Genomic DNA, 57,671 nt, shown 5'->3' on the forward strand with positions numbered 1-57,671 from the left:
CTTTGACTCCGTCATGCGTTGGTTCGAATCCAGCTAGCCCAGTTGCATTTTTTAAAAATAACTGCATAATATGTATTAAGTTCTTTACATGTTGCGGAAGTAGTTCAGTGGTAGAACACCACCTTGCCAAGGTGGGGGTCGCGGGTTCGAATCCCGTCTTCCGCTCCAAATTACGGCGGCATAGCCAAGTGGTAAGGCAGAGGTCTGCAAAACCTTTATCCCCGGTTCGAATCCGGGTGTCGCCTTTCTTTTGCCGGGGTGGTGGAATTGGCAGACACACAGGACTTAAAATCCTGCGGTAGGTGACTACCGTGCCGGTTCAAGTCCGGCCCTCGGCACCAATTTAACCTTGGACGCAACATGTTAAATTGGTCATCAATTTTTACATTACAAAACATATATGAGAGTGATTTGCATATTGCAGATCACTTTTTTTATATAATAAAAGCGTGAAGACTATGAATATAAGTTTCTTGCTTGTATCGTGTATACTCCATTACTATTAAAAAAACTTTACTAAAACCGTTGACACTTTATAAAATGCATGTTATATTTATATACGTCGGTTGAACACGACGTATTACATGCCGGTGTGGCGGAATTGGCAGACGCGCACGACTCAAAATCGTGTTCCTTCTGGAGTGCCGGTTCGACCCCGGCCACCGGTATAAGAAAGCTTCTACATATGTAGAAGCTTTTTTTGTTGTATGAAAATATCCTCTAAGGCTTGCGAAAAATATTAAAAAGGCGGTATTCAAAACGGAATACCGCCTTTTTAATGAGCTGTTATACTTGAGAAAAAAGAGGTAATGACGTTGAAACAGATTATTGCAATGGGCGGCGGGGGGTTTTCCATGGAGCCGGATCATCTTGTGCTGGATCAGTATATTTTAGAGCAGTCGGTGCGGCCAAAGCCGGAAGTTTGTTTTTTGCCGACGGCAAGCGGGGATTCGGAGAATTATATCGGCAGGTTTTATCAGGCCTTTCAAAGGCTGGAGTGTAAGCCGGATCACTTGTCGCTGTTTAAGCCGCCGTGTTCTGACCTCAGGTCCTTTCTCATGAAGAAAGATATCATATATGTCGGCGGCGGCAATACGCGCAATATGCTTGTCTTATGGAAAGAATGGGGGCTTGACCTTATTCTGCGTGAGGCTTGGGAGAACGGCGTAATCTTGGCGGGGCTCAGCGCCGGGGCGATTTGCTGGTTTGAAGAAGGAGTGACAGATTCGGCTGGAGAGTTGAGAGAGTTGCAAGCTTTAGGGTTTTTGCCGGGAAGCTTTTGTCCTCACTATGACGGAGAAGCGGAGCGCCGGCCGATGTATCACCGTCTGATTTCAGAAAACAAACTTCAGGAGGGCTATGCCGCTGATGACGGCGCTGCGCTTCATTATAAAAACGATCAGCTGTTCCGGTCTGTCTCTTCCCGGGAAACGGCAAAGGGGTACAGGGTTTTTGATACTGAAGAAGGCGTAAGGGAAACAGAGCTTCCAGTCATTCCATTATCTGAATCTTGATAATATACTTTTTTTTGTATGCAAATTATGTTACGATGAAACCGAAATGAATAGTTACTGGGGGTGCCCGTCTAAGCGGGCTGAGAGAGAAGCGGCGGCTTCTTAACCCTTTGGACCTGATCTGGTTCGTACCAGCGTGGGGAAGTAAAGGTTTTATTATTGTTGTGGAAAACAATAATAGTTTCTTTCTGACTGCAAAACCGGGTTCTCCAATGAATCCGGTTTTTTTGTGCTGGTGCTGAGCTTGGTTCTGTTATTCAAATGGATAAGGGAGAGATTTGTATGCAAAATCAATCAGTACAGCAAGCGAACATTTCTATTATGTCGAGTTTTTCAGGCAGTAAAAAGGTTTATGTAAAGGGTTCTTCGCCTGACATACGAGTGCCGATGCGGGAAATCAGCCTCAGTCCGACAACGGGGGCGTTCGGGGAAGAGGAGAATCCGCCGGTCCGTGTTTATGATACGAGCGGACCGTATACAGACCCGGATGTACAAATTCAAATTCATGAAGGTCTGAAGCCGCTCCGCACAAAGTGGATTACAAAGCGCGGCGATGTGGAGAAATATAACGGACGGGCCGTGAAACCTGAGGACAACGGCTATAAAAAAGAAGGCCGTGCCGCCGAATATCCCGGTTTACAGCGGAAACCGCTGCGGGCCAAGGCAGGGAAAAACGTTACACAATTGCATTATGCGAGAAAAGGCATCATTACACCGGAAATGGAGTTTATCGCAATTCGCGAGCATGTGTCTCCCGAATTTGTCAGAGACGAGGTAGCCAGCGGCCGGGCGATCATTCCTTCAAATATTAATCATCCTGAAAGTGAACCGATGATTATCGGCCGGAATTTTCATGTGAAGATCAATGCAAATATCGGCAACTCGGCTGTTACATCTTCTATTGAAGAAGAAGTCGAAAAAATGACGTGGGCGATTCGCTGGGGCGCCGATACGATGATGGACTTATCCACCGGGAAAGATATTCATACGACACGTGAATGGATCATCCGCAATTGCCCAGTACCTGTGGGGACGGTGCCGATTTATCAGGCGCTTGAAAAAGTAAACGGCATCGCCGAGGATTTAACGTGGGACATTTATCGAGACACATTGATTGAGCAGGCGGAGCAGGGCGTGGATTATTTCACCATCCATGCCGGCGTATTGCTTCGTTACGTCCCGTTAACGGCCAAACGCACGACGGGAATCGTATCCCGCGGCGGGGCGATTATGGCGCAATGGTGCCTGGCTCACCATCAGGAAAGCTTTCTGTACACGCACTTTGAAGAAATTTGTGAAATTATGAAGACGTATGATATTGCATTTTCTCTTGGAGATGGGTTGCGTCCCGGCTCGATTGCGGATGCTAATGATGAAGCGCAGTTTGCGGAATTGGAGACTCTCGGGGAATTGACGGAAATCGCGTGGAAGCACGATGTGCAAGTGATGATTGAAGGACCGGGTCATGTGCCGATGCATAAAATTAAAGAGAACATGGACAAACAGCTGGAAATTTGTAAAGAGGCGCCTTTTTATACACTGGGCCCATTAACGACTGATATCGCTCCGGGCTATGACCATATTACTTCGGCGATCGGCGCGGCGATGATCGGCTGGTACGGGACGGCGATGCTTTGTTATGTCACGCCGAAGGAGCATTTGGGCCTGCCGAATCGTGATGATGTAAGAGAGGGAGTCATTACGTATAAAATTGCGGCCCATGCGGCAGACCTTGCCAAAGGGCATCCGGGTGCTCAGATCCGGGATGATGCTCTGTCTAAGGCGCGGTTTGAATTCCGGTGGCGCGATCAATTTCATTTGTCGCTTGATCCTGAAAGAGCAATGGAATATCATGATGAAACGCTGCCGGCTGAAGGCGCAAAAACGGCTCACTTCTGTTCGATGTGCGGCCCGAAGTTTTGCAGCATGAGAATTTCTCAGGATATTCGCGATTATGCGAAAGAAAATGATCTGACTGAAGACGAGGTCCTCAATGAAGGATTAAAAGAAAAAGCAAAAGAGTTTGTCGAGAAGGGAAGCCATTTATATCAATAAAAAGAAAAGATGAGGATGGAGTGTGTCCATCTTCATCTTTTTTTAGAAAAACGGCGACCGGCGAAACGGCGGAATGCTCTGCTCAAAGCGGAATACGTTTTCCGGGTCATACTTCGTTTTGACTTGACGGAGGCGGTCAACATTTCCTCCGTAATATGTCCGCAGCCAGTTTCTGATGTCTATATCAGGCCAATTTACGTAATCCCCCATCGTTTCTCTTGAAAGAGACGTTCTCAGCTCTTCGATCCAGCGGACGTTTTGTCTTTCCTCTTCAGGAGATGTCCAGTTTGTTATATATTCCTGGGCAATGATTGCGTCGCGATAGTAGAATGCCGTTTGATCCGGAGCGATCCGTCCGGCCGCCCCGCCGAGAGATTGCTGCCAGACACTGGCGTTTTTATTCGGAGCGTGCTCCAAGTAGTATTTTAAAGCAGAAATTGCGCGTGTTGACAATGGTTTTTCAATAAAGGATCCTGACCGCTTCATCTTTTGCGGCTCATTGCCTCCCGGGCTGTTAAAAAAGGCTGCCGCTCTGATAAACGGAACTGTCTTGACCATGCCGCTTGTCGGGTTTCCCGCTTTCATTAACGGAGCCAGCAGTTCTTTCAGCTCATTTTTTGTTCCGATAAATTGGCCGAGCGCTTCTATGCGGTTGACTTCTTTAGGCCAAAACTGAATGGATGAAGTAAGACGGTTATCTGTAAATGGAGCCCAGTTCTGCCACGTATTAAATACCTCCTCGAAATCATCCCAGCCCCAAGTGACAGAAAAAATAGTTACGTACGAGATCGGCACGGCTTTAAACACCATCGATGTGACAATGCCGAAGTTGCCGCCGCCTCCGCCCTGAGACGCCCAAAATAAATCAGGATGCTTTGAGCGGTTGACTGTTATCAATTCAGCACCCGCTTTTTCGTCTGCTGTGATCATCTCGAGTTGGAGGAGACGATCGCAAGTCAGGCCGGCAGCCCTTGTTAAATATCCGATTCCTCCTCCGAGCGCCAGCCCCGTGATTCCCACATTTGCAATGGTTCCCGCGGGAAGAGTCAAGCCGTACCGCCAGAGTGTCCGGTACACTTCTCCCAAATCGGCACCCGCTTCAATCGAGACCAGCCGCTTATCTTTATTCACTCTTATTTTCTTCATTTCACTGAGATCAATGACAAGCCCGTCATTTAACAGGGAAAAATTCTCGTAGCTGTGTCTTCCGCCTCTGATGCGGAAAGGCACGTTATTCTCACGCGCCCATCTCAGTGCATTGACGGCATCATGTTTGTTTTGGCAAAACACAATGATGTCCGGATATCTTTGCAGGCTTAAGTTGATATTGGTTCTTGCTTCATTATAGTCCGGGTCATCTTTTCTGACGATGCGCCCGGTCAATGTTGTCTTTTCCACACTATCACTCTCTTTCATCGGGATCTGTTATTTCTTCTAACATATGCGGAAAAATAAGAGAGTGTATGAGGAAAACCCCCGGAATGAAACGATATTTTAAATTATAGTTGACAGGTAGGGATTGTATGAATTAACATAGTCAGTACATATTTCCAAACGTTGGCTGATCGGATCACCGAAGGCTCTTATCTTGTAAACAGATAAGGGCCTTTTTTGCGTGAAAGCCATTGGATGAAAAGCGGAGGGATGAAAAGTGGCGTTAACAAAGGCATCACATGTGCGCAAAAAAAGTAAAAAGCGAAAAAAGTACAGAAAACACACATTGAATTTCGAACTGCTTGTGGAGAAAAACAAATGGGAGATTATGAGAAGTGAGGAACAGATGGAGCAGATTTATATAAAGATAGATGAAAAGCATGCGGGGGTTCGATCAAAATGAAGGGGAACACTTTGAGGATGAAAACAACGGGCATCATACTCGCGCTGTCGGTATCATTCATATTATCAGGGTGCGCGCTAGGGAGTGCCGGAGAAGAACCGTCTTCTGCGGCGGATAAAAAACAGGAAACACGTATTGCCCATGTCAAAACAAAGAAATTTAAAGCTTCTCATCCGGAGGCGCTTCCCGTTAAATCGAAAGCCAGAACGGACACTTTTGTTGCAGGGATTTCCGCGCCGGGGGGAGTGTTTCTGCCGTACTTTTATGAAAACGGCTGGGATGGAAATGCGACAGATCCTATTTTTGAACCGTTAGTCAAGCTGGATAAAACGGGTAAGCCCGCACCGGCTCTTGCTGAAAGCTGGACTGTTTCCAAAGATCAGCTTACCTACACGTTCCGCTTAAGAAAAAATCTCGTTTTCAGTGACGGTTCGCCGCTCACCGCAAAGGATGCTGCATTCACTTTAACACTGCTGCATGACCCCGCTTACGCAGGCTATGAAGATATCACCACGGCCTATATTAAAGGCGGCAAGGCTTATAAAGAAGGAAAAGCAAAGACGATAGAGGGCATTCGCGTCCTTGATGACAGAACCATTAAAATCACCACTGAGAAAGTCAGTGCGAAGTCGCTGCTTCTTTTAGGCGGGCAGGTGCTGTCGGAAGCTTACTACGGAAAGAATTATCGATTCGGCAAACTGGATTATTTAAAAGAGCTTTATGCCAAACCGCTCGGAGCAGGGCCTTATCAATTTACAGAATACCTCCCGGGACAGGAAATACGCTATCAGGCTAATAAACACTATTATTCCGGAAAACCGAAAACAGAAAAGCTGATTTATAAAATTATTGATCCGTCAACTTCTCTTCAGCTGTTTGAAACGGGTGATCTTGATTACGCTTCATTTTCTCCTGATGATGATACGGTTGAGCATTTAAAAAGTCTCGGTTTTGCGAATATAAGCGTCTCGGTCGTGAATGATTACGGGCTTGTGTACGTGAATCACAAGCGTCCGCCTTTTCAAGATAAGAAAGTGTCCCAAGCGCTTATTTACGGGCTGGACCGGCAGAAAATCGTCGATGTCCGCTTTAAACACTACGGAGAAGTCGCAAATGTGCCGGTGTCTCCGGTTTCGTGGGCTTATGATGACAAAGGAGTCAATCCGTACACGTTTAATCCGGAAAAAGCCAAGAAGCTTCTTGATGAAGCAGGCTGGAAAACGGGGAAAGACGGCGTGCGTGAAAAAAACGGCAAAAAGCTTGAAATCAGCTATTACACTTCTAAAGCGGATGATGATTTCATCCCGATCGCGAAAGAAAATTACGCGGACATCGGAATCTCATTAAAACCGGAAGTGATGGATTTTAATACAGAGGTAGCGAAAATAAATGATAAACAGTATGACCTTGCCGCCGTTTCCACCTCGCAGATTCTTGATCCGAATGACACGGTGGAAAAGCTTGCTTCCGGCCATCCCAATAATGTGACGGGATATTCCAATCCGAAAGCGGACCGGCTGATCGAGAAAGGAGCCGGCACGCTTGATATCAGCAAAAGAAAAGAGCTTTATCACCAGCTGTACCGGGAGCTCGGGGAAAACCCGCCTTACATTCTGATTCATTACCGTCAGAGCGCAAGGGCGGTCAGCGGAAAAATAAAAGGGCTTGAGCCTGACAATTATTCGGGAATCAGTTCGAGTCTCTCAAACGTGTCAATTCAGTAGAACAATGGCGCAAAATACCCGGTGTCCAGGGGATTTTGCCCTTTCAGCGGAAGGGAGAGGCTTTTTGTGAAACGGTATGCCGCAGAACGGTTCATTCAAATGCTTGTGATCTTATTCGGTACGTCCTTTATTATTTTTTTCTTATTCGCGATACTGCCGGGCGATTATATTGATTCCAATGTCAACCTGACCCCGGAAAGGGCGAAGGAGCTAAAAGCGCTTTACGGCCTGGATCAGCCGATTTGGCAGCGTTATGTGACGTGGCTCGGCAATGTGCTCAGCGGAGATTTGGGATTCTCTTTGAAGTATCAGGAAAACGTCCTGTCACTGCTTCAAAAATATGTCTGGAATTCCTTTTTTGTCGCGTTTTTGGCTTTGCTTGTCACATGGTCTGCCGCGATGATAACGGGTGTCATATCCGCTGTCAGGAAATACTCGTGGTTTGACGGGATCGTAACATTTTTTGTGTTTGCTTCCATGGCGTTCCCGTCTTTTTTTATCAGCCTTCTGTTTATTAAATGGTTTGGAGTGGATTTAAAAATATTGCCCGTCGGAGGGATGGTTGATACCGGAAGCACGAGTTCTGGTTTTTCGTACGTGTTGGAAGCCGCCAGACATATGATTCTTCCGGTCGTGATTTTATCTATGCTCGGCATCGGCTCACTGACAAGATATTTCCGCTCCGGGATGCTTGATGTGATCAGGCAGGATTATATCAGAACAGCGAGAGCGAAGGGGTTGAAAGAGCGCACTGTCATTTGGAAACATGCGCTGAAAAATGCGCTCCTTCCGGCGATCACCCTGCTTGCTTTTGAACTGCCGGGTCTGTTTTCCGGGGCTATTATTATTGAACAGATTTTCGGGTGGCCGGGTGTCGGCCGTATTCAGCTGGAATCTGTGCATTATCGGGACTATCCGGTTTTGATGGCGTTTACCTTGTTTTTGTCTTGTTTAACGATTGTGGGGAATTTCTTGGCGGATATCGCTTATGCCGCGGTTGATCCGCGAGTCAGGCTGAAATAGGGAGTGTTTTGGGTGAAACAACAAAAAGGGGCGCCGCCTTCTCTTTGGAAGCAGACGTACCGCCGCCTGCTGCATCATAAGCTGACGGTCATCAGTCTTCTATTCTTATGTTTTATGTTTGTATTGTGTTTTATCGGGCCGTCTTTTTCTCCGTACATAACGGATCGGACGGATATTTCAAATGCCAATCAGCATCCGGGGGTTCATCATTGGCTTGGCACCGACCAGTACGGGAGAGATGTGCTGACGAGGCTGATGCTGGCGGGGCAGATTTCTCTGACCGTGGGGCTTGCGTCGATGGTGCTGTCACTTGTCATCGGTTCATTGCTTGGGGCTGCGGCGGGATTTTATCGGGGAGCCGCTGATATGATCATTATGCGCATCGCTGATATGCTCATGTCTATCCCGGGCCTGCCGCTGCTTTTGATTTTGGCTGCAGTGATGTCGGAGTGGAAAGTGCCTTCTGAATACAGGATGTACCTGATTATGATGATGTTAAGCCTGATCGGATGGCCCGGTTTGGCGCGGCTTGTACGCGGACAGATTTTGTCGCTGAAGGAGCAGCCGTTTATGATGGCTGCGGAAGTTCTGGGGCTTAGTGATAAACGGAAAATCCTCTATCATTTGCTTCCCAATACATTGCCGTTACTCATGGTAGCGGCGACTTTGCATGTGGCGGGGGCGATGCTGAGTGAATCGGCGCTGAGTTTTCTCGGACTCGGCGTTGCTCCGCCGACTCCTTCTTGGGGAAACATGATGGAAGCGGCGAATCATTATATGGATTTCACACTTCGCCCGTGGCTGTGGATACCGCCGGGTACGGCCATTTTTCTGACCGTTGTGGCGATTCATCTGCTTGGAGACGGTTTAAGAGACGCTTTTGATCCTAAGGTAAAACGGCAGGTGAAAGTGAAATGAAAAAACCGCTTTTAGAAGTGAGGCACTTGGAAACGGTTTTTTATACGGAGGATGGTGCGGTAAAGGCCGTGGACGATGTCAGCTTTACAATTCATGAGGAGGAAACGGTTTGCATTGTAGGGGAATCCGGCTGCGGGAAAAGCATGGCGTCATTGTCCATTATGCAGCTCATTCCCGAGGCGGGAAGAATCGAACGGGGAGCGGTGCATTTTTCAGGAAGGAACCTGTTGAAACTGAAACAAAAAGAAATGCAGAAAATCCGCGGCTGCGAAATCGGGATGATTTTTCAGGAGCCGATGACCTCTTTGAATCCGGTGTTTACAATCGGTGAGCAGCTGACTGAACCGATTCGCGAGCATTTATTGCTGAGTAAGAAAGAGGCATGGAGGAAGGCGGTTGAACTTCTCACGTTAGTGGAGATCCCCCATGCCGGGCAGATGATGCACCGATATCCTCATGAGCTGAGCGGCGGCATGCTGCAACGCGTTATGACGGCTGTCGCGCTCAGCTGCGATCCGAAACTGATCATTGCCGATGAGCCGACGACGGCACTTGACGTAACGATTCAGGCGCAGATATTGGATTTATTGCGGGATGTGAAAAAGCAATTTCACACGTCTATTTTATTCATTACCCATGACCTTGGCGTGGTTGCCGAAATGGCTGATTATGTGATTGTCATGTATGCGGGAAAAATTGTGGAGGAAGGACCGGTTGCGGAGCTGTTTTCCGATCCGAAGCATCCGTATACGAAAGGGCTGCTCGCGGCAAAACCGGTTATCGGTCAAAGGAGAGAGACGCTGTATACCATCCCGGGGCAGGTTCCCGCGCTTGCAGATCTGTCCGAATCGTCTTGTTATTTTGCGGAGCGGTGTGAACACAGCACGGAGATATGCCGGAGATCGAGCCCGCATTTTACTGAATTCGGGAAAGGGCATCAGGCGGCGTGCTGGCTTTACGGAGAGGAGAAAGCAGATGAGTGATGTGTTGCTGGAGGTCAAAGGGCTGAAAAAATATTATGAGGGGCAGGGGGGGATGAGAAAGGCCCGCAACAATCCCGTAAAAGCGGTGGACGGCGTCAGTTTTACGATAGGAAAGGGAGAAGTGTTCGGTTTAGCGGGTGAATCTGGCAGCGGCAAGTCATCAATCGGAAAAACCATTTTAAGACTTCATGAAAAAACAGAGGGAGAGGTATTTTTTCAGGGGCGAGATGTGTTCCAGATGAATCGGCGCGAGCTGAAAACATTCAGATCGGAAGCACAGCTCATTTTTCAAGATCCGTTCAGCTCTTTAAATCCCCGGCGACGGATCGGAGAAGCCATCAGTGAAGCGATGATCGAGCACCAATTGGCGGTCAATCGGAATGCGCGTGATAAAGCGGCGGAGGTCCTTGAAGCCTGCGGTCTTTCCGCAAACTTTATCGACCGTTATCCGCATGAATTTTCCGGAGGGCAGCGGCAGCGGATCGTGATTGCAAGAGCGATGGCGCTTAAGCCGCAATTTATCATTATGGATGAACCCGTGGCGGCATTGGATGTCTCCATTCAGGCGCAGATGATCAATTTGTTCAGCAGCCTTCAGCGACGGCACGGGCTGTCATATTTGTTCATTTCTCATGATTTAAGCGTGGTGGAGCACTTATGTACAAAGGTCGCGATTATGTATTTAGGGACGATTGTCGAATACGCGTCAAAGGAGGAGCTTTTTTCACGGCCGCTTCATCCTTATACAAAAGCGCTGTTATCAGCCGTGCCCGTTCCTGATCCAAGAGTCAAAAGGGAGCGGGTGATGTTAAAGGGTGATATTCCAAGTCCCTCTGATCCGCCCTCAGGCTGTAAATTCCGAACGAGATGTCCGGCAGCCGAGAAGATATGTGCTGAGAAAAGTCCGCCGCTGTCGGAGAAGGGGTCTCAGCATTTTGCAGCATGCCATTTTGTATAATTGAGAAAAAGCATTTTTTATTGATAATACACAGGAAAAACCTGCCGGACAGACCGGCAGGTTTTTTGATGTTATTTTGGTAACGGCAGTCCGAGTCCTTCGGCAACGCGTCTGCCGTATTCAGGGTCAGCTTTGTAGAAGTGGCCGATCTGGCGCAGCTTAATTTCTTCTTTTTCCACAGGTTTCATCGCACCGACGATATTGGCGACAAGGCGTGCGCGTTCTTCCTCGCTCATCAGGCGGTACAGATCGCCGGCTTGTGTGTAATGATCATGATGATTATAGCTTACACTGTCAGCGAAACCTGATACAGGATATGCCGCCTGTTTATCTTCAGGTGACTCTTTCGGGCCTCCGAAGCTGTTAGGCTCGTAATAGACGGAGCGGCCTCCGTTATCATCAAAACGCATTTGTCCGTCACGCTGATAGTTTTTCACTTCATTGCGGGAACGGTTGATCGGCAGCGCCTGATGGTTCGCGCCGACACGGTAGCGATGGGCGTCATGGTATGCGAACAACCGGCCTTGAAGCATTTTGTCAGGTGAGACGTCGACGCCAGGGACTAATGTTCCGGGAGAGAACGTCGCCTGTTCTACTTCCGCAAAGTAATTTTCCGGATTGCGATCCAGAACCATGCGGCCGACTTCAATAAGCGGATAGTCTTTTTGAGACCATACTTTTGTGACGTCAAACGGATCAAAGCGGTATGTGTTTGCGTCTTCTAACGACATGATTTGAACATATAATTTCCATGCGGGGAAATCGCCGTTTTCAATCGCGTTGAATAAATCTTCCGTATGGTAATCAGGATTTTCGCCCGCGAGTTTTGCGGCTGTATTGACATCAAGGTTTTTTACGCCTTGTTCTGTTTTAAAGTGATATTTAATCCAGACACCTTCGCCTTTATCATTTGTCCATTTAAATGTATGGCTTCCGAATCCGTGCATATGGCGAAGGGTTGCCGGAATGCCCCGGTCTGACATCAGTATGGTTACCTGATGCAGTGATTCCGGTGAAAGAGACCAGAAATCCCAAACGGCCGTCGGGTTTTTCAGATGTGTTCTCGGATCTCTTTTTTGTGTATGGATGAAGTCAGGGAACTTAATGGCATCGCGTATGAAGAACACGGGTGTATTGTTTCCGACGATGTCGTAGTTTCCGTCTTCTGTATAAAACTTAACGGCAAATCCGCGCGGGTCGCGCACTGTGTCACTAGAGCCCAGTTCGCCTGCAACGGTTGAGAAACGGACAAAGAGCGGTGTGCGTTTACCGACTTCTGACAGAAATGCGGCTTTCGTATATTTTGTAACGTCATTTGTGACTTCAAAATAACCGTGTGCGCCCGCGCCTTTTGCGTGAACGACACGCTCGGGAACGCGTTCTCTGTTAAAGTGCGCCAATTTCTCAAGCAGATGGACGTCTTGTATTAAAGCAGGGCCGCGATCTCCGGCCGTCATTGAGTTTTGGTTATCTCCGACAGGAGCGCCCCAGCTGGTTGTCAATTTATTTGAACTCATGTGATCACCTCTTTAGATTTATAAAAACATAATATCACCTATCAGTAAAAAGTCAATATTATTTTATAATGATTATAAAATAATTATTTTTATTATCGGAAAGAAAAGTTGGGTTTGAAAGCTTACTTGACTGACGGGAATAATGGGTTTAAGATGAGAAAAAATAGAAACCGCTGACTTGAACACAAGAGGCTCTTATTCTTCATGGGATAAGGGCCTTTTTTCATTGTCGGCGGTAAGGGAGGCGGCGATTGTATGCTTTTCCGGCAGCATTTTAAACCTGTTGATATTCACGGTCATCTGCCGTACAGCCTTTATTTCGGCAAACATGATAAGACATTTTCCGATTATAATCGGGAGCGGTCAGAAAGAATGAATCTGACTTGGGATTTTCCTGATCCGCATGAGGCTGATGACGGGGAAATCCCTTTGATGACAAAATGGGAGAATGAGTTAGATAAATACGGCATCGGCGTACTGAATTTTTTAACAGCGGAGAGCAATGACCGGATGGCGGCGTTTATTCAAGCCAATCCTGCGAAGTTTACCGGATTTGCATATCATCCTTTGGAACAAAAGGATGCATATGAAGAGCTGAAAAGAGCCGTAGAAGAGCTCGGTCTGAAAGGGTATAAACTATTCGGGCCGCTGACAGACATCGAGTTTCATGATCCGTCGCTGAAAAAGCTTTGGACGTATTTAGCTGACAAAAGGCTCCCTGTATTAATCCACTTCGGGCTTTTAGGGAGAGCGGGGGGCATTGTCAGCCACCGCAACATCAATCCCCTCTCCATCTATCGCGTCGCGAGAGAGTATGCTGATATACCATTCATCATTCCGCATTTCGGCGCCGGATATTATCAGGAACTGCTGCAGCTGTGCTGGAGCTGCCCGAATGTGTATATTGACACGTCCGGATCAAACCAGTGGATGAGGTGGATGCCGTACCCGCTTGATTTGGAAATTCTGTTTCGGAAGACATCCGAATTAATCGGTGCTGAACGAATCATCTTTGGGACGGATTCGAACGGATTTCCGAGAGGATACGTATACAGATATCTTCAGGAGCAGGTCCGGACCTGCCGGGAAATTAACATGCGGGAAGAAGACATAGAGAAGATTTTCGGAAACAATGCGCGGACATTGCTGAAAATCGACCAGCCGCAAAAGGAAATAAATACGTGATACAGCTGATGCGCTCTTTGGCAGGTTTATGCCGGAGGGCGCATTTTTAATTCTTACAAAAAACAGTTGACAAGTCGGAATAATTTGAATTAACATGATATTCAAATTTAAAAACAAACGGGCAGCTGATCGGACCGCCGAAGGCTCTCATCTCTACAAGCAACGGAGATGGGGGCCTTTTTGTTTTTCGATCGCATGCGGCAGGAAGAGAGGGGAAAAGACAGATGGCTGTAACCATCAGCATACAAGAAAAAGCGTTTGAGCATGAAGGACGGAAAACACCGGTGCTGAATGATATTGAACTGTCAATTGCATCAGGAGAATTTTTGACTGTCATCGGGCCGAGCGGCTGCGGAAAAAGCACGCTTTTAAAATTGATTGCCGGGCTTGATACCGATTATAAAGGCTCTGTCGCAATAAACGGCCGCCATGTGTCGGGGCCGGGCATCCGGCAGGGATTTATCTTTCAGGAGCACCGGCTGTTTCCCTGGCTGACGGTGAAACAAAACATCGCTGCTGATCTCAATATAAACGACCCGGCCGTTCGTCAAAAAGTGGATGATCTGATTGAGGTTGTCAGGCTGCAGGGAGCAGAGGACGCTTATCCGCGCGAATTATCCGGCGGCATGTCGCAGCGGGTCGCCATCGCCAGAGCCCTGTTGCGTGAGCCCGAGGTGCTGCTTTTGGATGAACCGTTCGGAGCGCTTGACGCTTTTACGAGAAAACACTTGCAGGATGTGCTGCTTGATATATGGCGCGAGAAAAAAACGACGATGATTCTGGTTACGCATGATATTGACGAATCTGTCTATTTAGGCGATAAGCTGGCAATTCTCAGGGCAAAGCCCGGCCGGCTGCACAGTCTGGTGCCGATTCAGCTTCCGCATCCGCGCAATCGGACGTCAGCTGATTTTCAGGCCGTCCGGCAGAAGGTGCTTGCTGAATTTGAGAAAACGGAAGATCTCCGGTTTGCGGATGGATCAGGGATATAGAAAGGACGAAGCAAAGTGAAAAAAACCATCATTCTTTTAGCCGCAGCAGTCATGATGTTAGCCGGATGCAGTGCCGACGGAGCAGGGGGGAGCGGGAAAACGGTGAAAGAAATCCGGATCGGCATCCAGCAGAGTTTAAGCCCGCTTCTCATTGCCAAGGAAAAAGGCTGGTTTGAAGAAGCCTTCAAAAAAGATGGAATAAAGGTAAAATGGGTCGAATTCCAAAGTGGTCCCCCGCAATTCGAAGGTCTTGCCGCCGATAAGCTTGATTTTTCTCAGGTCGGCAATTCACCGGTCATTTCCGGCCAGGCGGCAGGAATTGATTTTAAAGAGATCGGGCTGTCCCAAGACGGGTTAAAAGCAAACGGCATTCTCGTAAACAAGGGCAGCGGAATTAAGAGTCTGAAAGAGTTGAAAGGGAAAAAAATCGCCGTAGCCAAAGGCAGCAGCGGCTTTGATTTTCTTTATAAAGCTTTGGATAAAGCCGGACTTTCCGCCGATGACGTCACCATCATTCAGCTTCAGCCTGATGAGGCGGTTTCCGCTTTTGAAAACAAATCAGTTGATGCATGGTCGATTTGGGAGCCGTATTTGTCGATTGAAACGCTGCAGCACGGGGCGGAAATATTAGCGAACGGAGAGAGCACGGATTTATATTCTCCGGGTTTTACGTTAGTCAGGACCGGATTTTCCAAGGAGCACCCGGATGAGGTTGTCCGTTTTCTGAAAGTGTTCAATAAAGCAGTCACATGGCAAAAGGAACACAAAGAGGAAGCTGTCTCTTTATATGCGAAAATCAAAAATCTTGATCCCTCAGTCGTCAGAAACGTGCTTAACAATACAGAGCCTCTTAATCAACCGATTAATGATGATATTGTCAAAGCCCAGCAGAAAACCGCTGATTTTCAATATCAAACAAAAGCGATTCATAAGAAAATCAATGTAAAAGACGTTGTCGACAATTCATTTATCAAAAAGGCGCTTGAAACGGAGGGCGGCAAATAATGAAAGCAGAAGCATCAACGGCTCCCGGCACATTGAGCCAATCAGAAAAGAAAGCTGCGGCAAAGTCCCGGCGGTATTCATACCAATGGATGAAAGGGGTTGTACTCCCGGCTGCGGTTATCGCGGTATGGCAGTTTATCGCAAGTCTGGGCATCGTCTCGGCAACGGTGCTCCCGTCACCTGTCGTCATTTTACAGACTTTTCAGGAACTTCTTCTATCAGGCGAGCTTTGGGGCCATTTAGAGATCAGCTTATATCGGGCGGCCGCCGGATTTCTGCTGGGTGCGGGCCTCGGGCTTGTTTTCGGGCTGCTGGTCGGGTTCTCAAAACGGACGGAAGCGTATCTCGATCCGTCTCTGCAAATGCTCAGGACGGTTCCGCACTTAGCGGTGACCCCGCTGTTTATTTTGTGGTTCGGATTTGATGAGACATCAAAAATTCTGCTGATCGCATTGGGGGCTTTTTTCCCTGTATACATTAATACGTTTCTCGGAATCCGCAGCGTGGACGCAAAGCTGTTTGATGTCGCCCGGGTGCTGGAGTTTAACTGGTATCAGCAGATGGCGAAATTGATTCTTCCGGCGTCTCTGCCGAATATCCTGCTCGGCATCCGGCTCTCTCTCGGTATTGCGTGGCTCGGCCTTGTGGTGGCGGAACTGATGGGATCGAGCGCGGGCGTCGGCTATATGATTATGGATGCGAGACAATTTTCACAGACAAATAAGGTGTTTGTCGGCATTATCATTTTTGCGGCTGTCGGCAAGCTGACAGATGCATTGGTCAGAATGCTCGAACGGAAACTATTAAAATGGCGGAACAGTTATGAAGGGTAGCCTATTTAAAAAAGGAGAGATTCATATGGAGATTCTATGGTTTATTCCGACGCATGGAGACGGACGGTATTTAGGGACGCAAACGGGAGGAAGAACCGCCGATCATCTTTATTTTAAGCAAGTGGCACAGGCAGCAGACAGACTCGGATATACGGGGGTTCTGCTGCCGACGGGGAGATCATGTGAAGACCCATGGCTGACGGCTGCGGCTTTAGCGGTTGAAACGAAAGATTTAAAATTTTTAGTGGCGGTCCGTCCGGGACTGATGCAGCCATCTGTCGCCGCGAGAATGGCATCGACAATGGATCGGCTGTCAGACGGCCGTCTGCTCGTAAATGTCGTAGCGGGCGGAGATCCTTATGAGCTGGCGGGAGACGGGATGTTTATCAGCCACGATGAGCGCTATAAGGCGACTGAAGAATTTTTGACCGTATGGCGCGGACTCATGCGGGGAGAAACGGTGACATATGAAGGGGACCATATCAAAGTGGAAAACAGCAATTTGCTGTTTCCGCCAAAACAGGCTCCGCATCCGCCATTATATTTCGGCGGTTCATCACAGGCGGGAATTGAGGCTGCGGCGAAACATACAGATGTGTATTTAACATGGGGGGAGCCGCCGGAACAGGTAAAAGAAAAGATTGAAACCGTCAAAAAACAGGCTGCCCAAGAAGGAAGGACAATGCGCTTTGGCATCAGGCTTCACGTGATTGTCCGGGAGACTGAGGGAGAGGCATGGAAAGCGGCAGAACGATTAATCAGCCATTTAGACGAAGAGACGATTGCGAAAGCGCAGGCTGCACTCCGGCGTGCTGATTCTTCAGGACAAAAACGGATGGCCGATCTTCATAACGGCGACCGGACGAAGCTTGAGATCAGCCCGAATCTCTGGGCCGGCATCGGGCTGGTCAGAGGCGGAGCGGGCACGGCGCTTGTCGGTGATCCCCAGACTGTCGCCGATCGAATTTTAGAGTACCGGGCACTCGGCATTGAGTCGTTTATCTTTTCAGGCTACCCGCATCTTGAAGAAGCTTATTATCTGGCTGAACTCGTGTTTCCGCTTTTGCCGTTTCAAAACGAGCGGACGAAAAAGCTTGAGCGCAGACTGGGCGAAGCAATGGGCAACGACCATTTTGCAAGAGGGAACAAAGCGACAGTCTGATGACATCATAAGGCGGATAATTGCCGGCGGGCGCTTTCTGCTGATTCATTTCCGGGGAAATGCCGCTGTCTGATGTGAAACTGGCAAAAAGGAGGCGGGTAAATACCCGCCTTTAATGCGCCTAGCTTGCACGATGATCATATGAATGATACGATATAAAACGTAATTATTACGATTTAAAAGGAGTGCTGGAATGGCTAAAAAATCAAAAGTGATCAAAGAGCTCAAGCGGCAGAAGCTTGTTGAACAATATGCGGACATCAGAAGAGAATTAAAGGCAAAAGGAGACTGGGACGCGCTGAGCAAACTGCCGCGTGATTCTGCTCCGGCCAGACTTCATAACCGCTGTACGGTGACGGGACGGCCCCGCGGATATATGAGAAAATTTAAACTGTCCAGAATCGCGTTCAGGGAGCTGGCCCATAAAGGCCGGGTTCCCGGAGTGAAAAAAGCGAGCTGGTAACATAAAAAACTCCGGATCTGTCATGAACCGGAGTTTTTGCCGTGCTTATGAAATGTGAAAACATAAGTCAAATGCTGAATCATCATCAGAATGAAAATCACAAGAATCGGAAAAAAGGGAAGATGCGGCTGAATCAGCGGATAAAACAAAAGCAGAACGGCTGCGGCCGGCAATGAGAAGTAAACGGCAATATACGAGGAACGGCAGGCTTTAGCGGTCATCATCCGTTCTCTTTCATCCTGTTCCTCAAACTCATCGGGCACAAGCCTGTGCTTTTTGCCGTTCCGTTTTTTCTTTTCAGTATAGATATATAATACGGCACAAACGGTAAACAGCAGAAACGGCGTGATGTTCAGCTCAAATGAACCGCTCCCCTCCGTCTGGAAAAACTGAGCGATACGCGGCACTGCTTCCATAATGGAAACAAGCGTCCAGCAGGCCAATCCGTAGAGTGCAAGGTGAAAACACGCTTTTCTTTTTAAACTCATTTTTTCTCCTCCTCCAGCCAGAATACTTCCTCCATCGGCAGGGAGAAAGCCCGGCAGATATTAAGCGCCAATAAGAGTGATGGCACATAATCTCCTTTTTCAATCGCCGCAATCGTCTGTCTGGTGGCTCCGGCTTCTTTTCCGAGCGTTTCCTGAGAATAGCCGAATCTGGCTCTCAGCTCTTTTACTTTATTTTTCATCATCAGGCGTACCTCAAGTTTTCTTCTTTTTTATATTGTATGGTATTCTTAACAAAATGTAAACTTAACTTAACATGTGGATAAAAAAAGAATTTTTTTCGACAAATTTTTTAACATTCCCTTGACGAAAAAAAAATATGCATGTAATATTAGAAACATCAAATCGGTGCTGACAAAAAAGCATTTTGATGCGGGTGTAGTTTAGTGGTAAAACCTCAGCCTTCCAAGCTGATGTCGTGAGTTCGATTCTCATCACCCGCTCCATACATACGTTATTAACGCAGTGTTTCGTTTCTCTGATAAACGAAGTATTGCGTTTTTTTATGTGAAAAAAGACACGGAAGGCGTGTCTTTTTATGAAAGCCAAGAGACGGTATGTGTGCCTCCGTGAATTTGTTCAAACATTTTGGTTAAGGATGTTAACAGCTCATCTGCCGCGTCGGCATGAATTGAAGGCGGAAAAAAGATCAGCTGCAGCATGTTCTTTGTGCCGGTTGTTACAGGGCGGGTGTTGATTTGTCCGGTGAGGCAGCCGAAAATGCCGCCAGAGTCGGAGAAAGCCAGTACGTGTTCTTTTTCTCCGATTGTGATTGAAATCGGTTCACCCATCTGTGCGGCGTCATACGCCATGATGGGCAATGAATATTTCAAGGAGAAAAAAAGTATGGTATCATGGGCTGAATTCACACTTTCGATGAATCGTTCCCGGGAAATATCGCCGAGCATAAGCTCCATCGGCGTTTTTTGTCCTGAAAAGGCGGGACTGAGCTGTTCCATCATACGCGCCCATTCTTTCACAAAAGGCTGTTCATCTATGCCGCCGTCAGCATAATCAAAGTAAAGCGATTCTTGAAATAAACGGAGACGGCCTTTCAGCATTTGCGGGGCAGGCCCGACTTCAATCTGTTCATATAATACGGCTGCCGCTTTGATCCCCGGCACCCGTTCAGCAATAAGAGGATCTAAACTGATGTTCAATTGTGTTCACTCCATTTCGGGATGATAAAACTCTATTATACCCGTGCGGGAGCCTGATCACAAAGAAAGGAGGCTGTGCAAAAAATGAATATTCATAAACTGAAAGAGGAATTAATCGAATACGCCAAAAGCATCGGAGTCGACAAAATCGGGTTTACGACGGCTGATACGTTTGACAGTCTGCGTGACCGGCTGATTCTTCAGGAATCACTCGGCTATTTATCCGGGTTTGAAGAGCCGGATATTGAAAAACGGGTCACTCCGTCTTTGCTTCTGCCGAAAGCCAAATCGATCGTCGCCATCGCCCTTGCCTATCCTTCCAAAATGAAAGATGCGCCGAGGAGCACGAGGGACGGCCGTCGCGGCATTTTTTGCAGAGCTTCCTGGGGGAAGGATTATCATGACGTGCTGCGCGAAAAGCTTGATCTGCTGGAGAATTTTCTCCAAAGCAAACATGAGGATATCCGCACGAAGTCAATGGTGGATACGGGAGAATTGTCCGACAGGGCCGTGGCGGAACGGGCGGGAATCGGTTTCAGCGCCAAAAACTGCATGATCACCACACCTGAATACGGTTCTTACGTCTATCTTGCTGAAATGATCACCAATCTGCCCTTTGAACCGGATGTGCCGATTGAAGATATGTGCGGATCGTGCACAAAATGTTTAGACGCGTGCCCGACCGGCGCGCTCGTTAATCCCGGACAGCTTAATGCCCAGCGCTGTATTTCATTCCTGACCCAGACAAAGGGGTTTTTGCCGGATGAATTCCGCACGAAAATTGGAAACCGCCTGTACGGCTGCGACACGTGCCAGACGGTCTGCCCGATTAATAAGGGGAAAGATTTTCATCTTCATCCGCAGATGGAGCCCGATCCGGAAATCGCCAAGCCGCTGTTAAAGCCGCTTCTGACCATAAGCAACCGGGAATTCAAAGAAAAATTCGGACATGTATCCGGTTCATGGCGCGGCAAGAAGCCGATTCAGCGAAATGCCATTTTAGCATTGGCTCATTTCAAAGATGCTTCTTCTCTTCCCGAATTGACCGCTTTGATGCACCAAGACCCGCGCCCCGTCATCAGGGGGACGGCCGCCTGGGCCATCGGAAAAATCGGTGATCCGGAATATGCGAAGGAATTAGAAAAAGCGCTTCACAAGGAGCAGGATGAGGAAGCCATACAGGAAATAGAAAAGGGGCTGGAGCTGCTTTCGGTTTCTGATAAGACTAAAACCGGCCGGTCCTGACATATGTATAGAGAAAAAGCACTTGGCGTGAGTTCAAGTGTTTTTTCTTTATAAAACAGTATGGTGGGTGGAGCGCTTGAAGCATATTATTGAAGACTTAGCGGAGGCCCGGCTTCATTATTTAGTCAACGGAACCGAGATGAGGCACAATGGGCAGGCCGGCGATCTTGAGGTCCTGACGAGAAAAAAAGAGCTGTTTGAAAAACGGAAGGTTGACATCGTTAAAGCGAAAGCGAAAGCCGTCATTGTCAAAAGCAGTCTTGAGGATGACGGCACGTTATGCGTCATGTACACCATTCATTTCGAATATTTGTGCAAGGAGCAGGACGGGCATCTTTATTTAGAAGAGCAGATTGAGGAACGGAATGCTTTTCTCTATGACCAGCTGCTGATTAAAGATCGGGAAATAAAGAAAAAACCGGCCGGATTTTCTGATGGAAACAGCGTAATCGAATATGAGCGGAGTGAACGGGAAGATTTCGGGCGGGCATTTCAATACGACCGTCTGGCTGCCGTTCAGTACGCGGAAAAGTTTTGGAATAAACGAAATCCTGCTTATAAAAATTTCGGCGACAACTGCACAAATTTTATTTCCCAATGTTTACATGCCGGAAAAGCGCCGATGCGGGGGCATCCGAACAGAGGCTCAGGCTGGTGGATGAAGGAAAGCTCATGGAGCTACAGCTGGACGGTCGCGCATTCCATGAAGATGTATCTGGCCCAATCCAAGGCCGGGCTTCGCGCGGTGCAGGTGTCAAGCGCCGAGGAGCTTATGCCCGGAGATGTGATTTGCTATGATTTTGAAGGTGACGGCCGTTTTAACCATACGACGATCGTGGTCGCAAAAGATAAAAGCAATATGCCGCTCGTCAATGCCCAAACATATGACAGCAGAATGAGATATTGGTCATATGAGGATTCAACGGCATATACTCCTTCCATCAGATATGCGTTTTTTCATATTACGGATGATACGACAAAAGAGTAATTAATGATATAATGGTGGGCGGAATAAAAAACAGAGGTGAACATCGTGGCATTACATGTCGTTTTATATCAACCCGAAATCCCGGCCAATACGGGAAATATCGCACGTACTTGTGCGGCAACAGACACAACGCTTCATTTGATCCGCCCGCTCGGATTCTCAACCGATGATAAAATGCTGAAGCGCGCCGGACTCGATTATTGGGAGTTCGTCAACGTCGTTTATCATGATTCGTTGGATGAATTATTTGGGGCATATGAGAACGGAAAGTTTTTCTTCATTACAAAATTCGGGCAAAAGCCGCATACATCGTTTGACTACTCAAATACGGAGGAAGACTTTTTCTTCGTATTCGGCAGAGAAACGAGCGGACTTCCGAAAGAATTGATCGAAAACAATATGGACCGCTGCCTGCGTCTTCCGATGACCGAGCATGTGAGATCATTAAACCTGTCCAACACTGCCGCGATTCTTGTATATGAAGCGCTGCGCCAGCAAAATTACAGAGATTTGACATGAGAAAAAACCGCCCGGATTCGGGCGGTTTTTTTATTGAATGCAGCCGGGGTTCATACAATGTTATATTTATAGGCTTAACAAACGTAACAGTGTTATGTTACGATGTGTTCATCGAAGGAGCTGGATTTATGGAGGAACAACTGATTTCTAAAAAAGAATTGCTTGAAGAAACATCAATCTCATACGGACAGCTGTACCGCTGGAAGCGGAAAAATTTAATTCCTGAGGAATGGTTTATCCGAAAATCAACGTTTACAGGCCAGGAAACATTTTTTCCGAGAGCGGAAATCTTAAAACGCATCTCAAAAATACAGAAAATGAAAGAAAATCTGTCTCTGGATGAAATGAGGGAAATGCTGTCTCCGCAAATGGCAGATGTCGATATATCGTCTGCGGAGCTGCTTCAAAAAGGATTGATTTCAAAGGCTGCGCTGCAAGTTTACGGAGAAGACGGCGTGACATTCACATCCCGGGCGCTGCTGTCTTTATATGTGCTTGAAAGGCTTTTGCAATCGGGAAATATCAGTCTTGAAGAAGGAAAAATGGCGGCAGAAGTGCTGAAAACGTATGAGGCTTCTGAGCTGAAGGCAAATACAGAGCTTGTCGTGCTCCGAAAACTCGGCGTAACGACGTGCTTCATCGCAGATGCGGAACATATTCTGTTTGAACCGTCTGTCAAAGTGGCTGAACGGGTGGCGCTTGCTGCGGCATCAGAAGAATTAAAAACAAAATGGATGCAGGAGGACCATCAATGGATGTAACAGATAAATTAGTCATTAACGGTTCAGGGAGTTCAAAAGGAGGCCGTTTTCATACGGTTGAGATCAACGGAAGCGGCACGGTGTCAGGTGACGTAGAGTGCACGAGCCTTTTGTTTAACGGCAGCGGTAAAACAGACGGAAATGTCAAAACGCAAACACTGACGATCAGCGGTTCGGGGAAAATTTCCGGCAGTGCCGAAGCCGAATCCATCCGAATCAACGGAACAGGTGTCATTAAAGGTGATGTCAAAACGGAGCGGCTGAACGTCGCGGGATTTTCATCTTTCGGCGGCGGTGTGAAAGCTGATGATATTTTCATATCCGGGAAACTTGGGATTGAAGGGGATTGCGAGACAGAAACATTCCGTTCGGAAGGCAAATGCAAGATCGGCGGCCTGCTGAACGCCGATGACGTCAATATGAAGCTGGCGGCGGGCGAGAGCCATGTGAAAGAAATCGGCTGCCGTCATTTAAAGGTGATGAGCAGAAAAAGCGTGCTCGCGCGGTTTAAGCTGATGCCGGCTCCGGTGCTGACCGCAGAGCTGATTGAAGGTGACATCATTGAATTGGCGGACACGCACGCAAAGACAGTCCGCGGAAATTCTGTGCAGATCGGCGCAGGCTGTATCATTGAGACGGTGGAATACAGCGGAGATTTTAAATGTAATCCTTCAGCTTTAGTAAACAAAGCCGTAAAAATATAGGAGGAGCTTCAGTGGAAACAACAAAAAAATTGAGTCATTTAAAAATGTACGGAGCCGGACACGCCGCCGGGGGCTCCTACCAGAATGTAAGCATTAAAGGAGAAGGCATTGTCGGCGAAGGGCTTCAAAGCGAGCGCTGCCGGATATTCGGAACGGGGCGTTTTCTCGGAGATGCCGAGATCAATCGGCTGAAAATTTTCGGGGAACATGAAACTGATGGAGATTTATCGGCACGTTCCGCAAATGTGCTCGGCACGCTGAAAATCGGCGGCTCCATGCGTTTCACCACGCTGAGGCTGAAAGGACTTGCCGACATTTCCGGAGGAGCCGCGGGAGAGCAGTGTCATATTAAAGGAAGTCTCACCGTCGGCGGTGATTGCGAGACAGAGCAGCTTCATGTAACAGGCTGTATCAATGTGGCGGGATTGTTAAACGCGGGAGACGTCAATATCCATTTGCGTTATGACCGAAGCAACGTGAAGGAAATCGGCGGTACATCGATCACAGTCAGGCGGAAACCCGGTTTTCTGAAACGGAAAGCCGGCATGCTTTCGGCTGAATTGATCGAGGGAGACACGATTTACCTTGAATACACGGAAGCGGACACCGTCAGAGGAAAGCATGTGGAAATCGGCCCGGGCTGCAAAATCGGAAAAATCGAGTATCAAACAAGCTGCAAAGCCCATGAAAAATCAACTGTCCAAGAACACATTCAAATATGAAACATTGTTATGTTGTACAGGAAAGGGTGCTCTTCATAAGGAGCACCCTTTTTGCCGTTATTCGTTTTCAGGTTTGCTGTCGTAACCCGCCGTAAAAATGGATACTAAAAAAGTGAGAATGACCCCCAGTAAGATGATCGTTTTCATCATTTCTCCTCCTCTTTGCTTTTCCATTTGATGTCCGAGTCTGGATGAAACTGTATTTCTTTCATTATGAACGGTGCACCAGACCCTTGTCAATGACCGCCCTTGAGCCGCCTTTATTTTTAAGAAACGAAAAGCATGTATTATCACGTCACCGCATAGATTGTAACAAAGTACCTTATTTCTAGTGCATTAACCATGATAGAGGAGGTTCTTATGGATATATTAAAGAAAATTGAAAAGTACAGAGAGGAAGAGCAGCGTCTCAAATGGGAAGGGACGTTCGCTGATTATTTGGAGATCATAAAAGAAAATCCATTGGTCGCGCAGTCTGCTCATTCTCGCGTTTTTAATATGATAAAAGACAGCGGAATCGAGGAGGATGACGGGAAAAAGACATACAGTTTTTTCTCGCGGGAACTGTTCGGCCTTGAAGAATCTCTGGAACGGCTCGTGGAGGAATACTTTCACCCGGCTGCCAAGCGGCTCGATGTAAGAAAACGGATCTTACTATTAATGGGGCCCGTCAGCGGCGGGAAATCAACCCTTGTCACCATGCTGAAAAAAGGGCTTGAAGCCTACTCGCTGACAGACAACGGCGCAGTTTACGCCATCAAAGGCTGCCCGATGCATGAAGATCCTCTCCATCTTATTCCCCATCATCTGCGCGAAGACTTCTACAGAGAATACGGGATCAGAATTGAAGGAAGCCTGTCTCCGCTTAATGTTATGCGGCTTGAAGAAGAATACGGCGGCAGAATTGAGGATGTAAAGGTTGAACGCATTTTCTTCTCGGAGGATAAGCGTACCGGAATCGGAACCTTCAGCCCGTCTGATCCGAAATCACAGGATATCGCCGATTTGACGGGGAGCATTGATTTTTCAACGATTGCCGAATACGGCTCGGAATCAGATCCGCGCGCTTATCGGTTTGACGGTGAATTAAATAAAGCGAACCGCGGAATGATGGAGTTTCAGGAAATGCTGAAATGCGATGAAAAATTTCTCTGGCACCTTCTGTCACTCACGCAGGAAGGGAATTTTAAAGCCGGACGGTTTGCGCTCATCTCAGCCGACGAATTGATTGTTGCGCATACGAACGAAACGGAGTACCGCTCGTTTATTGCCAATAAAAAAAATGAAGCCCTTCACTCCAGAATCATCGTGATGCCTGTTCCTTATAATTTAAAGGTGTCCGAGGAAGAACGGATTTATGAAAAAATGATTTCGGAAAGTGATGTTTCTGACGTACACATCGCCCCCCATACATTAAAAGTGGCCGCGATGTTTTCTATTTTGACCCGGCTGAAGGAACCGAACCGGTCTGATATTGATCTCGTTAAAAAAATGAGGCTTTATGACGGAGAAAGCGTTGAAGGTTACAATTCCGTTGATCTGGAGGATATGAAGAAGGAATTCCAGGATGAAGGAATGAGCGGAATTGACCCGCGTTATGTCATCAACCGTATTTCCTCAACGATTATCAGAAAAAATATGGAATCCATCAATTCGCTTGACGTGCTGCGTTCCTTAAAGGAAGGACTCGATCAGCATCCGTCCATTTCCGCTGAGGACAAAGAGCGGTATATGAATTTTATTTCCGCCGCCAGGAAAGAGTACGATGACATCGCCAAAAAAGAGGTGCAGAAGGCGTTTGTTTATTCATATGAAGAATCCGCGAAAACACTCATGGATAATTATTTAGATAATGTAGAAGCGTACTGCAACAAAAATAAGCTCCGCGATCCGCTGACGGGTGAAGAAATGAACCCTGACGAAAAGCTGATGAGATCAATTGAAGAGCAGATCGGCATTTCAGAAAACGCCAAAAAAGCATTCCGCGAAGAAATTTTAATCCGCATATCCGCTTATGCAAGAAAAGGAAAACGCTTCGACTATAACTCACACGAAAGACTCCGCGAAGCGATTCAGAAAAAGCTTTTCGCAGACTTAAAAGATGTAGTTAAAATTACGACCTCAACCAAAACGCCGGATGAGCAGCAGCTTAAAAAGGTTAATGAGGTAGTGGCGCGGTTAATAGATGAACACGGCTATAATTCGACAAGCGCAAATGAACTGCTGAAGTATGTCGGAAGCCTGCTCAACCGCTGATGCTTGATTCATGATAGGCCCGTCCGTACAAGGACGGGTTCTTTTGTCTATATTTCAAAATTGTTTGTCAATTGAAAAGTCCGTCCGGCATAAGATAAGAATAAATCTTTTCGCCGGACTTGTTTCATAAACAGGACCAAGCCGGAATACACATGTAAAACGACCATAACGGTTAAGGAGGGGAATTCATGTCCCGTAATGACAGCGGAAATTTTTTGATTTCAGAGGAAGACTGGTCCCTCCATCGCAAAGGCTTTGACGACCAGCAGCGCCACCAAAAGAAAGTACAGGAAGCGATAAAAAACAACCTTCCGGACCTTGTCACTGAGGAAAGCATTATTATGTCCAACGGAAAAGATGTCGTGAAAATCCCGATTCGTTCGCTTGATGAATATAAAATCCGTTATAACTATGATAAAAACAAACATGTCGGCCAAGGTGACGGTGACAGCGAAATCGGCGATGTCGTCGCCAGAGACGGCGCAGATAAAAAGCAGGGGGCCGGAAAAGGCCAGGGAGCCGGCGATCAGGCAGGCGAGGATTATTATGAAGCCGAGGTCTCATTGATGGACCTGGAAGAAGCGCTGTTTCAGGAATTAGAGCTGCCGAATCTGCAGCAAAAGGAAAGGGACAATATCGTTCATACCGACATCGAATTTAATGATATCCGGAAAACCGGGCTGACAGGGAATATTGATAAGAAAAGAACGATGCTGTCTGCCTATAAACGAAACGCCATGTCAGGCAAGCCGTCGTTTTATCCGATTTATCCGGAAGATCTGAAATACAAAACATGGAATGATGTGACGAAGCCGGAATCGAAAGCTGTCGTTTTAGCCATGATGGATACAAGCGGTTCGATGGGCGTATGGGAAAAGTATATGGCGAGGAGCTTCTTTTTTTGGATGACACGATTTTTACGGACAAAGTATGAAACGGTAGATATCGAATTTATCGCCCACCACACGGAAGCGAAGGTGGTGTCGGAAGAAGATTTCTTCTCGAAAGGCGAGAGCGGGGGAACCATCTGCTCCTCCGTCTACCGGAAGTCTCTTGAATTAATTGATGAAAAATATGACCCCGCCCGCTACAACATCTATCCGTTCCATTTCTCAGACGGGGATAATTTAACATCGGATAACGCCCGATGCGTAAAGCTCGTCAATGACATCATGAAAAAATCAAATCTGTTCTGCTACGGTGAGGTCAATCAATATAACAGGCATTCCACCCTCATGTCCGCCTATAAAAACGTCAAAGATGATAAATTTAAATATTACATCTTAAAGCAGAAATCAGACGTTTTTCAAGCGCTGAAAAACTTCTTCAAAAAAGAGGAAGCGGGGGTAAGCAAAGCATAAGTATTAAACATAAAGCCGAGTGAAGAATCGTGCGGCCGCGGTTCTTCATCCGGCTTTTTTAAATTAAAAATAAAGAGAAAAAAAGGCATAAAAAAAATCCTTAAAAAATAGAACTTTTCTCTTTACAAATCTTCTTTCATTTATTAATATTTTATCTTGTGAACTATTATTAAGGGAATGAGGTGAAAATACGGTGATTGAATCAGAGCTCGCTTTGCTCAGTTTTGAACAACTGTTTGATACTTCCAGATCAATTTACAAAAAGCAGAAAATGATCTTGGAGACAGTACTTGAACCTTTTGATATTACAGTCCTGCAGTATCTGCTGATGTTCAAAATACATAAGAGCAAAAGCACGCAGCTTTCAAGGCTGGCTTTGTCGCTTGATCTGAAACCGGCGTCTGTCACGAGAATGACCGATATTCTGTATAAGCGCCGATTAATGGTTCGGAGCGACTATCACGACGACCGGCGTGTTGTTATGATTCAGTTAACCGAAGAGGGGGAAGAACTTCTAAAGACAGCTGCTGTTCAATACGCCGAAAAAGCGGCGGTTTTATACCGGCAGCTCAATACCGATGAACTGCAGTACCTGCGCAAGCTGGCGGAAAGTTTAACGAAGCTTGCAAACGGCTGTGCAGTGAAAAACGGAAAATAAAAAAATCCCCACATATTTTTATCATCATTCCACAAAATGATAGAGGAAGAAACGAAAGGAGAAAACAAAATGAACAGAGGACGTTTAATTCTGACCAACATTATCGGTTTGATTGTTGTTCTTGCAATTATAGGCGGAGGTGCTTACTACTATTATCAAAGCACGCACTATGTAAAAACCGATGAAGCAAAAGTTGCCGGCGACATGGCTGCTATCACAGCTCCTGCTGCGGGTAAAGTAACTGACTGGAACCTTGATGAGGGGAAAGAAGTAAGTAAAAACGACGTTGTTGCAAAAATCAAAGGACAGCAAAATGCTGACGTTAAAGCCATCATGGATGGAACAATCGTGAAAAACGAAGTGAAAAACGGCCAAATGGTGCAAGCCGGTACGACAATTGCCCAAGAAATTGACATGAAACACCTTTACATCACTGCAAACATTAAAGAAACTGACATCAGAGACATTGAAGTAGGAAACAAAGTAGACGTCATTGTTGACGGTGACCCTAATACAACATTTGACGGAACTGTAGAAGAAATCGGCTATGCGACAAATTCAACTTTTGATATGCTGCCTTCTTCAAACTCAAGCGGCAACTACACAAAAGTAACGCAAAAAGTTCCTGTTAAAATTTCACTCAGCAACCCATCTGACAAGGTGCTTCCTGGTATGAACGCATCTGTAAAAATCTCTGAATAATACAGATCAGTCATCAAACCATGAAGGGAGGTTGTCTTAGGTGGCTAAATCAGATAATCAAGTAAAAAGTCCTAAAACATTGCTTATTGTGCTTATGGCCGGGTTATTCCTGGCGATCTTGAACCAAACGCTTCTTAACGTGGCGATGCCGCACTTAATGACCGAGTTCGGTGTGAGTGCGACGACGATTCAATGGCTGACGACCGGATACATGCTGGTCAACGGTGTTTTGATTCCGTTATCGGCCTTCTTAATTACCCGGTTCGGGCAAAGAAGCCTCTTTCTCGTAGCCATGTTCTGTTTTACAGCGGGAACGTTAGTCTGCGGAATCGCGCCTAACTTCTCAACCATGCTGATCGGCCGGTTAATTCAGGCGGTCGGCGGCGGTATCTTGCAGCCGCTGGTCATGACAACCATTCTGCTTATCTTCCCGCCTGAAAGCAGGGGGAAAGGAATGGGGATTTTCGGTCTTGCGATGATGTTTGCTCCAGCGGTCGGACCGACTCTTTCCGGCTGGATCATCGAGCATTACACATGGCGCATTATGTTCTACGGCCTTGTTCCGATCGGGGCGATCGTTATTGTCATAGCGTTTTTCCTCTTTAAGAACTTGGTGGAACCGCAAAAAATCAAACTCGACAGCTTGGGTGCGATTCTGTCCATTGTCGGATTCGCCTCATTGCTTTACGGAGTCAGTGAAGCGGGAAGCGACGGCTGGGGAGACCCGATCGTTCTGTCTACCGTTATTGTCGGTATCATCGCGATTGCCGCGTTTGTCATTCAGCAATTGCGCTCTGAAAAACCGATGCTTGACTTCCGGGTATTTAAATATGATATTTTCTCACTTTCCAGTGTGATTAACATCATTATTACCGTTGCGCTTTACACAGGAATGTTCCTGCTTCCGATTTACCTGCAGAACTTAGTCGGCTTTACGGCGCTGCAATCAGGCCTCTTGCTATTGCCGGGCGCGATTGTCATGCTGATCATGTCGCCGATTTCCGGTATTCTGTTTGACAAAATCGGTCCGAGACCGCTTGCGATCGTCGGGCTGGTCATTACGGTCGCAACGACATTCCAGTATACAAAATTGACAATTGACACACCTTATACGCATATCATGCTTGTCTATGCCATCCGCGCATTCGGTATGTCACTGTTAATGATGCCTGTAATGACAGCCGGAATGAACCAGCTTCCGGCACGGTTGAACAGCCACGGCACGGCGATGAGCAACACGCTCCGCCAGATCAGCGGTTCAATCGGAACAAGTTTGATCACAACGATCTATACGAACCGCACGACGATGCATTATTCGCAGATTGCGGATAAAACAAGCACGGCAGATCCAAGCTTCATGCAGTCGTTCCAAAGCGCAGTTTCGAATTTAATGGTCAACATGAACATGTCGCTTGATGCGGCGAAACAAACCGTTTATGCCTATCTCTACAAAACGGCTTCACTTAATTCCAACGTTATGGGAATTAATGACGCGTTTATGTGGGCGACGATCTTTGCGGTTATCGGCGTAGTCTTGAGCCTGTTCTTGCGTGACGTACGGAAAGACAAACAGCGGGCGAAGAAAAAAGAGGAGCTGTCATTGCTTCCGGCCCCTAAAGAAGTGAAGGAATCTTAATCATCTGAATGGGAGGTTTCCTGAATGAAAATTTACGTAGTGTACGATAGTGAAGGCGAACACACAAAATACCTTGCCGAAGCCATTGCGGAAGGAGCAAGTGAAAACGCTGATGCTGAAGTCTTGATTGACCATGTCGATCAAGCTGACATCCGCAAGCTGAAAGACATGGATGCGATTATCTGGGGATGCCCTGGACACTTTGGCACCATCAGTTCAGGCTTAAAAGCGTGGATCGACAGACTCGGCTATTTGTGGGCTGAAGGCGAACTGATTGATAAAGTCGGCGCCGTATTCTGTACGACTGCGACAACCCATGGCGGATTAGAAATGACAATGCACAATCTGATCACTCCTATGTTTCACCAAGGCATGATTGTTGTCGGTCTTCCCGGCAACGTTCCTGAAAATGCGCTGTACGGTTCTTACTACGGCGCGGGCGTCACATGCCCGGTTGACAGCGATGTGCTGATGACGGAAGAAGGCCTTCAATTAGGCCGTGCGCTTGGCAGACGTGTCAGCCAGGTCACAGGTAATCTAACTGCCGGACGACAGTAAGGAGAGGGTTATATGGCCATTATTATAGCGGTTATTGCTGCTGTCATTGTGATTGCACTTCTTATCACATTCAATGTCCGCAGCACTTCTGCAGGACAGGATGTCAAAGAAGAAAAGAGAGAAGCGATCGGCACTACAGCCGAACAGCCGGAAAAGCATGATCCGGCCGAGGAACGCTCAGCCGAGCATGTTCCCGTCGTTGTAAAATCTGAATCTCCCCGCGAGAAAAAGAATACAATGGGCGATGATGTGTACCGTCAGGCGCTTCAGAAGTTCAAGACTTCTGAGACGGATCAGGAAACAACAGATCCCGAAAGCGGCGGCAAAATGCAGGATAGCAGCTATCGTGATGCGCTGCTCTCCTTAAAAAACAAAAAGAAGTAACGGAAAAGGCAAATCTGCGTAAGAGCGGATTTGTCTTTTTTTTATTGAAGATATTGTAATTTGTGATGATCTAGTGTACTATGTGACTCATACACTGGTCCCGAATGGAGAGAGAAAGAATGACATCGTTTTTAGGTCTGCTGAAAAAAGATGCGAAGGTTTCATGGGTCTGGCTGGCGGTTTGGGTTTGCGGCATGATCTTCTGGGCGGCGGCAGCCCACGTTATTGCTGTCCGTCAGAAAGAACCGCTCGTCATTTTCGGCTTTTTTGCGGCAATGGGGTTTTTTCAATTTCTTGCGGCGCCGCTTTTTATGTACTATCACCTCCACAAAGAAGGGAAAAATCAGCTGTGGCTTTACAATCCGAATGGCGGGTTTTATCTGCTGGCTTCCAAGCTGACGGCCTCACTGCTGTATCAGTTTATCGGGCAGCTGACGCTGACCGGCTACGGTATTTGGATGTACCGGATGCTTGCTGCAAAAGGAGCGCTGGAACACACCATTCCCCTGGCCGGCACATTAACAGGACTGAATGCTTACCTGCTGATCAGCTCAGCGTACTTATCTGTGATCGTGGCCGTATTTTGGACTGTTTTTCACTCGTTAAAACATTTCCCCGTTCTCCGCTGGGTGATCTGCATCGTGCTTGCGTTTGTCTGGACCTATATTGACGATAAACTCATTACGCCTTTCACTTCATCTCAACATGATTTATGGCCGGTAAAAGTGTATGCGAATTTTGAATTTCATTATACAAAATTGGCCGGCTGGACGATGGAGCTGAAGGCCGTCCACATCTCGCTTTTCAGCTTCCTGGCTGTGATTGTGCTTGCGGCGCTCTGTCTCGCGCTGGCCTCAATGCTGCTGAATCGCAAGGTTGAGGTGTAATGATGAAGCGTGAATTTCAATCATCAAAGCCGATTTATCTGCAAATTGCCGACCGTGTATATTACCGGCTGATACGAAACGAGCTTTCGCCGGGTGACAAACTGCCGTCCGTAAGAGAGATGGCCGTTCAGATGAAAGTGAATCCGAATACGATACAAAGAACGTACAGTGAAATGGAAAGGCTGGGGATCGTGGAAACGAGAAGAGGACAGGGAACCTTTATAGCTGAAAGACCCGATCTGAAAGAGGAGCTGAAAGACAGGCTGACAAAAGACGTATTCAAACGCTTTATTCAGGAAATGGCGGAGCTGGGGTTATCTCCTGAAGAAATGCTCGACGGGATCAAACAATATGCGGAGGAAGCAGACGATGAATCTTGATTTTGAACACGTTACAAAAAAATACAGCCGCAGGCTCGCGGTCAGCGATGTATCATTTTCATTGTCTCCGGGTAAGATCTACGGAATATTAGGACCGAACGGAAGCGGTAAATCAACAACGCTGAAAATGCTTGCCGGGCTTGCATTTCCCACCTCGGGTGCTGTTCGGATCGGCGGACGTGCCGTAAGCCGGAACATGCTTTTTCGTACGGCTTATTTAACCGAACATGATACGTTTTTCGCCCGGACGACTGTCGGTGATATGCTCACATTTTATCATTCACAATTCCCGGATTTTCAGCTGGAAAAAGCACGGAATCTATTATCGGAAATGAATCTCTCATCGGAGCAGAAAATAAAAGAGCTGTCTAAAGGCAGCCGGGGCAGGCTGAAAATCGTCCTGGCCCTGTCGAGAAAAGCATCCGTCATTCTGCTGGATGAGCCGTTTTCCGGTCTGGATCCGTCGGTCCGGGAATCAATCGTCAACAGTCTCGTATCGTATATTGATTTTGACAGTCAGATCGTCGTCATCGCCACACATGAGATCGATGAGATTGAGACGCTTTTGGACGAAGTGATGGTGTTCAAAAAAGGGAAAATCGCTGAACGGCGTGAAGTCGAAGAGCTCAGGGAGCAGGAAGGAATGTCCGTACTGCAATGGTATAAAAGCATTATGCAGGCGTACGAAAAAGAAGGGGGATTCTAATTGGAAACGGTATTGGAATTGCAACAGGTAAAGAAAACGATTAAAGGACGAACGATTATTCATGATCTGAGTTTCTCCGTCCGGGCAGGCGAAGTGTTTGGGTTTCTGGGACCGAACGGAGCGGGGAAAACGACTACGATCAGAATGATGGTCGGATTAATGAAACTGTCTCAGGGAGACATCGTAATCTGCGGGGAATCCATTACGAAAAACTATGCAAAAGCGGTCAGGCACGTCGGAGCCATCGTGGAAAACCCGGAGCTGTACAAATTCCTGAGCGGCTATAAAAATTTACAGCAGTACGCAAGAATGGTAAAAGGCGTTACGAAAGAAAAAATAGATGAGGTCATCGAGCTCGTCGGATTACAGGACAGAATTCATGACAAAGTAAAGACCTATTCTCTCGGGATGAGACAGCGCCTCGGCCTTGCTCAGAGTCTGCTGCATAACCCAAAGGTGCTGATTCTGGATGAACCGACAAACGGCCTTGACCCCGCCGGTATCAGGGAAATCAGAGACCATCTGAAAAAGCTGACACGGGAAAAAGGAATGGCGGTTATCGTCTCGAGCCATCTGCTGTCCGAAATGGAATTGATGTGCGATCGAATCGGCATTTTGCAAAAAGGAGAGCTTGTTGATATTCAAAAGGTAAGAGATGAAGGAACAGAAGAAAAAGATACATACTTTTTCCATATTGAACAAAGGGAAGAGGCGCTTGCCGTCCTGAGTCAGTTTGACTGTGTGAAAAAAACAAACGGCTTTGAGATCAAGCTGTCAAAACAGGAAGTGCCTGATGTGATTTCACTTCTCGTCCGTGAAAATATCCGCTTATATGAAGTGAAAATCATAACAAAATCTTTAGAAGACCGTTTCCTGGAAATTACCGGCGGGACGAAAGAGGAGGCTCAATATGCTTAAACTGATCTATAATGAATGGATTAAAATCTTCAGCCGTGTCGGCACGTGGGCTATGATTGTGATTTTAGGCCTTGCGATGACCGGCTTTGCACTTCTGTCAAACCATTTCACCTCTAACGAAGCCAATCCGAATTGGAAGCAGGAGCTCCAGGGCGCAAACAAAGAAATGAAACAGCAGATGAAGGAAACCGGAAATCAGACTGTCATTGATAGTCTGAAACAGAATATCGCGATAAATGAATACCGTATGGATCATAACCTCCCCGAGGATACAGGGTACACAGTGTGGTCATACGTAGCTGATTCTTCGATGATGACGGTTTTGACAGGCCTGTTCACGATTATCATCGCAGCAGGCATCGTGGCGAATGAGTTCAACTGGGGAACCATCAAACTGCTGGCCATCCGTCCGCTCAGCCGTTTTCAAATTTTACTTTCTAAATATATGACGGTGCTGCTGTTCGGACTGCTGATGCTTGTGATTTTATTTGCCGGCTCCGCTCTGTTGGGATTGGTCTTTTTCGGTACAGGCGGAGATACTGCGGCTGATGTTCATCTCGTATACAAAGACGGCCATGTTTTTGAGCAAAATATCATCGCTTTCCTCGCTAAAACATATATCTATGAATCTGTCTCCGCTTTTATGCTTGCGACGATGGCGTTTATGCTGTCTGCAGTATTCCGAAACAGCTCATTAGCGGTCGGATTTTCTATTTTTCTATTGGTTATGGGCAACACGGCGACTGTATTTCTTGCCACGAAATTTGAATGGACGAAATATATTTTATTTGCGAACACGGATTTGTCGCAATATATGAACGGTACTCCTTTAGTAGAGGGGATGACGATGACATTTTCGGTTGTGATGCTTGTGATTTACTTCATTATTTTTATGGCGCTCGCATTCGGCGTCTTCTTAAAACGGGATATTGCGACCTGATGTAAAAAAGCTGTTTTGCATAGGCAAAACAGCTTTTAGATATAAAAAAAACCGCCGGCTTGCACCGGCAGGTTTTTTTAAGACATTTATGCTTTTGTTACGTTAGCAGCTTGTGGTCCGCGGTTTCCTTCAACGATTTCGAAAGAAACAGATTGGCCTTCTTCTAAAGTTTTGAAGCCTTCGCCTTGAATAGCAGAGAAGTGAACGAATACATCGTCTTGACCTTCTACTTCGATGAATCCGAATCCTTTTTCAGAGTTGAACCATTTTACTTTACCTTCTAACATGAAATTTCCTCCTAAAGCGACATAACGCTTAAATTCACTATTCTTGCTCTAAAACAAACTTCCAAGACGAAAACTCTTGCAAAACTTTCTTCTTAAAGATAGTTCGAACAAAAATAATTACCTTTACTCTACCAGTAATCCGGAGAAAAAACAACTGCTAAATGTAACTTTTTTTGAAATAACATTTTTTAAGTCGAAATCGCGCGGATACGGAAGGCTGATCTGAGATTGAACAGCACATTTTGCAGCTCATAAAAGCCGCTCTCTACAACCTTAACTTAATCATGAGCCCGAATGCATGGTGCAGTGCTGCACTGCAAATAAAAATAGGGAGGGAGTAGGTCATCTTGAAGCTGCGGATTATAAAGAGTCTGTTTCTCTTCATTTTGATCATGCTGCTTACTTCATGCCATGATCCCGCTTGAAATCGAGCCATTACTATCAGAATAAATGTATGTCATCCATTTATCTGGGGATTTGTTGCAAAAAAGTCGGAGAGGAAGGATTGAAACTTTCATTGGTAACATTTCGGATTATGCCCAGGCTGATTTGGCACATTGTCGGCGGGGATTTTGATGCAGATACATTTCAAACCGTTGCTTATTTTAAAAGTTTGCCGACTATTGGAAAAAAGAAGCTGCCCCTTTAGGAACGACGTATGTAGCGTGTGCTCGGCATTTATTCCAAGCAGTATAAACGGCTGAAGGATATACCGAACGGAGCGGTGATGATCGTGTCTGATGAAGCGGCGGGCTGATTACGTTGAAAAGGCGTGACGCAGCAGTTTCCGCAAAAAAGCAGAATTTCATGCGGAAAAGGACGCGCTGATCTGGCCGGCGCAGAAGATAAAGTATAAGCGGCTGCAAAAACTCCTGTCTTTGTATCGAATATCAGGGCAGCCTGATTCCCGTTTTCCAGGCGGGCGCCGTTGTCACTGAAAAGAAAGAATGATTCCCCCTCTGCGGCGATCATTCTTTTTTTTCAGTGCTGCACACTTGATTGCGTCCTGAGGTTTTCGCTTTGTACAGCATCCGGTCTGCGATCAGAGGCAGGGTCTGCGGATCCGCCGTATTTGTCGGATAGTGCGCGATGCCGATAGAAACGGTCACGAAAATTGTATCTCCGCTCGTCAGCAGAATCGGGTTCCCGTCCATCGTCTGCCTGATTTCTTCTGCGAGGTGAAGCCCTTTTGTATACGTGCAATTCGGTATAAGCACCGCAAATTCTTCGCCGCCGATACGGGCTGACGGATCAGAACTGCTGATTAAGAATCTCAGCCGCGTCCCTAGTTCTTTCAGCACTTGATCACCTTCATAATGGCCGTATTGATCATTGATCTGTTTAAAGTGATCAATATCTAAATAAATAAGCGCAAGCTGAGATGAGGCTGATCGAGATGCCCGGTCGTACAGGAGGCGCGAGATCTCCTCGAACTTTCTCTTATTAAAAATCCCAGTCAGAAAATCATAATTCGCTTGAAACTTGTATTTCTTGAATAAAAGGCGGGCATCGGCTTCGTGTTTGATGATATACAGTGACAGCATTCCGCCCAAAGTGGAAATGAGCCAATAATAAACGAGGGTCCCGGCAGGCTGTTCAGGCACAAGCAACAGCAGCGTCAGGGTGAAAATAACGTTTGAGAAAAGCAGCATAACGAACGCCTTTTTGCGATCCGGCTTTTTTCCTCTGAGGACGGCCACAGAAAGTATGGCAATAATCCCGACTGCTGCAATGGAAAAAATGGCGCTGGCATTGAAATTGATCAGGATACGGCCTGCCACGATAATCGCAAAGGCAACTGCCGTAGACACCCAGCCTCCATAAAGAGCGGCGATGATAATCGGGATATTTCTGAGGTCAATGATAGAATCAGAGTAAGAAAAGCCGAAAGCAATCAGAAAAACCCCTAAAAGCCCGCAAGCCGCCCCCTTCAGTAATTGAAACATCGGACGGTCTTCTTTATACGACAGCGACTCTTTAAAAAGAAGGGTGAAGAGATAATTAAATGTGATTAAAATCGTCAAATTAAGAAACAGTTCCTTCAGCATAACAATCACCCTTATATAAGTTACTAAAGAAAGGGTGGAAAGAAAAGAGAAAAGTCTATAAAAATACATATATTGTAAAATCATACTTGACCGATCGGAATTCATATAATATAGTGTTTAAGGATAATGAGCAAGGGAGTGTTTACCTGTTTTGGAGAATTTATTTGTGGTCTTACATGTTTTCATTATGCTTTTGCTTATAGCAGGTCTGTTTGTGATGCAAAAAAAACACGTTTCCTTTTCTAAACGTGTCTTTACCGCGCTCGGATTAGGCATTGTATTCGGTTTTGCACTGCAATTGATTTACGGGCCGGCTTCACATATCGTGACACAAACAGCTGATTGGTTTAATATCGCCGGCGGCGGTTATGTCAAGTTGCTTCAGATGATCGTCATGCCGCTTGTCTTTATTTCCATTCTGGGCGCATTTACGAAGCTGAAACTGACCCATAACATCGGAAAAATCAGCGGCCTGATCATCGGAATTTTGATCGCCACCACAGCAATTGCCGCGGCAGTCGGAATTGTTTCGGCGCTTTCCTTTGATCTGAAGGCCGTTCATATCGACCAGGGAAGCACTGAGCTATCAAGAGGCCAGGAGCTTCAGCAAAAATCGGAGGATATGACGGCTAAAACGCTTCCTCAGCAAATCGTTGAGCTTCTGCCGGGAAATCCGTTTCTTGATTTCACCGGGGCCAGACCGACTTCCACCATCGGAGTCGTTATTTTCGCCGCTTTTCTCGGCATCGCTTTCCTTGGCGTGAAACGGAAGCAGCCGGAGCATGCCGCGACATTCAGCGGAATTGTCGATGCGGTTTACGCGATTATTATGCGCGTCGTGACATTAATTTTAAGACTGACGCCTTACGGGGTGTTGGCGATTATGACGAAAACGATCGCGACAAGCGACATCGACAGCATTGTGAAACTGGGGATGTTTGTGATCGCATCATACGCCGCGCTCATCGTCATGTTTATCATTCACTTGCTGCTGATTACGTTCAGCGGTTTAAATCCGATCACATACGTGAAAAAAGCATTTCCGGTCATGGTGTTTGCGTTTACGTCCCGTTCAAGCGCAGGGGCTTTGCCGCTCAATATTAAAACACAAAAAAGCATGGGCGTACCGGAAGGAATTGCGAACTTCGCCGGTTCATTCGGCTTATCGATCGGTCAAAACGGCTGTGCCGGCATTTATCCGGCAATGCTCGCGATGATGATTGCGCCGACAGTGGGGCAAAATCCGTTTGAACCCGGATTTATTATTTCGGTCATCGCGATAGTGGCAATCAGTTCGTTCGGTGTAGCAGGCGTAGGAGGCGGCGCGACTTTTGCGGCTCTTCTCGTCTTATCCGCTTTAAACATGCCTGTCGCGCTTGCCGGGCTGCTCATCTCAATTGAGCCGTTAATTGACATGGGACGCACTGCCTTAAATGTCAGCGGCAGCATGACCGCGGGACTGTTAACAAGTAAAATGACGAAGGAAACCGATACCTCGGTTTACAATGATTCCTCAATCGTCATTGAAGCTGAAGAAGCTTAATAAAAAGAGGATCATCAGCAAAAACCAGCCATGGCACATCACTTTGCTGTGAGCCGCACTGCATGGTTAGCAAGATCTTTCCTCAATCTGAAAAGCCTTAACTTCACCTGAAGTTAAGGCTTTTTTAGCGGGAAGCAACATTATCCGCTCCCCGGCATTGTGATTAAGGGAACTTCTTCAAATCGTTAAAAAACGAATTCGTGTATTTTTAATGATTTCCGGGTTCCAGATCTTCCAGCATATTCATTACGGTGCTGTCATTTAAAACATTTACCGCGCTTTCTTCAAAGTGAATCGGCTCCGTATAGTGAGGCTTTGCCGAAGTCTCTTTTCTGCGGTCTGCCTGTCCGTCCGTATGGCTCCGGCTGTGTTCATGAGACGATGAAGTTGAGCCGGAGTGTTGGCGGGAAGTCTGCTCATGCCGCTGTCCGCCGGAATCTCCGCCGAAAGCCTGCTTAATCATCTCAGCGGGCTGCATGGAGCCGCCTTGTGAGTGCCGGGCTTTGTCCGTGTGCCGCTGTCCGCCGGAATCTCCGCCGAAAGCCTGTTTGATCATCTCGGCGGGCTGCATGGAGCCGCTTTGTGAATGCCGGTCTTTGTCCGTGTGCTGCTGTCCGCTGGATTCTCCGCCGAAAGCCTGCTTAATCATCTCAGCAGGCTGCATGGAGTGTGCGTCATCTTTATGCTGCATTCGGCCTGAAACCATTCCGGTGATTTTGCGGCGGATTTCCGGTGATAAAGCTGCAATCAAAAGTGATGAGCCGATCAGCAGCGCTGTCGGGCTGATGCCTCTTTTTTGTCTGAACAAGTTAAATCCCTCCTCATTCTATTGATTACATTTATCTTTTCCTTTCCTTCTGATATTTATCCAACTGCGCAAATGCAAACGGCGTGCATAAATCCAGCCGAATAGAAAAACCTATACGTAAAGTGAGAAAGGAGGAATCCACATGATAAAAAAACAAGCAGTTATCTCTGCCCTTCTTCTGCCGATGCTGATTACCGCAGGGTGCAGTATGGGAAACCAGGGAGAAGGAAAACGAAATGACAACCGCACCCAAAATGTAAATTACCGCAACACGCCTAACGACGGTGCGACAAATATGAATACAGGGAACCGTCATAACCAAAACACCGCAGATCACAATAACAACCGTAACCTGAGGGTTGCTGATAAAGCCGCAGACAAGGTGACTGATCTGAAAGAAGTTAAAAATGCAACTGTGATCATTGCCGGAAACAGCGCTTATGTTGCCGTTGTTTTGACAAACGGGCAAAAAGGCGCCATTGCCAACCATTTGAAAAATAAGATAACCGATAAGGTGAAATCAGCCGATAAACATGTCCGGACAGTATATGTATCAGCGAATCCGGATTTCGTGGAACGTATGCAAGGCTACGGAAAACGAATCAAAAACGGTCACCCGGTATCCGGTCTGTTTGATGAATTCGGCCAAATGGTGCAGCGTGTATTCCCAAACCCCAATAAATAAATGAATGAATAGAAAAGCCGCATTTGCTGCGGCTTTTTTATTTTATCTGCCGTCACGGCCAAACCTTCCGGCGCATAAAGTAAAGAATGAGATGAAAATTGAAGGATCGGGGAGGGAGCTTGTTTGCGTGACGGCATGGGGAAACGGGCGGCATTCACTCTGATCCTGTGCGGAGTCCTTGTCATATTGGCTGTCAGTTCAGCCGTTTCAGTAAGTTTGATGTACGTCCTGTCAGGCCAAAACAGCCGCTCTGTTCCGACGAAGGAACAAGTGACTGAACACATGAATAAAGAAATTTACAAACATACAGCGATTTACTATTCGGCGGATGAAAAACCGCTCTTGGATCTGACCAAGCTTACGTTAGACTACGCAAAGCGTATCAATCAAATCATTGTCGGCTATAAAGGAACAGCGCCTCTTGAACTTATTTTCTTTGCGGATGAAGCTGAAATTGAGCAATACTCCGGCTTGAAAAACGTAGTCGGTTTTTATTCAGAGCAGGAGCAGATGATGGGGCTTTTGCCTGAAGAGAAAAAACAGCTTCTGAAAAAAGATGAGCTGGCCGTTTTTATGTATAAACAATTGATTATACATGAATATACGCACTATGCGTTTCATCAAAAAACGCGGCAAATGGGGACGTCTACGTCTGAATTTCCGCTTTGGTTTCATGAGGGGCTGAGCGAATGGGTTGCGCATTATGATGTAGTCATTGATCCGATTGCATTTTCCGTCGTGCCGTTTGATCAATTAACGACCGACCGAAAATGGCAGAAATCGCGGATGGAATATGAGACGGATGTATATTTGCAAAGCTTCTATATGATAAAGGATTTAACCGATACATTCGGAGAAGGCATTATCTTAACCATTATCAACAAAACCGCCGAAACACAGGATTTTGAAAAAGGCTTTGAAGCGGCCACCAAAGAAACCCTGAGACAGTTTGAACGTGATTTCACAAACACATATGAAAAAAAGAAAACGGCATTGGAGAGTCGGGTATCCAACGCCGTTTCTTAATCAATGCAGGTTTTGCTGCTGTCCCATTTGTCCTTTAATCGGAGGCATTTGCGGCTGTCCCTGAGCCGGCACGAATGAATTCAGCATCGTCTGCATATCTTGTGCATTAAGCTGAGGAACCTGATAATAACCGTGTTTGTTTTGGTACAAGAAGATTTCAAATGCCATTTCAACATATTGCTGAATTTGGGCTGAGAGCACTCTTCTTGTCACGGGATTGGTCATTTCAAGCGAGCTCATCGTCAAAAGAGAAGCTTGAGCTTTAATCAGGCCGAGCATATGACCGCTTATCCCGAGATCTTTGACATCATTTAATGATTGATTCGGTTTTTTCGGCTGTGTCGGTTTTATGCCGTACACGGCTTGGTTCTGTTCCTTCATCATATATGTCGAAGTTTCCTGAGAAGGCTTTTGGCCGGTCTTAAAGCATTCTGCCGTCAGATTATAAAGTCCGAGAATGAATTGGTATTGGCGGTCAAGAATATCCGCCAGCTGCTGATCCTGTATAAATTGTCTGAGCATCATAAATTGATCCAGGACGCCGACTGTTCCGGCCAGGACTTCATGCATATCGAAAAGCTCATGTCCTCCGTGATTCACTTGCGGTGAACCCGGCATCCCCTGATTTACTGGCGGCTGCTGCTGATTCTGCTGCTGTTCCACTGGTTATTTTCCTCCTTCATGTCAAATCATCATTAAGATGTGAAAAAAGCTGATCCGTTATACATGCAGACCTATTTCGTTACATGGGGACTATTTACTATTTTGCGCCAGTGAAGACAATCTTTACAAAAAAAGTGGTGTGATTTTTAAGAAAATAAGCTAACGTATTTCTTAGAAGACAAGGGGGGGAAATGAATGAAGAAAAAAAGGGGGATGCGTCTTTCGTGCTGTGTGCTGATGGTTTGTTTTATGGTCTCCGGCGTGAAAGATGCGGCAGCAATCGGACAAGCCGGACCGCTGAATGAGAGTAGAACGGATAAGGCGTATCAAGAACAGCAGACTGAAGACACCGGCCGTGTCCCGCTCAGAATCATCAGCATGAATGATCTGCACGGAAAAATTGATCAGCAATATGAGCTTGATCTTAACGGAGATGGTAAATCGGATGGCACGTTCGGCCGAATGGATTACGCTGCGGCGTACATAAAAAAAGCAAAAGCCGAAAAAGAACACGCCTTCGTGGTGCATGCGGGCGATATGATCGGGGGCAGTTCTCCCGTGTCAGCCCTTTTTCAAGATGAACCGACAGTAGAACTGATGGAAGACATCGGGTTTGACGTGGGGACTGTCGGCAATCATGAATTCGATGAAGGAACAAATGAGCTTAAACGGATCATCAATGGAGGAGATCATCGAAAGGGGACAAGCGGTTACGACGGCCAAAATTTCCCGCTCGTCTGCGCCAACTGTAAACTGAAATCAGGAGAGCCCTTTCTTCCGCCGTATGAAATCAAATACGTTTCCGGAATTCCGGTTGCATTTATCGGAGTTGTAACCAGATCGGCAGCAGGAATGGTCATTCCGGACGGAATTAAAAACATCACGTTTACGGATGAGGTAAAAGCCGTCAATGACGCCGCCGCTGACCTGAAGAAAAAAGGAATTAAAGCTATCGCCGTGCTCGCCCATATGTCTGCTGAACAAAACGGCAGTGCGATCACGGGAGAAGCCGCAAAGCTTGCCGGCGGGACAGACTCAGAGATTGACGTGATTTTCGCCGCGCACAATCATAAAGTCGTAAACGGAGAAGTCAACGGCAAGCTGATCGTGCAGGCATTTGAATACGGAAAAGCAATCGGAATCGCCGATCTTGAACTTGATAAAGAGTCGAAGGATATCGTGAAAAAATCAGCGGAAATCCAATATATCGACCAAAGTAAAATCAAGCCGGACCCGGATGCGGCAGGCATATTAAGCAAATATGAAGAGAAAGTGAAACCGATTATCAGCGAAACGGTCGGGGAAGCGGCCCATGATATAACGGGCGGCTATTCAAATGACGGCGACACGGCGCTTGGAAATCTGATTGCCGACGGTATGAAAACGAAGATGAAATCCGATTTTGCGCTAATGAATGGCGGCGGCATCCGGGACGGCATAAAAAAAGGGCCGATTACATGGGGAGACCTTTATAATGTTCAGCCGTTCGGCAATGTGCTGACGAAGCTTGAAATCAAAGGAAAGGATTTGCGGGAGATCATCAACGCGCAAATTTCTCCGGTTTACGGACCGGATTACAGCATCAGCGGATTTTCCTATACATGGAACCCGGAAACCGGACAAGCGGTGGATATGAAGATGGCGGACGGCACAGACATACAGCCCGAAAAAGGATATACAGTAACAGTCAATCAATTTATGGCGACGGCGGCGGGGGCAAAATACGGTCCGATCGGGAAACTCGGCAAGAATCCGGTGACGGGGCCTGAGGATTTGGAAGCGACAGTAGACTATGTCAAAAGCTTTTCCGCTCCGATTTCTTATCAAACCGACGGCCGCATCCGCACGGCATCAGCAACTGAAACACCTGATGACACCGACAGTCAGCCGGGAAAAGGGGAAACACCGGGCGGCACCGGACCCGATAAAACAGAAAAACCCCAAGCGGAAAAACCCGCTAAAAACCCGGATGCTGCAAAACAGCCTGACCAAGCCAAAAAGCCAGAGCGTCCCGTTATAAAAGAAACAGCTTCCGAAACCCGTCCGTCATCGGCTGCAAATCCGGAAAAAAGCACAAAACAGACTGAAAGCGGCTCACAAAAAGGCCGCCCGTTGCCTGATACTTCAGCGGGCAGCTATCAGACGGCACTGGCCGGACTGGTGATCACAGGCGCCGGCGTATACTGGCTTTTCAGAAGGAAAAGGAGAACCCGTACACCATGAATAAACTGAAACACATTCCGCTTCTTGTCATCATTATCGGTGTCATCGTCACATGCTATGGAAGCTGGAAGATCGTCGATTCACACATGAAGACAAACCAATCGCTTGAAGAAGCAAAAAAAGCGACCGAACCCGTTTTGGCAAAGAAAGAAACGAATAGAGCCGCTTTGGTGCAGCGCAAAAAAGAATTTCATCCTAAAACAGGTGAAGCAAGCGGTATTTTAGAAATCCCTAAAATCGATGCTGAGCTCCCGATCGTGGAAGGGACTGACGCAGACGATTTAGCAAAAGGCGTCGGCCATTACAAAGACAGCTTATATCCGGATGAACACGGCCAAATCGTATTATCCGGCCATAGGGACACGGTGTTCCGACGGACCGGCGAACTGAAAAAAGGAGACAGGCTGAACGTGATTCTGTCTTACGGCGCGTTTTCTTATAAAATCAGCCATACAAAAATCGTCAGCCGGGGTGATACGTCCGTCATCACCCTTCAGCATGAGCGGGAGGAACTGATCCTGACCACTTGCTATCCGTTTTCTTACATCGGAAATGCACCGAAACGATATATTATATATGCTTACCCGGTTTAAGAAAAATACGTGTCGGCAAAGTGTGCCAGATCAGCGGGCATCGGCGCTTCGGCGATGATTTCTTCTCCGGAGACCGGATGGACGACGCTGACCTTTTTGGCGTGAAGCGCCTGTCTGTGAAATAGCGCCCGGCTTCCGCCGTACAGGTCATCTCCCGCTAACGGATGGCCGATGCTTGCCATATGCACTCTGATTTGATGTGTTCTTCCGGTTTCCAGTTCAAGTTCGACCAGAGAAAGCCGATCGCCGGAATGATAGCCTTTTACCTTATAATGGGTGACGGCGGTTTGTCCGCCGGGTGAGACGCGCCGTCTGACGGAATGTGATCTGTCGCGGCCGATCGGCGAATCAACCGTGCCTTTTTGCGGCGTCACTTTTCCTTCCGCTGCGGCGATATAGGTGCGTTTTAATGTTTTGGTTTCAAGCTGCCGGTCGAGGATGGCATGAGCCAGGCGGTGCTTGGCAAAAACGACCGCACCTGACGTGTCCCGGTCAAGCCGGTGAACGTGGCGGACTTTCGCTTGTTCGCCGTTGATTTGAAAATGGTAAGCGATCAGATTGCTGAGGGTTCCGGTCTGACCCTCTTCATTCGGATGAGTCGGCATTCCCGCCGGTTTATTTGCAATCAGCATATGATTGTCCTCAAATAAGATTTCCGCTTCCCCGTATTCCGGGATCACCGATGACTCTGTTCTTTCCTGAAGATCAATGAACAGGCGGTCTCCGGTTTTCAGGATGATGTTGTTTTTGGGAGATGTGCGATTGACCTGAATGCTTTCTTGGTTCATCCATTCGGTTATCACGGGTTTTGATGCCTGAAATTCTGATTTCAGGACTGAAAACAGCCATTGTCCGGCGTGCTTTTCCGTTATCAGAAGTTCCAGCCCGCGGTCATTTTGTTTCATATCATAAAGCTCCTTTTTCAAGCGGAAAGCGGCTGTTTCAATAGGAAACACTTACCTTAGCTTTCGCGTTTTTTTCTGTGCTATTCTTGATAAAGATTAAGGATATTCACATGGCAAGAAAGGTGATTGATGTGAGAATTGTCAACGCAGCGACTGACGGACAAGAAAGCGCGATACAAGAGCTTTCCTCTGAATTGTTCCAAAATGTCTTTCCTCTTTATTTCTCCGAACTGGAAATGCAGCGCTTTAAAAAAAGGGGCGTATTGTCTTTACAAAACCAACTTTACCAAGGAACGTTAAAAGAAGCATTTCAAATTATGGCTTGTCTGCAAACGGTACATATCATGCTGTCAAAGCCGCACGCGGTATATGATGCCAAAGAGCGGGCGCTGTTTGATAAAAATTGCGCTTTGCTGAATGATTGCGGAATGAATTTTCCGTTTACCTATGATGATTTCGAGACAGGAGCCGAATCAGAAGCCTGCGGTCACAGAAGGCTGGTCTGATGGATGTAAAGAGCCTTTTTACAGGCTCTTTTTTGCTTCTTTGACATGATACCACAATTTCTTTCCTCTAACTCCCTTTATAATGAGACAAATCCCCGAGCATAATAAATGTCGAAAGGGGTGCTTTACAATGAGTTCAATCAAACAATCAATGACTACCCACGTGGCTACCGTTTCTCCCAATCAAACGATTCAGGAAGCGGCCGCGCTGATGCATCAGCATAATGTCGGAGCGATTCCCGTCGTTGACGGAGGGGAATTAAAAGGAATGCTGACAGACCGTGATATCGCATTGAGAACAACGGCTCAAGGCCGCGACGGCCAAACACCTGTTTCGCACGTGATGTCTTCTAAAGTAGTATCCGGAAACCCGGAGATGAGTCTTGAAGAGGCGTCACACCTGATGGCCCAACACCAAATCCGCCGCCTTCCCATTGTTGATCAAAATCATTTGGTCGGGATCGTTGCGCTTGGAGACTTAGCGGTCGATCAGCGTTCAAACGAGTCTGCGGGAGCAGCTCTTTCTAATATTTCCAGCCAAAACTCACAGTAACGGATCAAGAGAGCTTGCATTCATGCAGGCTCTTCTTTCCGTCCGAATGTTACATTTTGAACGCGGAAGAAATTCACGGTATAGTGTATACATAGGTCACAGTACGTTAACTAAAGGAGCTGTAAGCAGTGATAAAAGCATTAATCTTTGATTTTGACGGGTTAATTTTAGATACAGAAACCCATGAATATGAAGTGCTGCAAGAAATGTTTGAAGAACACGGATCGACATTGCCTTTATCTGTCTGGGGAAAGGTGATCGGAACGGCCGCGGGATTTAAGCCGTTCGCATATTTAGAGGAGCAGCTGGGAAGAAAGCTCGATCATGACGAACTGACGGCGATCAGGCGCGCGCGCTTCCAACAGCGAATGAAAACGGAAACGGCGCGTCCCGGAGTGGAGGCTTATTTAGCCGCGGCGAAAGAATTAGGATTGAAGGTGGGGCTTGCTTCAAGCTCAGATTTCAAATGGGTATCGGGCCACCTGAAGGAGTTAGGCCTGTTTGATGAATTTGAAGTGATTCAGACGGCGGATGACGTAGAAGAAGTGAAGCCGAATCCGGAACTCTATTTGAAAGCGGCGGAACATTTAGGCGTCGAACCTTCCGAATGTCTTGCCTTTGAGGATTCCGTCAATGGCTCAATCGCAGCCAAACGTGCCGGCATGAAATGTGTGATCGTACCGAATAAGGTAACAAGCACCCTGTTGTTTGAAGAATACGATCACAGACTCGAATCGATGGCGGAAATGGAACTTGAATTACTTTTACAGCGCTTGAACAATCAAAACGAATCGGCAGGGGGAAGCGGCATTGTCTGAGAAACTTGATCTGACCCGTTTTGAAAAGAAAATGGTCATACGGAACATGGAAGAGAAAGATATCAATAAAATTATTGAGCTGCAAAAGGATTGTTTCCCGGGGATGGAGCCTTGGGAGCCTGAGCATTTAATCAGCCATCTCGCGCATTTTCCGGAAGGTCAGTTTTGCGCCGAGTATGAAGGGGAAATTATCGGATCATGCTCCAGTCTGATCATCAATTTCGATGAATACGATGACCGCCACACATGGCAGGACATTACAGACGACGGTTACATCACGAACCACAATCCGGACGGAATGAACCTGTACGGAATTGAAGTGATGGTGCATCCGGCATACAGACGGATGAAGATCGGACACCGGCTGTATGAAGCGAGAAAAGACCTGGCGAGACGATTAAACCTGAAAAGCATCATTATCGGCGGACGGATTCCGAATTACCATAAATATGCGGAAGAAATGACGGCGAGAGCCTATGTCGAACAGGTGACGCGCCATCAGATTTATGATCCGGTGCTTTCCTTCCAGCTGATGAACGGATTTACGCTCATGCGGATCAATCCGAATTATCTCCCGGATGACACCGCGTCCATAAAATATGCGACATTAATGGAGTGGAACAATGTCGATTACCTGCCGCAGTCGAAGCGCTATTACAAATCGGCATTTCCGGTGCGTATTTGCGTCATTCAGTATGAAATGAAAAAGATTTATTCCTTCGAGGAATTTGCCAATCAGGTTGAATATTATGTGGATGTGGCTTCCGATGCAAGATCTGATTTCGCGGTATTTCCGGAGATTTTCACGACGCAGCTCATGTCCTTCCTCGAGGAGCGTTCTCCGAGCCTTGCCATTCAGAGGATTACCGAATATACAGAGGACTATATCAGCCTCTTTACAGATCTCGCGGTGAAATATAATGTCAACATCATCGGCGGCTCCCATTTCGTTGAAGAAGAAGGGAAAATTTATAACATCGCTTACTTATTCAGACGTGACGGCACGATTGAAAAACAATATAAGCTTCACATTACGCCGAATGAGCGGAAATGGTGGGGCATCAGCGCCGGAGACAGAGTGCGCGTATTTGATACGGACTGCGGAAAGATCGCCATTCAGATCTGCTACGATATTGAATTTCCGGAGCTTGCGAGAATTGCCGCGGATCAAGGGGCGAAAATTATCTTTACACCGTTCTGCACTGAAGACCGCCAAGGCTACTTGCGCGTAAGATACTGCTCTCAGGCGAGAGCGGTTGAAAACCAAATTTACACTGTCATCTCAGGTACGGTCGGGAACCTGCCGCAAACAGAAAATATGGACATTCAATACGCACAGTCAGCCATTTTTGCTCCGTCTGATTTTGAATTTGCCAGAGACGGAATCGTCGGTGAAACGAACCCGAATATCGAAATGGTTGTGATCGGGGACGTTGACCTTGAAATTTTAAGAAGACAGCGTGAAAACGGAACCGTGCGCCAGCTGAAAGACCGGCGCAAAGACATCTACCGGATTACGCATCTTAAATGAAGAAAGCCCGCTCCGGTTTAAGGAGCGGGTTTTTTTATAAAAATACTTGCACCGTCCCCGGTTTCGGGATATGCTCTTGTAGCCCTTTCGCTTTCTTGGAGAAAGCGTTTTTTTAATTGCCGCCGCTTTATTGACTCACCCATGCCGCGCCTTTATATTCTTATTAAGAGGAAAACTTCACCAAGAGAATCGGCGTCAGAAGCCGGGCAGCTTTCGATACAGTGCAATGATATTGAAAGGGAGATGAGCGGTGTGGAACATGTACAAAAAAATCAGTCACTCAAACAAAAGGATAAAGAGCTGATTTGGCACGCGATGAAAGGGGCGGAGCCGGATGACAGCATAATCGTCCAAAAAGGGGAAGGCGCCTGGGTTACGGACATTGACGGCAGGCGGTATTTGGACGGCATGTCAGGACTATGGTGCGTCAATATCGGGTACGGGAGAAAGGAGCTTGCCGATGCGGCTTACAGCCAATTGAAGGAGCTTCCTTATTATCCGCTGACCCAAAGCCATCAACCTGCGATTGAGCTTGCGGAAAAACTGAATGAATGGCTCGGCGGCGATTATGTAATCTTCTTTTCCAACAGCGGATCGGAAGCAAATGAAACCGCGTTCAAAATTGCCCGCCAATACCACATTGAAAACGGCGATCACAGCCGCTTCAAATTCATCTCCCGGTACAGGGGCTATCACGGCAATACGATGGGGGCGCTCGCCGCTACCGGCCAGGCGCAGAGAAAATACAAATACGAGCCGCTCTCCCAAGGATTTTTGCATGCGGCGCCGCCTGATCTCTATCGGAATCCCGCCGATGCTGACACATTGGAAAGCGCACATGAAATCGACCGGATCATGACGTGGGAATTAAGCGAAACGATTGCCGGCGTTATTATGGAACCGATTATTACAGGCGGAGGTATACTGATGCCCCCAGACGGGTATATGGCAAAGGTAGAAGACATTTGCCGCCGCCACGGCGCGCTGCTTATCAGTGATGAAGTCATCTGCGGTTTCGGCCGCACGGGAGAGCCGTTCGGATTTCAGCATTACGGCGTTTCACCGGACATCGTCACAATGGCAAAAGGCATCACGAGCGCTTATCTGCCGCTGTCGGCGACGGCAGTGAAACGGGAGATTTTTGAAGCGTATTCGGACGGTGAGCCGTACGGCCGTTTCCGGCACGTGAATACATTCGGAGGCAATCCGGCAGCCTGCGCCCTTGCTTTGAAGAACTTGCAATTGATGGAGGACGAAAATCTGATCCCCCGTTCCCGGGAGCTTGGCGAAAGGCTGCTCCGGGAGCTTCAGCCGCTCAGAGAACATCCCGCGGTCGGGGATGTACGGGGAAAGGGCCTTCTTGCCGGCATCGAGCTCGTAAAGGACAAAATTACGAAAGAACCCGCTGATGCCGCCGCTGTCCAGCACGTCATCACCGCCTGTAAGAAAAAAGGCCTGCTCGTCGGGAAAAATGGCGATACTGCAGCGGGATATAATAATGTCATTCAGCTTTCACCGCCTTTCTGCCTTTCTGACGAGGAGCTTTCTTTCATCATTTCGACGGTCAAAGAAAGCGTGCTGAGCATTGATTTTTAATGTAAAGGAGTAAAACATGAGTTTTCACAACCAGCAGATTTTACCGGCTATCCGGAACATGAAGCAATTCGATGCATTTTTAGAAAGTCCGTTCTTATACGGCGTTATTTTAGATATTCACCTCGGTCAATTAAAAGGTGTCGTGAATGAAGCGAAAAAACACGGAAAACACCTGATGGTTCACGTCGATTTAATTCACGGCATTAAGCATGATGAATACGGTGCGGAATTCATTTGTCAGGACATCCGGCCCGCCGGCATCATTTCAACGAGATCGGCCGTCATCGTCAAAGCGAAACAAAAGAAAATATATGCGATCCAGCGTCTGTTTCTCTTGGATACGAGCGCGATGGAAAAGAGCATGGAATTCGTCGGGAAGCATAAGCCTGACTTTATCGAGGTCCTCCCGGGCATCGTTCCGACTTTAATCCGGGAAATTAAAGAGATGACGGGCATTCCGATTTTTGCCGGCGGCTTTATCCGCACGGAGCAGGATGTTGAAAACGCTTTGCAGGCGGGGGCCACGGCTGTGACGACTTCAGACACCGAGCTGTGGGCTAAATATGAACATTCTATGACAAAAAAAGATTGACACCGCTTACACCCGTTGTTACAATAGACCTAGGTTAATACTATGTGATGGAGACCCGGAGACCCACAACAGCTCTTTACGGAAGCAATAAAGCGTAAAGCGGTCTGTTGTGGGTTTTTTATTCTCTATAACTCTGTCAAACCTGCTATTATGTCATTTGGGAGGAATGATGATGACAGCATTTTGGGGAGAAGTAATCGGTACAATGCTGCTTATTATTTTCGGGGGCGGCGTTTGTGCGGGAGTCAATTTAAAGAAATCGCTTTCATACCAATCCGGATGGATTGTTGTTGTATTCGGCTGGGGGCTTGGAGTAGCCATGGCGGCATATGCTGTCGGCGGAATCAGCGGCGCTCACTTGAATCCGGCTTTAACGATAGGCCTTGCGCTTGAAGGCAGTTTTCCTTGGAAAGAAGTCCCTGTCTATATTGCTGGACAGATGATCGGAGCAATGATCGGCGCGGTTATTGTGTATCTTCATTATCTGCCGCATTGGAAGGCGACGGATGATCCGGCGGCTAAGCTGGGCGTTTTCTCGACCGGCCCGAGTATTCCTCATACATTTGGGAATATGATAAGTGAAGTCATTGGGACGTTTGTGCTTGTGCTCGGCATTTTGGCGATCGGAGCGAATGAATTTACAAAAGGGCTGAACCCGCTGATTGTCGGATTCCTCATCGTGGCTATCGGAATTTCTCTCGGAGGAACAACCGGGTATGCGATCAACCCTGCGCGGGATTTGGGGCCGAGAATCGCACACGCCTTTCTGCCGATTCCGAAAAAAGGGCCGTCAAATTGGAAATATGCCTGGATTCCCGTTATCGGTCCGATCATGGGCGGTGCGTTCGGCGGTGTATTTTACAATGCCGCGTTTAAAGGAAATGTGACATCTAGCTTTTGGTTTGTAAGCGTTATAATGGTTGTATTGCTTTTCATACTCTATGTTTATACCAAGAAATCTCAATCACGAAAAACATTATCAAATTCTGAATATATTTAAAAAGGAGAGCGGCATCATGGAGACCTATATTTTATCAATTGACCAAGGCACAACAAGTTCAAGAGCGATTCTTTTTAATAAAGAAGGAAAAATCGTGCATTCCGCTCAAAAGGAATTCACACAGCACTTCCCTCAGCCGGGCTGGGTGGAGCATAATGCGAACGAAATTTGGGGATCGGTGCTCGCCGTTATCGCGACTGTGATCTCTGAGTCCGGAATCAGCGCGGACCAAATTTCCGGCATCGGCATCACGAACCAAAGGGAAACGACGGTCGTATGGGATAAAGATACCGGAAAGCCGGTATACAATGCGATTGTGTGGCAATCGAGACAAACATCCGGCATTTGCGAAGAGCTTCGTGAAAAAGGATATAATGATACATTCAGAGAAAAAACGGGACTTCTGATCGACCCTTATTTCTCAGGAACGAAAGTCAAATGGATTCTTGACAATGTAGAAGGCGCGCGGGAAAAAGCGGAAAACGGAAATCTGCTTTTCGGAACGATTGATTCATGGCTCATCTGGAAAATGTCCGGAGGCGCGGCGCACGTAACGGATTATTCCAACGCTTCAAGAACGCTGATGTTTAATATCCATGAATTAAAATGGGATGACGAGCTGCTTGACATTTTAGGCGTGCCGAAATCAATGCTGCCGGAAGTGAAACCGTCTTCTCATGTGTACGCGAAAACGGTTGATTATCATTTCTTCGGCAAAAACATTCCGATTGCGGGTGCGGCCGGAGACCAGCAGTCAGCGCTGTTCGGTCAGGCGTGCTTTGAAGAAGGCATGGGGAAAAACACATACGGCACAGGCTGCTTTATGCTCATGAATACCGGAGAAAAAGCCATTACTTCAGAGCACGGCCTTCTGACGACGATCGCCTGGGGATTAGACGGAAAAGTCGAGTATGCGCTGGAAGGAAGCATCTTTGTCGCAGGTTCTGCCATCCAATGGCTGAGAGACGGCATGCGGATGTTCCATGATTCGAAAGAAAGCGAGACATACGCAGAGCGTGTGGATTCCGCTGACGGTGTTTATGTCGTGCCCGCTTTCGTCGGATTGGGCACACCGTACTGGGACAGTGACGTGCGCGGCTCAGTTTTCGGCCTGACACGCGGAACGACGAAGGAGCATTTTATCCGGGCTACGCTTGAATCTCTCGCTTATCAGGCGAAAGATGTGCTTGATGCCATGGAAGCTGATTCAGGCATCTCTTTAAAAACTTTGCGTGTAGACGGCGGAGCGGTTAAAAATAATTTCCTTATGCAGTTCCAAAGCGACTTGCTTGATGTGCCGGTCGAACGTCCGGAAATTAATGAAACGACGGCGCTCGGTGCCGCGTATTTGGCCGGAATCGCTGTCGGCTACTGGAAAGACAGCACTGAAATCGCCGATCAGTGGAATCTGGATAAGCAATTCAAACCGGAAATGGAAGATGAAAAACGCGATGAATTGTACGGCGGATGGAAAAAAGCAGTAAATGCAGCTATGGCTTTTAAATAAGATAAAATTATGATATACTGAACACAAGTTAATAGGAACGGTCCTGAGATGAGGAGAGACCACAGCACCAAAGTGATAACATGCGCTTTGGCTGTTGTGGTCTCTTTTTCTATACCGTGACAACAAGGAGGAAACGTAATGATGAATCACCAATTTTCGAGTTTGGAACGGGATCATATGCTGGAAGACATGACTAAAAAAACTTACGATCTGTTTATTATAGGCGGAGGCATTACGGGTGCCGGTACGGCGCTTGACGCTGCTTCAAGGGGAATGAAAGTCGCTTTGAGCGAAATGCAGGATTTCGCGGCCGGCACATCAAGCCGATCCACAAAGCTTGTCCACGGCGGTTTGCGTTATCTGAAGCAATTCGAAGTCAAAATGGTGGCTGAAGTCGGTAAAGAACGTGCCATTGTATACGAAAACGGCCCGCACGTCACGACGCCGGAATGGATGCTGCTTCCGTTCCATAAAGGAGGCACATTCGGTTCATTCTCTACGTCCATCGGTCTGCGTGTATATGACTATTTAGCAGGGGTAAAAAAATCAGAGCGCAGAAGCATGCTGTCTGCAAAAGAAACGCTGCAAAAAGAACCGCTCGTCAAAAAAGACGGCTTAAAAGGCGGAGGCTACTATGTAGAGTACCGGACGGACGACGCGAGACTGACGATTGAAGTCATGAAAGAAGCCGTTAAATTCGGCGCGGAGCCTGTCAACTATTCTAAAGTGAAAGAGCTGCTTTATGAAAAAGGAAAAGTCGTCGGCGTTTTAATTGAAGATCTGCTGTCAGGCAAGGAATACAAAGTTTACGCCAAAAAAATCGTCAATGCGACAGGTCCTTGGGTCGACCAGCTGAGAGAAAAAGACCACAGCAAAAGCGGAAAGCATCTCCAGCATACAAAAGGGGTCCATCTCGTATTCGACCAATCCGTATTCCCGCTTAAACAGGCTGTGTATTTTGACACGCCGGACGGACGTATGGTGTTCGCCATTCCGCGTGAAGGAAAAACATACGTGGGCACGACAGACACGGTTTATAAACAAAAGCTTGAGCATCCGCGCATGACGGTGCAGGATCGTGATTATGTCGTCAGCTCCATCAATTATATGTTCCCGGAACTGAATATTACGGCGGACGATATTGAATCAAGCTGGGCCGGCCTCAGACCGCTCATTCACGAAGAAGGAAAAGATCCGTCTGAGATCTCCCGTAAAGATGAAATCTGGACATCTCAATCTGGCTTGATCACAATCGCCGGAGGAAAACTGACGGGCTACCGTAAAATGGCTGAGCACATTGTCGATCTTGTCAGCGACCGCTTAAAAGAAGAGGGCGGCCAGGACTTCGGCGGCTGTAAGACGAAGACGATGCCGATTTCCGGAGGACATGTCGGCGGCTCTAAAAACTTCGAGTCATTTGTGGAAGCAAAGACAAAAGACGGATTGAAAATCGGTTTATCACAGGAAACAGCTAAACAGTTAGCCATCAGATACGGCTCTAACGTCGAAAATGTATTCAGCCGGATTGAAGGCCTGAAAGAAGAAGCGGCAAAACGCCAGATTCCGGTTCACATTCTGGCGGAAGCGGCTTACAGCATTGAAGAAGAGATGGCTGCGACACCTGCTGATTTCTTCGTCCGCAGAACGGGCAGACTGTTCTTCGACATCAAATGGGTGCAGACGTATAAAACGGCTGTGATTGATTACATGAGCGACCGGTTCCAATGGGATGACGAAACGAAAGCGAAACATACCGAGTGGTTAAACACGCTGCTGCACGATGCAGTTGTTCCGCTCGAACAATAATAACCGGAGGGCTGTGCCGAAAAGGCATGAGCCCTTCTTTTTACATAAAGCACTGTGTTAAGTTATCAAGTGACACGGACAGCCGCTTCATATTAAAATATGGTCATAAGCTGAAATTATAGGAGGACGAACATGAGTTGGAGTAAGAGTTACGAACGCTGGAATCAGGCCGAACAATTAGATTCAGAATTGAGAAAATTATTGGCGGACGCAGAAGGAAACGAGCAGCTGCTGGAAGACTTTTTCTACAAAAATCTTGAGTTCGGAACAGGAGGCATGAGAGGAGAAATCGGGCCGGGCACAAACAGAATGAACATTTACACGGTCCGCAAAGCATCCGCCGGGCTTGCTGCGTATATCGCAAAACAAGGAGAAGAAGCGAAAAAAAGAGGCGTTGCGATCGCGTACGACTCCCGTCATAAATCTCCTGAGTTTGCGATGGAAGCAGCCAAAACCCTTGCTTCCCAAGGCATTCAAACATACGTATTTGATGAGCTCCGCCCGACGCCTGAGCTGTCTTTTGCGGTGAGAGAACTGAACGCTTATGCGGGTATCGTCGTGACGGCCAGCCATAACCCGCCTGAATATAACGGATATAAAGTGTATGGCGATGACGGGGCACAGCTGCCGCCGAAAGAAGCGGACATCGTCATTGCGGAAGTGAATGCGATTGAAAATGAATTAACAATACAAGTTGAAGATGAACAGGCGCTGAAGGAAAAAGGTTTAATTAAGATCATCGGCGAAGAAATTGATACACCCTATACTGAAAAACTGACTTCCATCTCCGTCCATCCCGAGCTTTCGGAAGAAGTCGACGT

57 protein-coding genes, 6 tRNA genes and 1 riboswitch (2 of these 64 only partly in view) are annotated in these 57,671 nt (G+C 47.1%); of the genes, 53 read left to right on the forward strand and 10 right to left on the reverse strand.

The features are described from left to right. From AD710_RS12265 to thiC, 7 genes are all read left to right on the forward strand, one after another. A tRNA-Gln gene (locus AD710_RS12265) sits at window positions 1-42 on the forward strand; it begins 30 nt to the left of the window's first position. 51 nt (window positions 43-93) lie between these two features. Next, a tRNA-Gly gene (locus tag AD710_RS12270) sits at window positions 94-168 on the forward strand. A gap of 6 nt (window positions 169-174) precedes the next feature. Further along, a tRNA-Cys gene (locus AD710_RS12275) sits at window positions 175-245 on the forward strand. A gap of 7 nt (window positions 246-252) precedes the next feature. Further along, window positions 253-341: transfer RNA gene (locus AD710_RS12280), tRNA-Leu, on the forward strand. A 245-nt stretch (window positions 342-586) separates the two neighbouring features. After that, window positions 587-668 (forward strand) — tRNA-Leu (locus AD710_RS12285). A gap of 147 nt (window positions 669-815) precedes the next feature. Further along, on the forward strand, window positions 816-1,514 hold the full coding sequence (locus tag AD710_RS12290) for a Type 1 glutamine amidotransferase-like domain-containing protein (RefSeq protein WP_049628145.1): 699 nt from the start codon (window positions 816-818) through the stop codon (window positions 1,512-1,514). A 49-nt stretch (window positions 1,515-1,563) separates the two neighbouring features. After that, a riboswitch (TPP riboswitch) is annotated at window positions 1,564-1,674 on the forward strand. A gap of 122 nt (window positions 1,675-1,796) precedes the next feature. Next, window positions 1,797-3,569, forward strand: coding sequence for a phosphomethylpyrimidine synthase ThiC (gene thiC / locus AD710_RS12295; RefSeq protein ID WP_049628146.1), 1,773 nt, complete (start codon window positions 1,797-1,799; stop codon window positions 3,567-3,569). A gap of 42 nt (window positions 3,570-3,611) precedes the next feature. Here thiC and AD710_RS12300 read toward each other — a convergent pair whose 3' ends face one another. Next, entirely contained in the window at window positions 3,612-4,967 is a 1,356-nt protein-coding gene (locus tag AD710_RS12300; RefSeq protein ID WP_049628147.1) for an FAD-binding oxidoreductase, read from the reverse strand. A 253-nt stretch (window positions 4,968-5,220) separates the two neighbouring features. On the opposite strand from AD710_RS12300, the gene AD710_RS12305 reads away from it, so the two are divergent. The 6 genes from AD710_RS12305 to AD710_RS12330 all read left to right on the forward strand — a co-directional run bounded on the left by AD710_RS12305 (window position 5,221) and on the right by AD710_RS12330 (window position 11,012). After that, window positions 5,221-5,406 (forward strand): FbpB family small basic protein, encoded by a 186-nt coding sequence (locus tag AD710_RS12305; RefSeq protein WP_049628148.1) that lies wholly within the window; start codon window positions 5,221-5,223, stop codon window positions 5,404-5,406. Further along, complete coding sequence (locus AD710_RS12310) at window positions 5,403-7,130, forward strand: ABC transporter substrate-binding protein (protein ID WP_047478398.1); 1,728 nt, start codon at window positions 5,403-5,405, stop codon at window positions 7,128-7,130. The genes AD710_RS12305 and AD710_RS12310 overlap by 4 nt, the downstream gene beginning before the upstream one ends. Window positions 7,131-7,196: 66 nt before the next feature. Beyond that, window positions 7,197-8,153 carry an ABC transporter permease gene (locus AD710_RS12315; protein ID WP_016938454.1) on the forward strand — a complete coding sequence of 319 codons (957 nt, stop codon included), beginning with the start codon at window positions 7,197-7,199 and terminating at the stop codon, window positions 8,151-8,153. Between the two features lie 12 nt (window positions 8,154-8,165). Then, complete coding sequence (gene opp4C / locus AD710_RS12320; RefSeq protein WP_049628149.1) at window positions 8,166-9,071, forward strand: oligopeptide ABC transporter permease; 906 nt, start codon at window positions 8,166-8,168, stop codon at window positions 9,069-9,071. Then, the gene (locus AD710_RS12325) at window positions 9,068-10,054 is read left to right on the forward strand and encodes an ABC transporter ATP-binding protein (RefSeq protein ID WP_049628150.1); all 987 of its coding nucleotides are present in this window, start codon (window positions 9,068-9,070) and stop codon (window positions 10,052-10,054) included. The genes opp4C and AD710_RS12325 overlap by 4 nt, the downstream gene beginning before the upstream one ends. After that, on the forward strand, window positions 10,047-11,012 hold the full coding sequence (locus tag AD710_RS12330) for an ABC transporter ATP-binding protein (protein WP_049628151.1): 966 nt from the start codon (window positions 10,047-10,049) through the stop codon (window positions 11,010-11,012). Before AD710_RS12325 ends, AD710_RS12330 begins: the two co-directional genes overlap by 8 nt. A gap of 71 nt (window positions 11,013-11,083) precedes the next feature. On the opposite strand, the gene katA is transcribed toward AD710_RS12330, so the two are convergent. Continuing rightward, the gene (gene katA / locus AD710_RS12335) at window positions 11,084-12,529 is read right to left on the reverse strand and encodes a catalase KatA (RefSeq protein WP_049628152.1); all 1,446 of its coding nucleotides are present in this window, start codon (window positions 12,527-12,529) and stop codon (window positions 11,084-11,086) included. Between the two features lie 255 nt (window positions 12,530-12,784). Between katA and AD710_RS12340 the strand changes: the two genes are divergently transcribed. The 6 genes from AD710_RS12340 (at window position 12,785) to rpsN (ending at window position 18,169) form a co-directional block, all read left to right on the forward strand. Continuing rightward, window positions 12,785-13,714, forward strand: coding sequence for an amidohydrolase family protein (locus AD710_RS12340; protein WP_049628153.1), 930 nt, complete (start codon window positions 12,785-12,787; stop codon window positions 13,712-13,714). Window positions 13,715-13,938: 224 nt separating this feature from the next. Then, window positions 13,939-14,706: an ABC transporter ATP-binding protein gene (locus AD710_RS12345; RefSeq protein WP_049628154.1), complete on the forward strand. Its 768-nt coding sequence runs from the start codon at window positions 13,939-13,941 to the stop codon at window positions 14,704-14,706. Window positions 14,707-14,721: 15 nt separating this feature from the next. After that, a complete protein-coding gene (locus tag AD710_RS12350; RefSeq protein ID WP_049628155.1) occupies window positions 14,722-15,711 on the forward strand; it encodes an aliphatic sulfonate ABC transporter substrate-binding protein in 990 nt (329 codons plus the stop codon). Continuing rightward, complete coding sequence (locus AD710_RS12355; RefSeq protein ID WP_155816754.1) at window positions 15,708-16,544, forward strand: ABC transporter permease; 837 nt, start codon at window positions 15,708-15,710, stop codon at window positions 16,542-16,544. Before AD710_RS12350 ends, AD710_RS12355 begins: the two co-directional genes overlap by 4 nt. A 25-nt stretch (window positions 16,545-16,569) precedes the next feature. Continuing rightward, window positions 16,570-17,706 carry an FMNH2-dependent alkanesulfonate monooxygenase gene (gene ssuD / locus AD710_RS12360; protein WP_049628156.1) on the forward strand — a complete coding sequence of 379 codons (1,137 nt, stop codon included), beginning with the start codon at window positions 16,570-16,572 and terminating at the stop codon, window positions 17,704-17,706. Window positions 17,707-17,899: 193 nt separating this feature from the next. Beyond that, window positions 17,900-18,169: a 30S ribosomal protein S14 gene (gene rpsN / locus AD710_RS12365; RefSeq protein ID WP_049628157.1), complete on the forward strand. Its 270-nt coding sequence runs from the start codon at window positions 17,900-17,902 to the stop codon at window positions 18,167-18,169. A 20-nt stretch (window positions 18,170-18,189) separates the two neighbouring features. Here rpsN and AD710_RS12370 read toward each other — a convergent pair whose 3' ends face one another. Both AD710_RS12370 and AD710_RS12375 read right to left on the reverse strand, forming a co-directional pair. Next, a complete protein-coding gene (locus AD710_RS12370; RefSeq protein WP_049628158.1) occupies window positions 18,190-18,657 on the reverse strand; it encodes a hypothetical protein in 468 nt (155 codons plus the stop codon). Continuing rightward, window positions 18,654-18,857: a helix-turn-helix transcriptional regulator gene (locus AD710_RS12375; RefSeq protein WP_003155407.1), complete on the reverse strand. Its 204-nt coding sequence runs from the start codon at window positions 18,855-18,857 to the stop codon at window positions 18,654-18,656. The genes AD710_RS12370 and AD710_RS12375 overlap by 4 nt, the downstream gene beginning before the upstream one ends. A gap of 190 nt (window positions 18,858-19,047) precedes the next feature. On the opposite strand from AD710_RS12375, the gene AD710_RS12380 reads away from it, so the two are divergent. After that, window positions 19,048-19,121 (forward strand) — tRNA-Gly (locus tag AD710_RS12380). A 90-nt stretch (window positions 19,122-19,211) separates the two neighbouring features. On the opposite strand, the gene AD710_RS12385 is transcribed toward AD710_RS12380, so the two are convergent. After that, the gene (locus tag AD710_RS12385) at window positions 19,212-19,835 is read right to left on the reverse strand and encodes a hypothetical protein (RefSeq protein WP_049628159.1); all 624 of its coding nucleotides are present in this window, start codon (window positions 19,833-19,835) and stop codon (window positions 19,212-19,214) included. Window positions 19,836-19,919: 84 nt separating this feature from the next. On the opposite strand from AD710_RS12385, the gene queG reads away from it, so the two are divergent. From queG to AD710_RS12475, 18 genes are all read left to right on the forward strand, one after another. Continuing rightward, on the forward strand, window positions 19,920-21,080 hold the full coding sequence (gene queG, locus AD710_RS12390; RefSeq protein ID WP_016938440.1) for a tRNA epoxyqueuosine(34) reductase QueG: 1,161 nt from the start codon (window positions 19,920-19,922) through the stop codon (window positions 21,078-21,080). A 76-nt stretch (window positions 21,081-21,156) separates the two neighbouring features. Beyond that, entirely contained in the window at window positions 21,157-22,068 is a 912-nt protein-coding gene (locus AD710_RS12395; protein ID WP_045925646.1) for an amidase domain-containing protein, read from the forward strand. A gap of 36 nt (window positions 22,069-22,104) precedes the next feature. Next, entirely contained in the window at window positions 22,105-22,587 is a 483-nt protein-coding gene (gene trmL, locus AD710_RS12400) for a tRNA (uridine(34)/cytosine(34)/5-carboxymethylaminomethyluridine(34)-2'-O)-methyltransferase TrmL (protein WP_099743965.1), read from the forward strand. 128 nt (window positions 22,588-22,715) lie between these two features. Beyond that, window positions 22,716-23,348: a YhbD family protein gene (locus tag AD710_RS12405; protein WP_029575339.1), complete on the forward strand. Its 633-nt coding sequence runs from the start codon at window positions 22,716-22,718 to the stop codon at window positions 23,346-23,348. Then, window positions 23,339-24,052: a bactofilin family protein gene (locus AD710_RS12410; protein ID WP_049628161.1), complete on the forward strand. Its 714-nt coding sequence runs from the start codon at window positions 23,339-23,341 to the stop codon at window positions 24,050-24,052. Before AD710_RS12405 ends, AD710_RS12410 begins: the two co-directional genes overlap by 10 nt. Window positions 24,053-24,063: 11 nt before the next feature. After that, the gene (locus AD710_RS12415; RefSeq protein WP_049628162.1) at window positions 24,064-24,774 is read left to right on the forward strand and encodes a hypothetical protein; all 711 of its coding nucleotides are present in this window, start codon (window positions 24,064-24,066) and stop codon (window positions 24,772-24,774) included. A 360-nt stretch (window positions 24,775-25,134) separates the two neighbouring features. Then, entirely contained in the window at window positions 25,135-27,030 is a 1,896-nt protein-coding gene (gene prkA / locus AD710_RS12420; RefSeq protein WP_049628163.1) for a serine/threonine protein kinase PrkA, read from the forward strand. 188 nt (window positions 27,031-27,218) lie between these two features. Beyond that, a complete protein-coding gene (yhbH, locus tag AD710_RS12425) occupies window positions 27,219-28,391 on the forward strand; it encodes a sporulation protein YhbH (protein ID WP_016938433.1) in 1,173 nt (390 codons plus the stop codon). Between the two features lie 193 nt (window positions 28,392-28,584). Continuing rightward, on the forward strand, window positions 28,585-29,049 hold the full coding sequence (locus AD710_RS12430) for a MarR family transcriptional regulator (RefSeq protein ID WP_049628164.1): 465 nt from the start codon (window positions 28,585-28,587) through the stop codon (window positions 29,047-29,049). Between the two features lie 36 nt (window positions 29,050-29,085). Beyond that, on the forward strand, window positions 29,086-29,751 hold the full coding sequence (locus AD710_RS12435) for an HlyD family secretion protein (RefSeq protein WP_007610259.1): 666 nt from the start codon (window positions 29,086-29,088) through the stop codon (window positions 29,749-29,751). Window positions 29,752-29,791: 40 nt separating this feature from the next. Beyond that, window positions 29,792-31,387, forward strand: coding sequence for an MFS transporter (locus AD710_RS12440; RefSeq protein ID WP_016938431.1), 1,596 nt, complete (start codon window positions 29,792-29,794; stop codon window positions 31,385-31,387). Between the two features lie 24 nt (window positions 31,388-31,411). Then, complete coding sequence (locus tag AD710_RS12445) at window positions 31,412-31,945, forward strand: NAD(P)H-dependent oxidoreductase (RefSeq protein ID WP_016938430.1); 534 nt, start codon at window positions 31,412-31,414, stop codon at window positions 31,943-31,945. A 12-nt stretch (window positions 31,946-31,957) separates the two neighbouring features. Beyond that, window positions 31,958-32,329 (forward strand): hypothetical protein, encoded by a 372-nt coding sequence (locus tag AD710_RS12450; protein WP_016938429.1) that lies wholly within the window; start codon window positions 31,958-31,960, stop codon window positions 32,327-32,329. A 119-nt stretch (window positions 32,330-32,448) separates the two neighbouring features. Further along, window positions 32,449-33,216 carry a hypothetical protein gene (locus AD710_RS12455; protein WP_049628165.1) on the forward strand — a complete coding sequence of 256 codons (768 nt, stop codon included), beginning with the start codon at window positions 32,449-32,451 and terminating at the stop codon, window positions 33,214-33,216. A gap of 2 nt (window positions 33,217-33,218) precedes the next feature. Then, window positions 33,219-33,596 (forward strand): GntR family transcriptional regulator, encoded by a 378-nt coding sequence (locus tag AD710_RS12460; protein WP_049628808.1) that lies wholly within the window; start codon window positions 33,219-33,221, stop codon window positions 33,594-33,596. Beyond that, window positions 33,586-34,302: an ABC transporter ATP-binding protein gene (locus AD710_RS12465; protein ID WP_049628166.1), complete on the forward strand. Its 717-nt coding sequence runs from the start codon at window positions 33,586-33,588 to the stop codon at window positions 34,300-34,302. The genes AD710_RS12460 and AD710_RS12465 overlap by 11 nt, the downstream gene beginning before the upstream one ends. Then, window positions 34,303-35,220, forward strand: a complete 918-nt coding sequence (locus AD710_RS12470) for an ABC transporter ATP-binding protein (protein ID WP_049628167.1) — start codon at window positions 34,303-34,305, stop codon at window positions 35,218-35,220. Then, entirely contained in the window at window positions 35,213-36,160 is a 948-nt protein-coding gene (locus tag AD710_RS12475) for an ABC transporter permease (protein WP_049628168.1), read from the forward strand. The genes AD710_RS12470 and AD710_RS12475 overlap by 8 nt, the downstream gene beginning before the upstream one ends. 86 nt (window positions 36,161-36,246) lie before the next feature. Here the strand turns inward: AD710_RS12475 and cspB are convergent, their stop codons facing one another. Together cspB and AD710_RS12490 are read right to left on the reverse strand one after the other, a co-directional pair. Further along, a complete protein-coding gene (gene cspB, locus AD710_RS12480; RefSeq protein ID WP_003155376.1) occupies window positions 36,247-36,447 on the reverse strand; it encodes a cold shock-like protein CspB in 201 nt (66 codons plus the stop codon). Window positions 36,448-37,415: 968 nt separating this feature from the next. Beyond that, window positions 37,416-38,495 (reverse strand): GGDEF domain-containing protein, encoded by a 1,080-nt coding sequence (locus AD710_RS12490; protein ID WP_045927058.1) that lies wholly within the window; start codon window positions 38,493-38,495, stop codon window positions 37,416-37,418. 151 nt (window positions 38,496-38,646) lie between these two features. Here AD710_RS12490 and AD710_RS12495 point away from each other — a divergent pair, with 151 nt between their 5' ends. Beyond that, window positions 38,647-40,038 carry an L-cystine transporter gene (locus tag AD710_RS12495; protein ID WP_016938422.1) on the forward strand — a complete coding sequence of 464 codons (1,392 nt, stop codon included), beginning with the start codon at window positions 38,647-38,649 and terminating at the stop codon, window positions 40,036-40,038. Between the two features lie 208 nt (window positions 40,039-40,246). On the opposite strand, the gene AD710_RS12500 is transcribed toward AD710_RS12495, so the two are convergent. Then, window positions 40,247-40,846 (reverse strand): hypothetical protein, encoded by a 600-nt coding sequence (locus tag AD710_RS12500; RefSeq protein WP_049628169.1) that lies wholly within the window; start codon window positions 40,844-40,846, stop codon window positions 40,247-40,249. Between the two features lie 142 nt (window positions 40,847-40,988). Here AD710_RS12500 and AD710_RS12505 point away from each other — a divergent pair, with 142 nt between their 5' ends. Both AD710_RS12505 and AD710_RS12510 read left to right on the forward strand, forming a co-directional pair. Continuing rightward, a complete protein-coding gene (locus AD710_RS12505) occupies window positions 40,989-41,531 on the forward strand; it encodes a YhcN/YlaJ family sporulation lipoprotein (RefSeq protein WP_049628170.1) in 543 nt (180 codons plus the stop codon). A gap of 123 nt (window positions 41,532-41,654) precedes the next feature. Then, window positions 41,655-42,557 (forward strand): hypothetical protein, encoded by a 903-nt coding sequence (locus tag AD710_RS12510; RefSeq protein ID WP_049628171.1) that lies wholly within the window; start codon window positions 41,655-41,657, stop codon window positions 42,555-42,557. Here AD710_RS12510 and AD710_RS12515 read toward each other — a convergent pair whose 3' ends face one another. Next, entirely contained in the window at window positions 42,558-43,220 is a 663-nt protein-coding gene (locus AD710_RS12515; protein ID WP_049628172.1) for a spore coat protein, read from the reverse strand. Window positions 43,221-43,415: 195 nt separating this feature from the next. Between AD710_RS12515 and AD710_RS12520 the strand changes: the two genes are divergently transcribed. Both AD710_RS12520 and AD710_RS12525 read left to right on the forward strand, forming a co-directional pair. Continuing rightward, a complete protein-coding gene (locus AD710_RS12520; RefSeq protein WP_049628173.1) occupies window positions 43,416-45,443 on the forward strand; it encodes a bifunctional metallophosphatase/5'-nucleotidase in 2,028 nt (675 codons plus the stop codon). Beyond that, window positions 45,440-46,036: a class D sortase gene (locus tag AD710_RS12525; RefSeq protein ID WP_049628174.1), complete on the forward strand. Its 597-nt coding sequence runs from the start codon at window positions 45,440-45,442 to the stop codon at window positions 46,034-46,036. Before AD710_RS12520 ends, AD710_RS12525 begins: the two co-directional genes overlap by 4 nt. Here the strand turns inward: AD710_RS12525 and AD710_RS12530 are convergent. Beyond that, on the reverse strand, window positions 46,033-46,941 hold the full coding sequence (locus tag AD710_RS12530) for an RluA family pseudouridine synthase (protein WP_049628810.1): 909 nt from the start codon (window positions 46,939-46,941) through the stop codon (window positions 46,033-46,035). The two genes, AD710_RS12525 and AD710_RS12530, sit on opposite strands and share 4 nt — an antisense overlap. A 110-nt stretch (window positions 46,942-47,051) precedes the next feature. On the opposite strand from AD710_RS12530, the gene AD710_RS12535 reads away from it, so the two are divergent. The 10 genes from AD710_RS12535 to AD710_RS12580 all read left to right on the forward strand — a co-directional run. Then, complete coding sequence (locus AD710_RS12535) at window positions 47,052-47,447, forward strand: DUF5365 family protein (RefSeq protein ID WP_049628175.1); 396 nt, start codon at window positions 47,052-47,054, stop codon at window positions 47,445-47,447. 130 nt (window positions 47,448-47,577) lie between these two features. Then, on the forward strand, window positions 47,578-48,000 hold the full coding sequence (locus tag AD710_RS12540) for a CBS domain-containing protein (RefSeq protein ID WP_016938414.1): 423 nt from the start codon (window positions 47,578-47,580) through the stop codon (window positions 47,998-48,000). 128 nt (window positions 48,001-48,128) lie between these two features. Further along, on the forward strand, window positions 48,129-48,818 hold the full coding sequence (locus AD710_RS12545) for an HAD family hydrolase (protein ID WP_016938413.1): 690 nt from the start codon (window positions 48,129-48,131) through the stop codon (window positions 48,816-48,818). Then, a complete protein-coding gene (locus AD710_RS12550) occupies window positions 48,811-50,349 on the forward strand; it encodes a bifunctional GNAT family N-acetyltransferase/carbon-nitrogen hydrolase family protein (RefSeq protein ID WP_016938412.1) in 1,539 nt (512 codons plus the stop codon). Before AD710_RS12545 ends, AD710_RS12550 begins: the two co-directional genes overlap by 8 nt. 243 nt (window positions 50,350-50,592) lie before the next feature. Next, a complete protein-coding gene (locus tag AD710_RS12555) occupies window positions 50,593-51,945 on the forward strand; it encodes an aspartate aminotransferase family protein (RefSeq protein WP_156187168.1) in 1,353 nt (450 codons plus the stop codon). 16 nt (window positions 51,946-51,961) lie between these two features. Further along, a complete protein-coding gene (locus tag AD710_RS12560) occupies window positions 51,962-52,537 on the forward strand; it encodes a glycerol-3-phosphate responsive antiterminator (RefSeq protein WP_016938410.1) in 576 nt (191 codons plus the stop codon). Between the two features lie 172 nt (window positions 52,538-52,709). Further along, window positions 52,710-53,537, forward strand: a complete 828-nt coding sequence (locus AD710_RS12565) for an MIP/aquaporin family protein (RefSeq protein ID WP_016938409.1) — start codon at window positions 52,710-52,712, stop codon at window positions 53,535-53,537. A 16-nt stretch (window positions 53,538-53,553) separates the two neighbouring features. Continuing rightward, window positions 53,554-55,044 (forward strand): glycerol kinase GlpK, encoded by a 1,491-nt coding sequence (glpK, locus tag AD710_RS12570; RefSeq protein WP_016938408.1) that lies wholly within the window; start codon window positions 53,554-53,556, stop codon window positions 55,042-55,044. 138 nt (window positions 55,045-55,182) lie between these two features. Beyond that, entirely contained in the window at window positions 55,183-56,850 is a 1,668-nt protein-coding gene (gene glpD, locus AD710_RS12575) for a glycerol-3-phosphate dehydrogenase (RefSeq protein ID WP_049628177.1), read from the forward strand. Between the two features lie 132 nt (window positions 56,851-56,982). Further along, window positions 56,983-57,671, forward strand: the 5' end (the start) of a protein-coding gene (locus AD710_RS12580) for a phospho-sugar mutase (protein ID WP_049628178.1). The gene runs 1,054 nt beyond the window's last position; the window shows 689 of its 1,743 coding nt (coding positions 1-689); the start codon lies at window positions 56,983-56,985; the stop codon falls past the right edge of the window.

The sequence above is a fragment of the Bacillus sp. JFL15 genome (assembly GCF_001184225.1).
GTDB classification, from domain to species: Bacteria; Bacillota; Bacilli; order Bacillales; family Bacillaceae; genus Bacillus; species Bacillus siamensis.

What these genes read in the sequence shown, in the direction of transcription:
- thiC (WP_049628146.1), top strand. Translation starts at nt 1,797, where the DNA reads ATGCAAAATCAATCAGTACAGCAAGCGAACATTTCTATTATGTCGAGT.
- AD710_RS12310 (WP_047478398.1), top strand. Translation starts at nt 5,403, where the DNA reads ATGAAGGGGAACACTTTGAGGATGAAAACAACGGGCATCATACTCGCG.
- AD710_RS12325 (WP_049628150.1), top strand. Translation starts at nt 9,068, where the DNA reads ATGAAAAAACCGCTTTTAGAAGTGAGGCACTTGGAAACGGTTTTTTAT.
- AD710_RS12330 (WP_049628151.1), top strand. Translation starts at nt 10,047, where the DNA reads ATGAGTGATGTGTTGCTGGAGGTCAAAGGGCTGAAAAAATATTATGAG.
- katA (WP_049628152.1), bottom strand. Translation starts at nt 12,529, where the DNA reads ATGAGTTCAAATAAATTGACAACCAGCTGGGGCGCTCCTGTCGGAGAT.
- AD710_RS12340 (WP_049628153.1), top strand. Translation starts at nt 12,785, where the DNA reads ATGCTTTTCCGGCAGCATTTTAAACCTGTTGATATTCACGGTCATCTG.
- AD710_RS12345 (WP_049628154.1), top strand. Translation starts at nt 13,939, where the DNA reads ATGGCTGTAACCATCAGCATACAAGAAAAAGCGTTTGAGCATGAAGGA.
- ssuD (WP_049628156.1), top strand. Translation starts at nt 16,570, where the DNA reads ATGGAGATTCTATGGTTTATTCCGACGCATGGAGACGGACGGTATTTA.
- rpsN (WP_049628157.1), top strand. Translation starts at nt 17,900, where the DNA reads ATGGCTAAAAAATCAAAAGTGATCAAAGAGCTCAAGCGGCAGAAGCTT.
- AD710_RS12370 (WP_049628158.1), bottom strand. Translation starts at nt 18,657, where the DNA reads ATGAGTTTAAAAAGAAAAGCGTGTTTTCACCTTGCACTCTACGGATTG.
- AD710_RS12375 (WP_003155407.1), bottom strand. Translation starts at nt 18,857, where the DNA reads ATGAAAAATAAAGTAAAAGAGCTGAGAGCCAGATTCGGCTATTCTCAG.
- queG (WP_016938440.1), top strand. Translation starts at nt 19,920, where the DNA reads ATGAATATTCATAAACTGAAAGAGGAATTAATCGAATACGCCAAAAGC.
- AD710_RS12405 (WP_029575339.1), top strand. Translation starts at nt 22,716, where the DNA reads ATGGAGGAACAACTGATTTCTAAAAAAGAATTGCTTGAAGAAACATCA.
- AD710_RS12410 (WP_049628161.1), top strand. Translation starts at nt 23,339, where the DNA reads ATGGATGTAACAGATAAATTAGTCATTAACGGTTCAGGGAGTTCAAAA.
- prkA (WP_049628163.1), top strand. Translation starts at nt 25,135, where the DNA reads ATGGATATATTAAAGAAAATTGAAAAGTACAGAGAGGAAGAGCAGCGT.
- yhbH (WP_016938433.1), top strand. Translation starts at nt 27,219, where the DNA reads ATGTCCCGTAATGACAGCGGAAATTTTTTGATTTCAGAGGAAGACTGG.
- AD710_RS12435 (WP_007610259.1), top strand. Translation starts at nt 29,086, where the DNA reads ATGATAGAGGAAGAAACGAAAGGAGAAAACAAAATGAACAGAGGACGT.
- AD710_RS12445 (WP_016938430.1), top strand. Translation starts at nt 31,412, where the DNA reads ATGAAAATTTACGTAGTGTACGATAGTGAAGGCGAACACACAAAATAC.
- AD710_RS12450 (WP_016938429.1), top strand. Translation starts at nt 31,958, where the DNA reads ATGGCCATTATTATAGCGGTTATTGCTGCTGTCATTGTGATTGCACTT.
- AD710_RS12455 (WP_049628165.1), top strand. Translation starts at nt 32,449, where the DNA reads ATGACATCGTTTTTAGGTCTGCTGAAAAAAGATGCGAAGGTTTCATGG.
- AD710_RS12460 (WP_049628808.1), top strand. Translation starts at nt 33,219, where the DNA reads ATGAAGCGTGAATTTCAATCATCAAAGCCGATTTATCTGCAAATTGCC.
- AD710_RS12465 (WP_049628166.1), top strand. Translation starts at nt 33,586, where the DNA reads ATGAATCTTGATTTTGAACACGTTACAAAAAAATACAGCCGCAGGCTC.
- AD710_RS12475 (WP_049628168.1), top strand. Translation starts at nt 35,213, where the DNA reads ATGCTTAAACTGATCTATAATGAATGGATTAAAATCTTCAGCCGTGTC.
- cspB (WP_003155376.1), bottom strand. Translation starts at nt 36,447, where the DNA reads ATGTTAGAAGGTAAAGTAAAATGGTTCAACTCTGAAAAAGGATTCGGA.
- AD710_RS12490 (WP_045927058.1), bottom strand. Translation starts at nt 38,495, where the DNA reads ATGCTGAAGGAACTGTTTCTTAATTTGACGATTTTAATCACATTTAAT.
- AD710_RS12505 (WP_049628170.1), top strand. Translation starts at nt 40,989, where the DNA reads ATGATAAAAAAACAAGCAGTTATCTCTGCCCTTCTTCTGCCGATGCTG.
- AD710_RS12520 (WP_049628173.1), top strand. Translation starts at nt 43,416, where the DNA reads ATGAAGAAAAAAAGGGGGATGCGTCTTTCGTGCTGTGTGCTGATGGTT.
- AD710_RS12525 (WP_049628174.1), top strand. Translation starts at nt 45,440, where the DNA reads ATGAATAAACTGAAACACATTCCGCTTCTTGTCATCATTATCGGTGTC.
- AD710_RS12530 (WP_049628810.1), bottom strand. Translation starts at nt 46,941, where the DNA reads ATGAAACAAAATGACCGCGGGCTGGAACTTCTGATAACGGAAAAGCAC.
- AD710_RS12535 (WP_049628175.1), top strand. Translation starts at nt 47,052, where the DNA reads ATGGCAAGAAAGGTGATTGATGTGAGAATTGTCAACGCAGCGACTGAC.
- AD710_RS12540 (WP_016938414.1), top strand. Translation starts at nt 47,578, where the DNA reads ATGAGTTCAATCAAACAATCAATGACTACCCACGTGGCTACCGTTTCT.
- AD710_RS12555 (WP_156187168.1), top strand. Translation starts at nt 50,593, where the DNA reads ATGAGCGGTGTGGAACATGTACAAAAAAATCAGTCACTCAAACAAAAG.
- AD710_RS12560 (WP_016938410.1), top strand. Translation starts at nt 51,962, where the DNA reads ATGAGTTTTCACAACCAGCAGATTTTACCGGCTATCCGGAACATGAAG.
- AD710_RS12565 (WP_016938409.1), top strand. Translation starts at nt 52,710, where the DNA reads ATGACAGCATTTTGGGGAGAAGTAATCGGTACAATGCTGCTTATTATT.
- glpK (WP_016938408.1), top strand. Translation starts at nt 53,554, where the DNA reads ATGGAGACCTATATTTTATCAATTGACCAAGGCACAACAAGTTCAAGA.
- glpD (WP_049628177.1), top strand. Translation starts at nt 55,183, where the DNA reads ATGATGAATCACCAATTTTCGAGTTTGGAACGGGATCATATGCTGGAA.